Source organism: Bartonella sp. P12B (assembly GCF_055796185.1).
The window spans coordinates 57,672-115,342 of sequence record NZ_JBTTDI010000005.1 but is presented as its reverse complement, the minus strand read 5'-3'; the positions used below and the strand labels follow the sequence as shown (position 1 = coordinate 115,342).

At 38.6% G+C, this 57,671-nt stretch carries 44 protein-coding genes and 3 pseudogenes (2 of these 47 cut by a window edge); 29 read left to right on the top strand and 18 right to left on the bottom strand.

The genetic code is table 11. The features are described from left to right. The 4 genes from AC0QT1_RS05080 to carA all read left to right on the top strand — a co-directional run. Positions 1-1,137, top strand: partial view of a Na/Pi cotransporter family protein gene (locus AC0QT1_RS05080; protein WP_473201777.1) — the 3' portion only. Its footprint begins 561 nt before the window's first position; 1,137 of the gene's 1,698 nt are visible here — the last part of the coding sequence; the start codon falls outside the window, past its left edge; its stop codon occupies positions 1,135-1,137. Between the two features lie 660 nt (positions 1,138-1,797). Then, the gene (locus AC0QT1_RS05075; protein WP_473200309.1) at positions 1,798-2,049 is read left to right on the top strand and encodes a GlsB/YeaQ/YmgE family stress response membrane protein; all 252 of its coding nucleotides are present in this window, start codon (positions 1,798-1,800) and stop codon (positions 2,047-2,049) included. A gap of 639 nt (positions 2,050-2,688) precedes the next feature. Then, positions 2,689-3,207, top strand: coding sequence for a chorismate lyase (ubiC, locus tag AC0QT1_RS05070; protein WP_473200310.1), 519 nt, complete (start codon positions 2,689-2,691; stop codon positions 3,205-3,207). A 946-nt stretch (positions 3,208-4,153) separates the two neighbouring features. Next, positions 4,154-5,350 carry a glutamine-hydrolyzing carbamoyl-phosphate synthase small subunit gene (gene carA / locus AC0QT1_RS05065; RefSeq protein WP_473201776.1) on the top strand — a complete coding sequence of 399 codons (1,197 nt, stop codon included), beginning with the start codon at positions 4,154-4,156 and terminating at the stop codon, positions 5,348-5,350. Between the two features lie 167 nt (positions 5,351-5,517). Here the strand turns inward: carA and AC0QT1_RS05060 are convergent, their stop codons facing one another. After that, on the bottom strand, positions 5,518-6,747 hold the full coding sequence (locus tag AC0QT1_RS05060) for an MFS transporter (protein WP_473200312.1): 1,230 nt from the start codon (positions 6,745-6,747) through the stop codon (positions 5,518-5,520). A 350-nt stretch (positions 6,748-7,097) separates the two neighbouring features. On the opposite strand from AC0QT1_RS05060, the gene AC0QT1_RS05055 reads away from it, so the two are divergent. From AC0QT1_RS05055 to AC0QT1_RS05040, 4 genes and pseudogenes are all read left to right on the top strand, one after another. After that, complete coding sequence (locus AC0QT1_RS05055; protein ID WP_473201775.1) at positions 7,098-7,937, top strand: DUF1460 domain-containing protein; 840 nt, start codon at positions 7,098-7,100, stop codon at positions 7,935-7,937. A gap of 246 nt (positions 7,938-8,183) precedes the next feature. Then, a pseudogene (locus AC0QT1_RS05050) lies at positions 8,184-8,264 on the top strand (DUF4102 domain-containing protein); the annotation flags it as partial. 296 nt (positions 8,265-8,560) lie between these two features. Further along, positions 8,561-12,046, top strand: coding sequence for a carbamoyl-phosphate synthase large subunit (carB, locus tag AC0QT1_RS05045; RefSeq protein WP_473201774.1), 3,486 nt, complete (start codon positions 8,561-8,563; stop codon positions 12,044-12,046). A 242-nt stretch (positions 12,047-12,288) separates the two neighbouring features. Next, positions 12,289-12,498 carry a cold-shock protein gene (locus tag AC0QT1_RS05040; RefSeq protein WP_473200315.1) on the top strand — a complete coding sequence of 70 codons (210 nt, stop codon included), beginning with the start codon at positions 12,289-12,291 and terminating at the stop codon, positions 12,496-12,498. A 296-nt stretch (positions 12,499-12,794) separates the two neighbouring features. Here the strand turns inward: AC0QT1_RS05040 and AC0QT1_RS05035 are convergent. After that, positions 12,795-13,025 (bottom strand): annotated as a pseudogene (locus AC0QT1_RS05035) (Arm DNA-binding domain-containing protein); the annotation flags it as partial. Positions 13,026-13,525: 500 nt separating this feature from the next. On the opposite strand from AC0QT1_RS05035, the gene AC0QT1_RS05030 reads away from it, so the two are divergent. Next, the gene (locus tag AC0QT1_RS05030; RefSeq protein WP_473200316.1) at positions 13,526-14,728 is read left to right on the top strand and encodes a pyridoxal phosphate-dependent aminotransferase; all 1,203 of its coding nucleotides are present in this window, start codon (positions 13,526-13,528) and stop codon (positions 14,726-14,728) included. Positions 14,729-15,498: 770 nt separating this feature from the next. Here the strand turns inward: AC0QT1_RS05030 and AC0QT1_RS05025 are convergent. Further along, positions 15,499-16,404: a LysR family transcriptional regulator gene (locus AC0QT1_RS05025; protein ID WP_473200317.1), complete on the bottom strand. Its 906-nt coding sequence runs from the start codon at positions 16,402-16,404 to the stop codon at positions 15,499-15,501. A 38-nt stretch (positions 16,405-16,442) separates the two neighbouring features. Further along, positions 16,443-17,396, bottom strand: a complete 954-nt coding sequence (gene trxB, locus AC0QT1_RS05020) for a thioredoxin-disulfide reductase (RefSeq protein ID WP_473201773.1) — start codon at positions 17,394-17,396, stop codon at positions 16,443-16,445. Positions 17,397-17,704: 308 nt separating this feature from the next. Between trxB and AC0QT1_RS05015 the strand changes: the two genes are divergently transcribed. After that, positions 17,705-19,099, top strand: a complete 1,395-nt coding sequence (locus tag AC0QT1_RS05015; RefSeq protein WP_473200319.1) for a TrkH family potassium uptake protein — start codon at positions 17,705-17,707, stop codon at positions 19,097-19,099. Positions 19,100-19,721: 622 nt separating this feature from the next. On the opposite strand, the gene AC0QT1_RS05010 is transcribed toward AC0QT1_RS05015, so the two are convergent. Both AC0QT1_RS05010 and greA read right to left on the bottom strand, forming a co-directional pair. Next, positions 19,722-20,780, bottom strand: a complete 1,059-nt coding sequence (locus tag AC0QT1_RS05010; protein ID WP_473201772.1) for a glycosyltransferase family 4 protein — start codon at positions 20,778-20,780, stop codon at positions 19,722-19,724. 6 nt (positions 20,781-20,786) lie between these two features. Then, positions 20,787-21,260, bottom strand: coding sequence for a transcription elongation factor GreA (greA, locus tag AC0QT1_RS05005; protein WP_473201771.1), 474 nt, complete (start codon positions 21,258-21,260; stop codon positions 20,787-20,789). A 333-nt stretch (positions 21,261-21,593) separates the two neighbouring features. Here greA and AC0QT1_RS05000 point away from each other — a divergent pair. From AC0QT1_RS05000 to AC0QT1_RS04990, 3 genes and pseudogenes are all read left to right on the top strand, one after another. Next, positions 21,594-21,896: pseudogene (locus tag AC0QT1_RS05000) on the top strand (SH3 domain-containing protein); the annotation flags it as partial. 253 nt (positions 21,897-22,149) lie between these two features. Continuing rightward, on the top strand, positions 22,150-24,477 hold the full coding sequence (gene uvrB / locus AC0QT1_RS04995; protein WP_473201770.1) for an excinuclease ABC subunit UvrB: 2,328 nt from the start codon (positions 22,150-22,152) through the stop codon (positions 24,475-24,477). Between the two features lie 689 nt (positions 24,478-25,166). Further along, positions 25,167-25,850: a BA14K family protein gene (locus AC0QT1_RS04990; RefSeq protein WP_473200323.1), complete on the top strand. Its 684-nt coding sequence runs from the start codon at positions 25,167-25,169 to the stop codon at positions 25,848-25,850. Positions 25,851-25,918: 68 nt separating this feature from the next. Here AC0QT1_RS04990 and AC0QT1_RS04985 read toward each other — a convergent pair whose 3' ends face one another. Then, entirely contained in the window at positions 25,919-26,563 is a 645-nt protein-coding gene (locus tag AC0QT1_RS04985; protein ID WP_473200324.1) for an MBL fold metallo-hydrolase, read from the bottom strand. A 146-nt stretch (positions 26,564-26,709) separates the two neighbouring features. Between AC0QT1_RS04985 and AC0QT1_RS04980 the strand changes: the two genes are divergently transcribed. Next, a complete protein-coding gene (locus AC0QT1_RS04980) occupies positions 26,710-27,414 on the top strand; it encodes a response regulator (protein WP_473200325.1) in 705 nt (234 codons plus the stop codon). A gap of 7 nt (positions 27,415-27,421) precedes the next feature. Next, positions 27,422-28,762 carry an ATP-binding protein gene (locus AC0QT1_RS04975; protein WP_473200326.1) on the top strand — a complete coding sequence of 447 codons (1,341 nt, stop codon included), beginning with the start codon at positions 27,422-27,424 and terminating at the stop codon, positions 28,760-28,762. Between the two features lie 49 nt (positions 28,763-28,811). On the opposite strand, the gene AC0QT1_RS04970 is transcribed toward AC0QT1_RS04975, so the two are convergent. Together AC0QT1_RS04970 and AC0QT1_RS04965 are read right to left on the bottom strand one after the other, a co-directional pair. Next, positions 28,812-29,312 carry a type III secretion system chaperone family protein gene (locus tag AC0QT1_RS04970; RefSeq protein WP_473200399.1) on the bottom strand — a complete coding sequence of 167 codons (501 nt, stop codon included), beginning with the start codon at positions 29,310-29,312 and terminating at the stop codon, positions 28,812-28,814. A 356-nt stretch (positions 29,313-29,668) separates the two neighbouring features. Continuing rightward, entirely contained in the window at positions 29,669-29,935 is a 267-nt protein-coding gene (locus tag AC0QT1_RS04965) for an accessory factor UbiK family protein (protein ID WP_473200327.1), read from the bottom strand. A 262-nt stretch (positions 29,936-30,197) separates the two neighbouring features. On the opposite strand from AC0QT1_RS04965, the gene lgt reads away from it, so the two are divergent. From lgt to AC0QT1_RS04945, 4 genes are all read left to right on the top strand, one after another. Next, a complete protein-coding gene (lgt, locus tag AC0QT1_RS04960; protein ID WP_473200328.1) occupies positions 30,198-31,058 on the top strand; it encodes a prolipoprotein diacylglyceryl transferase in 861 nt (286 codons plus the stop codon). After that, a complete protein-coding gene (locus tag AC0QT1_RS04955) occupies positions 31,051-32,130 on the top strand; it encodes a class I SAM-dependent methyltransferase (RefSeq protein ID WP_473200329.1) in 1,080 nt (359 codons plus the stop codon). Before lgt ends, AC0QT1_RS04955 begins: the two co-directional genes overlap by 8 nt. A gap of 82 nt (positions 32,131-32,212) precedes the next feature. Next, positions 32,213-32,995: a peptidoglycan editing factor PgeF gene (gene pgeF, locus AC0QT1_RS04950; RefSeq protein WP_473200330.1), complete on the top strand. Its 783-nt coding sequence runs from the start codon at positions 32,213-32,215 to the stop codon at positions 32,993-32,995. A gap of 428 nt (positions 32,996-33,423) precedes the next feature. Continuing rightward, positions 33,424-34,356: a ribose-phosphate pyrophosphokinase gene (locus AC0QT1_RS04945; RefSeq protein ID WP_473200331.1), complete on the top strand. Its 933-nt coding sequence runs from the start codon at positions 33,424-33,426 to the stop codon at positions 34,354-34,356. On the opposite strand, the gene AC0QT1_RS04940 is transcribed toward AC0QT1_RS04945, so the two are convergent. Continuing rightward, on the bottom strand, positions 34,353-35,852 hold the full coding sequence (locus AC0QT1_RS04940; RefSeq protein ID WP_473201769.1) for an ATP-binding protein: 1,500 nt from the start codon (positions 35,850-35,852) through the stop codon (positions 34,353-34,355). The two genes, AC0QT1_RS04945 and AC0QT1_RS04940, sit on opposite strands and share 4 nt — an antisense overlap. A 280-nt stretch (positions 35,853-36,132) precedes the next feature. Between AC0QT1_RS04940 and AC0QT1_RS04935 the strand changes: the two genes are divergently transcribed. Next, complete coding sequence (locus tag AC0QT1_RS04935) at positions 36,133-36,759, top strand: 50S ribosomal protein L25/general stress protein Ctc (RefSeq protein WP_473200333.1); 627 nt, start codon at positions 36,133-36,135, stop codon at positions 36,757-36,759. Between the two features lie 79 nt (positions 36,760-36,838). Beyond that, positions 36,839-37,420, top strand: coding sequence for an aminoacyl-tRNA hydrolase (gene pth, locus AC0QT1_RS04930; protein WP_473200334.1), 582 nt, complete (start codon positions 36,839-36,841; stop codon positions 37,418-37,420). A gap of 140 nt (positions 37,421-37,560) precedes the next feature. Here pth and AC0QT1_RS04925 read toward each other — a convergent pair whose 3' ends face one another. Next, positions 37,561-38,304, bottom strand: coding sequence for a L,D-transpeptidase (locus tag AC0QT1_RS04925; protein ID WP_473200335.1), 744 nt, complete (start codon positions 38,302-38,304; stop codon positions 37,561-37,563). Positions 38,305-38,564: 260 nt separating this feature from the next. Here AC0QT1_RS04925 and ychF point away from each other — a divergent pair, with 260 nt between their 5' ends. Continuing rightward, entirely contained in the window at positions 38,565-39,668 is a 1,104-nt protein-coding gene (gene ychF / locus AC0QT1_RS04920) for a redox-regulated ATPase YchF (RefSeq protein WP_473200336.1), read from the top strand. Positions 39,669-39,774: 106 nt separating this feature from the next. Here ychF and AC0QT1_RS04915 read toward each other — a convergent pair whose 3' ends face one another. From AC0QT1_RS04915 to petA, 4 genes are all read right to left on the bottom strand, one after another. Continuing rightward, positions 39,775-40,212, bottom strand: a complete 438-nt coding sequence (locus AC0QT1_RS04915; protein ID WP_473200337.1) for a PRC-barrel domain-containing protein — start codon at positions 40,210-40,212, stop codon at positions 39,775-39,777. Between the two features lie 90 nt (positions 40,213-40,302). Beyond that, on the bottom strand, positions 40,303-41,199 hold the full coding sequence (locus AC0QT1_RS04910; protein ID WP_473201768.1) for a cytochrome c1: 897 nt from the start codon (positions 41,197-41,199) through the stop codon (positions 40,303-40,305). Then, positions 41,193-42,449: a cytochrome b gene (locus AC0QT1_RS04905; protein ID WP_473201767.1), complete on the bottom strand. Its 1,257-nt coding sequence runs from the start codon at positions 42,447-42,449 to the stop codon at positions 41,193-41,195. The genes AC0QT1_RS04910 and AC0QT1_RS04905 overlap by 7 nt, the downstream gene beginning before the upstream one ends. A 4-nt stretch (positions 42,450-42,453) precedes the next feature. Next, a complete protein-coding gene (gene petA / locus AC0QT1_RS04900) occupies positions 42,454-43,002 on the bottom strand; it encodes a ubiquinol-cytochrome c reductase iron-sulfur subunit (RefSeq protein WP_473201766.1) in 549 nt (182 codons plus the stop codon). Between the two features lie 823 nt (positions 43,003-43,825). Here petA and AC0QT1_RS04895 point away from each other — a divergent pair. After that, positions 43,826-44,302 carry a tRNA (cytidine(34)-2'-O)-methyltransferase gene (locus AC0QT1_RS04895; RefSeq protein ID WP_473201765.1) on the top strand — a complete coding sequence of 159 codons (477 nt, stop codon included), beginning with the start codon at positions 43,826-43,828 and terminating at the stop codon, positions 44,300-44,302. A gap of 183 nt (positions 44,303-44,485) precedes the next feature. Here the strand turns inward: AC0QT1_RS04895 and AC0QT1_RS04890 are convergent, their stop codons facing one another. Beyond that, a complete protein-coding gene (locus AC0QT1_RS04890; protein ID WP_473201764.1) occupies positions 44,486-45,739 on the bottom strand; it encodes a CCA tRNA nucleotidyltransferase in 1,254 nt (417 codons plus the stop codon). A 240-nt stretch (positions 45,740-45,979) separates the two neighbouring features. Here AC0QT1_RS04890 and AC0QT1_RS04885 point away from each other — a divergent pair, with 240 nt between their 5' ends. The 5 genes from AC0QT1_RS04885 (at position 45,980) to AC0QT1_RS04865 (ending at position 53,982) form a co-directional block, all read left to right on the top strand. Beyond that, positions 45,980-47,011, top strand: coding sequence for an AAA family ATPase (locus AC0QT1_RS04885; protein WP_473201763.1), 1,032 nt, complete (start codon positions 45,980-45,982; stop codon positions 47,009-47,011). Then, on the top strand, positions 47,012-47,923 hold the full coding sequence (locus AC0QT1_RS04880; protein ID WP_473200344.1) for a DUF58 domain-containing protein: 912 nt from the start codon (positions 47,012-47,014) through the stop codon (positions 47,921-47,923). Beyond that, positions 47,920-50,727 (top strand): DUF4159 domain-containing protein, encoded by a 2,808-nt coding sequence (locus AC0QT1_RS04875; RefSeq protein ID WP_473201762.1) that lies wholly within the window; start codon positions 47,920-47,922, stop codon positions 50,725-50,727. The genes AC0QT1_RS04880 and AC0QT1_RS04875 overlap by 4 nt, the downstream gene beginning before the upstream one ends. Continuing rightward, entirely contained in the window at positions 50,724-52,820 is a 2,097-nt protein-coding gene (locus tag AC0QT1_RS04870) for a hypothetical protein (protein ID WP_473201761.1), read from the top strand. The genes AC0QT1_RS04875 and AC0QT1_RS04870 overlap by 4 nt, the downstream gene beginning before the upstream one ends. Before the next feature lie 271 nt (positions 52,821-53,091). Continuing rightward, the gene (locus AC0QT1_RS04865; protein ID WP_473201760.1) at positions 53,092-53,982 is read left to right on the top strand and encodes a metallophosphoesterase family protein; all 891 of its coding nucleotides are present in this window, start codon (positions 53,092-53,094) and stop codon (positions 53,980-53,982) included. Positions 53,983-54,356: 374 nt separating this feature from the next. Here AC0QT1_RS04865 and AC0QT1_RS04860 read toward each other — a convergent pair whose 3' ends face one another. Next, complete coding sequence (locus AC0QT1_RS04860; protein ID WP_473200348.1) at positions 54,357-55,265, bottom strand: cation diffusion facilitator family transporter; 909 nt, start codon at positions 55,263-55,265, stop codon at positions 54,357-54,359. A 795-nt stretch (positions 55,266-56,060) separates the two neighbouring features. Between AC0QT1_RS04860 and AC0QT1_RS04855 the strand changes: the two genes are divergently transcribed. Further along, positions 56,061-56,876, top strand: a complete 816-nt coding sequence (locus AC0QT1_RS04855) for a TrmH family RNA methyltransferase (RefSeq protein WP_473200349.1) — start codon at positions 56,061-56,063, stop codon at positions 56,874-56,876. Positions 56,877-56,925: 49 nt separating this feature from the next. Here AC0QT1_RS04855 and mnmA read toward each other — a convergent pair whose 3' ends face one another. After that, positions 56,926-57,671, bottom strand: partial view of a tRNA 2-thiouridine(34) synthase MnmA gene (mnmA, locus tag AC0QT1_RS04850; RefSeq protein ID WP_473201759.1) — the 3' portion only. The gene runs 484 nt beyond the window's last position; 746 of the gene's 1,230 nt are visible here — the last part of the coding sequence; its start codon lies off the right edge, out of view; its stop codon occupies positions 56,926-56,928.

Genomic DNA, 57,671 nt, shown 5'->3' with positions numbered 1-57,671 from the left:
TTACATTCATCCATTGCAGGAATCATCTTGCTGGTCAATTTTGCCAACTATGACCTTATACATGCCCAACTCTGTGTTGTAATGGTCCTTGGCGTTAATTTTGGTTCCTCTCTTATAGCACCGCTTTTAACACGCAATGCCTCCCCTAATGCCCGCCTCGTGCCCTTGGGGAATTTGCTCATGCGCGGAGCCGGTTCAATCTTGATCCTTCTCTTCTTTCTCTTCTTTCAACCACCAATCACATGGCTTGGCAATACCCCCTCTACTCAAGTTATCAACGCCCATATCATTTTTAACGTTTTTATTCTCCTTGCTGGAATACCACTCTCAACAGCGGTTTTAAAACTAACCACCACAATTGTTCACATCAGTACAAAAAAAACACAAAGTGATAAAACACTGAATTTATCTGATCAAACAGCTCTTGATGATAGCGTTCTTGAGCGCCCAACTTTAGCACTTTCTAATGTCATGCGTGAAGTTATCCATATCTGTGATCTTGTGGATATTATGCTAGAAAAGATCATGGGACTTTATGAAAAACCTGATCCCGATATCATCCGTGAGCTTAATCAGCTAAACACAATGCTGGACAAAAAGCATATTGCAATTAAACTTTATCTTGCACGATTAGCTGGACAAAAATTGTCTGATGAACAAGCCCTCCAAACTCAAGAACTTCTAGGTGCTTGTATAAAATTAGATCAAGCAGGAGACATCATTATTCATAATATGCTTATGCTTGTTAAAAAGAAACAACAAAAAGGTCTAAAGTTTAGTAGCGATGGATGGAATGATCTCTTGCGCTTCCATTCCATTGTTTTAGCCAATGCGCATATCGCATTTAATGTTCTTGTCTCACATGACACCCATACCGCACATTTATTGGTGCAGAAAAAAGACCAGCTCCGAAATTTAGAAAAAGAGATGAGTTTAAAGCATTTTAAACGCCTTCGTGAAGGTGACCTTAAAAACATAGAGTCATCCAGCCTTCATCTCGACACTGTACGCGATTTAAAACAAATCAACTCCCTTTTAACCTCAATGATCTACCCAATTTTAGAAGCGCAAGGACTTCTTCAAAACTCCCGCCTACGTAATCCTACTGAACAACAAACGTCTAAACCTTCACCTTGAGAATATTTGAACAATGAACATATTCCATCGATTATTAAATTTTGCGCATTCACGTCTTTAAATGTCTTTGTCCAATCAAAGCTTGCTAAAGACTAAACCGATCCACAGCACTAAGAAAAAAATGGAATATGAGAAAGATAAAACGCCATCGGTTTGCAAAAATTATAATATTTTTAAAGATTCAATTGACACAACAGTTTGTAAAAATTTAAAGAACAACAGCCCTAAAGATCACTTCAAGGATCATTGGTATCGTATGGACAAGCTTCCGTTCAAACTTCTCGAATTATAATTTTTCTTGTTTCTTTATTTATATCCTTTCAGTCTTTTTAAAACTTGTTAGAAGAGTTGGCAAAAAAATCTCCTCATAAATTCAATTTATATGCTCTCAATGCGCTTTTACAAACATTTTTTCTTTACGGAAAACAATTGCGAATTTCAGCATTTTTTGGTATTATGCGGGTAATGGTGTGTTTTTGTGATTTTAGAGATACAATATTGCACGTATAAGATGTTCGCATCAATTGAGAAAACAGCAAAGTAAAATATAATAAAGTTTTCAAGAGGAGCATTCCTCTATCTATCCCCAAGGCAAAAGAGTTAGCCTTGATCTTTGTCGAGCTTACCCTAGTTTTAAGATTCAGGCAAAGGAGAATATAAATGGAAGACGCAAATATCGGCTGGATTGCAGCTATTATTATCGGCGGCCTTGCAGGTTGGGCTGCGCAATATTTTATGAAAAGCCAAACAGGAGTTTTTCTAAACATTATCTTAGGAATTATTGGGGCTATATTAGCCAGTTTTGTTTTTGGCCTTTTAGGCGTAAGCTTTGCTGGTTGGTTTGGCTATCTCATTTCAGGTTTTATAGGAGCCTGCATTCTTATATGGATAGGAAGAAAAGTTCGCTCGTAAGACACCTTTTCATTTTTTCAAGGCACTTTTGGGTGCTAAACGAGAAAATTGAAATATCGTTGCTGTAGCTTTTTAAATTACCGCGAATGAGCAAGTGAGGGGTGGGTGTTTTAGCAATATTTTTGCATTACCATCCTTTTTGGGTCATCATCCCATCCCTTTGGGATCACCGTTATTTTGTTGTTAAACTAAAAGCGATACAAAGCTTTTGCACCTTACCATCCTCAATCGCTATGCTACAACCTATTTATATCAGCAAAGATAACAGTGTTCTTTCACTGTACTAGCTTCCTTTTAAAATTAGCGTTCAAAGATCACTGTTTTTAATATCTGATTTCTTCAACACATACCTCTCCTAAATTTTGATCTAGGAAGAAAGAGATGTTAAAAATTTTATTCTACTCTTTTTTCAGTATCTTTTATTTTCGTTTTTTATCAATTAAAACTTTTCTAAAATCATTGAAATATGCTTCTGGAGTATAAAGAATAAAAGCCCCTTTTAAAGGTTTCCGATTCAATTTTTCCTTTAAAACTTTTTATTTAAAATCTTGCTGCCTTTGCATTTCTGTATTAGATTGCAAACATCTTTTTATACTATTCAGTATAGTATACGGAATACGGTTTTAGATGTGGAGTAAAATGATGTCTGAACCCAAAGATTCCATCTTGCCACCTTTACAGTGGCTACCTGATCAAAACCACCTCATACCAGAAAATATCCGTGACTGGCTCATGGAAACGGGTTCGATGACACTTCGATTGAAAAAACACTGTACCTGTATACGTGTCGAACCACAACGTGAATGTTTCATTACACGGGATAAACTAAAAGAGGAAGCGAAACATCTCCCTGAGAGCTCACGTTACTGGTTACGCGAAGTTATCCTGATGGGAGACAATCAGCCTTGGCTTCTTGGACGCACGATAATCCCGCAAGAAACTCTCTTCGAACACAATCAAGAACTGATGCATTTGGGAACTAAACCATTGGGACACTATCTATTTAAAAGTGGCAAATTAACCCGCGATTACATTCATATCGGACAAAACGGCGCATTGTGGGCGCGCCGTTCTCGTTTGCGATTAAAGGATAAACCACTGCTGCTAACCGAATTGTTTTTAACGGCTTCACCACTTTACACAACAAATCCCGCATAAATAAAGAAAGTAACATCTTAAAGAAGAGCATAAAATAGATCACAGATGTTTTTACTCATTAACAAAAAACACTCATTCTCTTCTTTTAACGCCCTCATTTACATTAATTTTTTCTAATGAGTTTCACTTCTTACCTTTAGTTTATATATCTATGTCAAGAATTGCTTATTATAATTACAGATGCACTTTGTTGCTCAATAAACTTTACTGAATTTTTTATGAAGCTCTTACCAATTCTAGAAAAATTTATTTTCCCTATACCTGTATAGTATTTTCCCTTAAGTACACCATAAGCTGTCACAGTTCACTTCATTTTCTCTCTTTCTTTTCTTGTACCAACCCTACGGAAAGGACTTTCCTTTCTTCCATCTCATCAAGTTAATGGAGAAGAATTTTATAAATAACTCCCATCCCTTTGTTTTTTCTAGCAATTTTAAGCAACTAAACTCTTTATAAAGCCCCATTGGCATTGTATTTTATTTCATTTTTTTGATTTGTTTTCTGAATTTCAACTAAAATAAACTGTATATAATGATCTCTCACTTCTGATTTTTCTTCATCATAATAAAGAAATATCACGATCTCTCAATCTAGTGATTGACTAACCCAAAAGAACGGCACGATACATACTCTTCTACACCTTCAAAGCAGGCTTGAGAGCACCACCAATCTTGTCAGACAACGTAAATTACCCTAATTTTGTTCAATCAGAAAATAATTTCTCAGCAATCATTAAATTATTCTATGTCTTACATTCATTGCATGGTAAAAAATAATTAATATCGATGATTTTAGAAAATTTAAAAACAGGACTTTACCTCTTCAGGGAATGTACCTATACTCTCTTTCTCAAGCAAAACATTACAAACAATATACACAAAAGCTGTTACACTTTTGTGGGATGTTGATTGGTATACCTTTCAGAAATAAATTGTAGGCGCTCACTATGACACAAACTATCCCATCTCGCGATCCTTGGAGTATAAAAAAACCTACAGCTCTCTTAGTATTAGCCGATGGAACAGTTATTGAAGGTAAAGGAGCAGGTGCTACAGGCGTTGCTGAAGGTGAAGTTTGTTTTAACACTGCTATAACAGGCTATGAGGAAATTCTTACAGATCCATCATATACGCAACAAATTATTAATTTTACATTTCCTCATATAGGAAATGTAGGGACGAATAGTGAAGATATCGAAGATCTCACGCCCCTCAACTGTCATGGCGCAGTCGGTGCTCTTTTCAAAGCAGACATTACGCAGCCCTCCAACTATCGTGCAAATGAAAACCTGCATCAATGGCTTAAAGCACGTAAAATTATTGCACTTTGCGGCATTGATACACGGGCACTAACCATTCTTATCCGAGAAAAAGGTGCTCAAAATGCTATTATTGCACATAATCCTCATGGGAATTTTGATATCCCTTCGTTAAAGAAGCGTGCACAAAAATGGTCTGGTCTCATCAATCTTGACCTTGCAAAAGGAGTTACATCTCAATCCTTAAGACAATGGAATGAAAAACCATGGATCTGGAATAAAGGCTATAAGACAAACAATGTGCACAATATTCATATCATTGCAATCGACTATGGCATTAAGCGTAATATTCTTCGTCTTATGGCGACACAGAATGCACGCATTACCATCGTGCCTGCCCATACAAATGCAGAAGAAATTCTAGCAATGAACCCTGATGGTATTTTTCTTTCCAATGGTCCAGGCGATCCAGCAGCGACAGCGCAATACGCCGTTCCAACTATTAAGACGTTAATTGATCATAATTTACCGCTTTTCGGCATATGCCTTGGTCATCAACTTTTAGCCCTGACTCTTGGAGCAAAAACCATAAAAATGCACCAAGGACATCATGGTGCCAATCATCCTGTTAAAGATCTGAACACCGGAAAAGTTGAGATTGTATCAATGAACCATGGTTTTGCTGTAGATGCTAGCTCTTTACCACCACATGTCCAAGAAACACATATTTCCCTCTTTGATGGTTCAAACTGTGGCATTCGCATTATTGGAAAACCAGTTTTCTCTGTTCAACATCACCCTGAAGCTTCCCCTGGTCCACAAGATAGCCATTACCTCTTTCAACATTTCAGTGATCTTATCATGAATTATAAAAAGATAGCTTAATTGAAATGCTTTTCTTTTGAGCTTCTTTCCCTAAACCATGTTCTTTCATTTCGCAAAAACATATTACTTTTCAGTATAACTATAAATGTGATCTTCTTTTAGAGCTCATAAGCTTTCTTTACCTTATGAAGCTTGGAAAAATTCTCATCAATAAAAACTTTAAAGAATTAGCGGACCCGTAAAGCAAAAACTATCGTAGTAACGATAAGGACACAAAAGCCTCCCACAAAAGGAGCACCAGAAAAATAAAAGTCCGCATCTTCATGTGTAAATTGTTCGAAAAGAAACATATAAAAAATGGGACCAAATATTAAACTCAATGAAACAACTGATGTCATCGCTCCATGCAATTCTCCTTGCGCATTCGCCGGCACCTGTGCTGAAGCAATAGCGCGCATAGGCGCATGAACAAGGTATTCAAGCATAGTACACGCAAAAACCAAGTAAATCATCCAGCCTTGAATTGCAAATGTGTAGCCAACCATAGCAACCAATGCAAACAGGAGCCCCAACATCGCAATATGCCAATTGCTCCATCGCTTAGAAAAATAAGGCAGAATAAGAGAGACCACAATAATCTGACCTATACCGAAAACACTATAAGATAATCCTATAGAAAACGTGCTCCAATTGTAACGTTCTTTAGCAATAAATGCCCAAATGCTTGGCCATAGAGATTCCGCAAACCAATAAAGAAAAAAAACTAATAACATCCAAAGAGCTTTGGGATATTGTCTGAGTTGCAAAAAAGCACCTAAAGGATTTGCCCGCTTAATATCAAAGGAGCGCCTATTGCATATAGGAAGCGTTTCTGGAAGCATAACCCATGAAAAAATGAAATTAATAAGAGAAAAACCGGCCGCAAAATAAAACGGAAGACGTGGACTGAATTGACCTAAAAAACCGCCTATAAATGAGCCTAAAACAAACCCAAGCCCAGATGCAATTCCTAACAGACCAAAATTGCGGGTGCGAGTTCTATCGTCAGATAGATCAGCAAGATAAGCTGTACAGAGTGCAAAACTAGCACTACTTATCCCTGACAAAAGACACCCAATAAGCAACAGAGAATAGCTCCACGCTATAGCAAAGATAAAATTATAAAGAGCAAAACTGATAATAGAGATAAGCAAAATAGGACGTCGACCATAACGATCAGAGAGATTGCCAATAAATGGAGAAAATAAAAATTGCATTGCTGAATAAGCCATAAGTAATCTTCCTCTTTCCCCAGAAACCTTGCTAATATCCTTTCCTGTCAACTGAGCAAAATATTCAGGTAAAATAGGGTTAATGATTGCGATACTGATAAAATCCAATAACAAAATAATAAAAACTAAAATAAGCCCACGATGGGTAAATTTTGAATCAAGTTTTTGATTACTTATAGCCTGCAAATTGTTTTCCTTACAATTCTAAACTCTATCTGCTATTAAAGCTACATAACATATTCTCACAAAAACTATAACGAAAGTAAAAACAAAAAAATATCAAAAATTCTCATTGTACTAAATGCGCAAAACTATAAGTTTATAAAGAATCATATTTTTAAAAAATTTCTTTTAATGAATTAAATGCATACAAATTATATTATAACAATTCACCGACAATTCTCTTCAAATAAAAATACTGCTGATAAAGATGCTCTATAAAAATAGAAAATGATATTTTACTCTATAATAATTAACGCAAGATAATATGACTAACGCAAAAGAAACTCTTTGTTAAATTTAAAAATGGTGAAAAAATGCGAAAAATATTCCAATTCATTTTAATTTCCGCGTTGGTTACAGGATGTGATTTTCAGACATCTGACGGAAATAAAGAAACGCCTGAAAACAAAACGGAAACACAGCAAAAAAAACAAGTAAATCTAGATCCCTATACTTTAAAGAAACTCAATATTCTTCTTAAAGAACGCTCGAAAATCGATAACCACGAGACAGGAAAAATGATTGATTTTCTATCAGGAGCTTTTTTAGGAATACCTTACCAAGCAAATATGTTGCATGGTTCAAAAAACGTACCAGAAGAACTCATAATTGATTTTAGAGGTTTAGATTGTTTCACTTATCTAGACTATGTTGAAGCATTACGGAAATCAACTTCGCAAACAGAATTCATAAATAATGTTATCAAAACGCGTTATGTTGATGGTAATATAAACTTTTTGAAGAGGAAGCATTTTTTCACTGACTGGGCTTATAGAGAATATAAACTTGCAAATGACATCACCGCACAGCTCAGCCCCTATGCAGTAAACACTGAAAAATATCTCAATAAAAAAGCTGACGGTGGAAACTACCTTCTCGGATTACCAATTGTTAAACGCAACATAACTTATATTCCAAGTCATTTTATTAATGAAGAGGTTATAAGTCATTTACAAACCGGTGATTTCATTGGTATATACACCAAACTTGCTGGATTGGATGTAACCCATGTGGGTTTTTTCATCATGACAGAGAATGGTCCAATATTCCGAAATGCTTCTTCACGAAAAGAAAATGAAAAAGTAGTGGATTCCCCTTTTATGGATTATGTAACAAAAACACCAGGAATTATTGTTTTAAGAGCCCTCAAATAAACTTATATAGGGACAGAAATGTTCCTTATAATACTAATATTTACTCAAATTATCCAAATTCGTGTCATATCTTTATACAGCACATTGTTTTATAAGGATAATTTACTGTTTTACATAATGGATGAGAAGCCCGAATATCCTAAGATTCTCTCATTTCAATTCTGCTTATCTTGTATCAAACCATCCCCTTGCCCATCACACGTGGGAATATCGTATGGATAAAAACCTGTTAGAAAAGGAATAAAAATATCTTTAATGAATCGTCTTAATGCAAGAGCTATCGCAACATTGGGCGATAGTCAATATAATGATCGTGCCAGCTTATTACGATAAGAGTTTTGATCATATTTTGAATCATAACACGAGAAAATTTTGTTCTAATTTTGCATCTTGATAAAATAAACAACTTAGTATCAAGACTTATTCTTTACAATTCTCAATTTTTGACCATAAAGAAACTCATATTCAAAGCTATTAATTTTGACTTCTCTGAAAAAAAACATGGAAAAGGCATTTTATGGCTTACTTTCTTGATCACTTAACCTATAAAACAATTTTAGCCTTAAAATTTAAATATTCTGCCTGACGCAATTGCACACAGATGTTTGTCATAGGAAAAAACCATGCCAAAACGCACAGATATAAAATCTATTCTTATTATTGGAGCAGGACCTATTGTTATTGGTCAGGCATGTGAATTTGACTATTCAGGCACACAAGCTTGTAAAGCATTAAAAGAAGAAGGTTACCGAATTATTTTGGTTAACTCTAATCCTGCCACCATTATGACAGATCCAGATTTAGCTGACGCAACTTATATTGAACCCATTACTCCTGAAATAGTTGCCGAAATTATTGCTCGTGAACGTCCCGATGCTCTTTTACCAACTATGGGAGGGCAAACGGCCCTTAATACCGCCTTATCATTAAAGCGTATGGGGGTTTTAGACCGCTATCACGTTGAAATGATAGGGGCAAATGCCGATGCAATTGATAAGGCTGAAGATCGTGCTTTATTTCGCAAAGCGATGGCAAAAATTGGTTTGGAAACACCACGATCTATGTTAGCTAATGCAACAGAACTTAAAGAAGAAAATCGACGCCAACACGCAAAGAAGCGCGATGAACTTAAAGCGAAACTTTCTGGTGACGCTCTTGACCAAGCACTAGAAGATCTTGAACGCAATTGGCGTCATACAGAAGCTGAGCGTAAGCAACATTATATTGCACATGCTACTGCAAAAGCAGTTCAAGCTCTTGATATTATTGGTCTTCCAGCGATTATCCGTCCTTCATTCACCCTTGGTGGTACCGGCGGTGGAATTGCGTATAACCGCTCTGAATTTTATGAAATTATTGAACGAGGGCTTGAAGCTTCCCCAACTACAGAAGTTTTGATTGAAGAGAGTGTTTTGGGATGGAAAGAATATGAAATGGAAGTTGTTCGCGATAAGAACGATAACTGTATCATTGTTTGCTCCATTGAAAACATTGATCCCATGGGTATTCATACTGGCGATTCGATTACGGTAGCCCCTGCCCTCACCTTAACGGATAAAGAGTATCAATGTATGCGCAATGCTTCAATTGCTGTACTGCGTGAAATTGGTGTTGAAACGGGTGGGTCCAATGTACAATTTGCTGTTAATCCTGAAAATGGACGCCTCATTGTTATTGAAATGAATCCACGTGTTTCCCGCTCTTCAGCGCTTGCCTCAAAAGCAACGGGTTTTCCCATTGCCAAGGTAGCGGCTAAATTGGCAGTTGGCTACACACTTGATGAATTAAAAAATGATATCACAGGCAGTGCAACACCGGCATCATTTGAACCTTCTATTGACTATATCGTTACCAAAATTCCTCGTTTTGCTTTTGAGAAATTTCCTGGTTCATCAACTGTCTTAACAACTGCGATGAAATCTGTAGGAGAAGTGATGGCAATAGGACGCACTTTTCAAGAATCGCTGCAAAAAGCGCTCCGTGGGCTTGAAACTGGACTTACCGGTCTTGATGAAATTGTAATCCCTGAACATGCTGAAGGTGATGAAAAGAGTTCTATACGCTCTGCCATAGCCATACCAAGTCCTGATCGTCTACGCTACATTGCTCAAGCAATGCGTACGGGCTTACCCTTAAATGAAATCCACCAAATCAGCAAAATTGATCCATGGTTTTTGGAACAAATAGCCTCCATTGTTGACATGGAACAATACATCCGCACCCATGGACTACCCAAAGACGCAGAGAATTTACGCATGTTAAAAGCTATGGGTTTTTCGGATGCGCGTTTAGCCACCCTTACGGGACAAGAATCTGCTAATATTGCTGCTCTGCGCAAATCCCTGAATGTTAGAAATGTTTTTAAACGGATTGACACATGTGCAGCTGAATTTTCTTCACCGACAGCCTATATGTATTCAACGTATGAAGTTCCCTTTGCAGGTGTAGAACAATCAGAAGCACAAGTTTCTGAACGCAAAAAAATTGCTATTTTAGGTGGAGGACCAAACCGTATCGGCCAAGGCATTGAATTTGACTATTGTTGTTGTCATGCTGCTTTTGCGCTCCGTGATGCAGGCTTTGAAGCCATTATGATTAACTGCAATCCAGAAACCGTTTCGACAGACTACGATACCTCTGACCGTCTTTATTTTGAATCTTTAACGGCAGAAGATGTTATTGCTATTTTAGAAACAGAACAGCAAAAAGGTGAATTGGTTGGAGCCATCGTCCAATTTGGAGGGCAAACACCACTGAAGTTAGCAAGCGCACTAGAAAAACAGAATATCCCCATTTTGGGTACTTCTCCTGAAGCCATCGATTTAGCAGAAGATAGAGATCGCTTTCAAAAATTGTTGTTTAAACTTAACTTAACACAGCCTCAAAATGGTATTGCCCATTCAATTGAACAAGCACGCCTCATTGCCCATGAGTTAGGTTTTCCATTGGTTGTACGTCCTTCTTATGTTCTAGGAGGACGTGCTATGCAAATTATCCGTGATGAGCGTAGCTTACAAAATTATTTGCTTGAGAGTGTCCTTGAATTGGTTTCAGAAGATATCAAAGCCCGTTATCCCAACGACAAAACAGGACAAATCAATACATTGCTTGGTAAAAATCCACTTCTCTTTGATACCTATCTAACAGAAGCAATTGAAGTTGATGTTGATTGTCTTTGCGATGGAGAAAAAACACTGGTTGTTGGTATTATGGAGCATATTGAAGAAGCTGGTATTCACTCTGGTGATTCAGCATGTTCACTACCAGTCCATACACTTTCTCATAAAACAGTAGCTGAATTAGAGCGCCAAACAATAGCATTAGCACAGGCACTTCATGTTCGTGGTCTAATGAATGTACAATATGCCATTAAAGATGAGACAATTTATGTCTTGGAGGTCAATCCGCGTGCTTCGCGTACTGTTCCTTTCGTCGCAAAAACGATTGGTCGTCCCATTGCTAAAATGGCCGCACGGATTATGGCAGGAGAAACGCTCGATAAAGCTCTTCAAGCTTACGGTGGACTACCCTCTCTGCCGCAAAAACAACATATTGCTGTCAAAGAATCCGTTTTTCCTTTTGCTCGTTTTTCAGGTGTCGATACACTTCTTGGTCCAGAAATGCGCTCAACGGGTGAGGTCATGGGACTTGATTATGAATTTGCTCTTGCTTTTGCTAAAGCCCAACTTGGAGCGGGTATTGAGCTACCAAAAGAGGGAACATTGTTTGTTTCTGTAAGAGATGAAGACAAAAAGCGTATCTTAAATCCTGTAAAATTTTTATCTAAGCTTGGTTTTACTGTTTTAGCAACAAGTGGAACACAAAAATTCCTGACCGAACATAATATTGAGGCAAAAAAAATTAACAAAGTCCTAGAAGGGCATCCTCATATTGAGGACGCCATTCGTAATCGACAAATTCAATTGATTTTTAATACAACCAGCACTGCCAGTGCTATTTCCGATTCGAAATCCTTACGCCATGCAGCACTCATGCAAAAAGTCCCCTATTATACAACCGTAGCTGGAGCCGAAGCTGCCATGGAAGCTATCAAAGCACTGAAAAAAAAGGACCTTGGAGTGCGTTCACTGCAAAGCTATTTCACTTGAACTTTTTACCATGATGCAAAATACTCTCTCTCAATTTTTTTATATAAAAGTACCAATTAATTCTTGCTTTTTATCTCAAAAACTCTTATAGAGTTCTTATCGAACTTTCGGTTATGTGACTTTCTTTCCTGTGCGATCTGCACTTTCGACGAAACTTCTCCCACCTAATTTCGATCTAAAATTGTATTGGAGGCTTTTTGACTTCAATGCACAACATAATTATATATTCTAAGGAGTTTCCTATGTCTACAGGAACAGTTAAGTGGTTTAATACAACAAAAGGCTTTGGATTCATTCAGCCGAGTGATGGAAGTGCAGATGTCTTTGTACACATTTCCGCTGTTGAGCGTTCTGGTTTAAATAACCTTAATGAAGGACAAAAGATTTCTTATGACGTTCTTCAAGATCGTCGTTCTGGAAAATTTGCTGCTGGAAATCTTGCAGCACTTTAATCTTTCAATTATGCAATATGCTTTAAAAACCTTCGTTTGCAAAAACGAAGGTTTTTTGCTTTTTACAAAACGCATTCAAAAATCGTATAAAAGAAAAAACTTTTTATCGAATCGCTAGAAAATACGTCTAACCTGTTAGTTTTTTTTGAAGAATCATCCGATAAAATATCGTCTTTTATCATATCTTTTTATTGTAATGAACAGCAATGAGAGAGATCGGTACGGATAAAGAGAGCATAAACCATTCTAGATTTATATTCAGAGCCCTTGATAAATTTTTCTAAACTTGTGTCATCTTCACGAAGAACAGAGCACCATTGGGTTGCACATTCACGGGTTTGTTTTAAAGGGATGTCTCTTAAAGCACCCAAACCCATTTCATGACGGCGCCCATGAATGGTATTCTGATAAATCCATCGAGCACCACCATCTTTACGTTTGTGAAGGTACAAGCCGACCCTATCATACTATTCACCGGCCCCAATGTTGCGACAGCCCTTGCTCTTCAGACGATTCATAAGAGGCATTTTTACTCCTTTCTTCTCTATTTTTTATCCACACAATAATCCCACTTGTGATGTGCAACGAGATAGTTTTAATTGATTCAAAATGAAATAAGATGAAAGAATCTTACAATATTCGGGGGTATGATACAAGTTATAAAAATAATGATTTATCTTTATAAATCAATCCGTTGTGTTATTTATTCCACACAAAGATGCGTAACATTTACCGCTCCTGTACACTTTCTTAAGGATAGAAGAAAATTTCCAGTCCTCATTCTCATAAAAAAACTTTTCTTAATAAACCGTAAAACCTTTGCTAAGCTTTAACCCTTGATGAAAAATTTTTTATGAGAATATTTTCGTTGTTTGTAAATAAAATACTACAATTATCTTTTGAAGCCTTTATTCAAGCACATAACACTAAAGAATTTTTTTGCAATTTTTTATTGCATACAATGTAATCTCTTATAAAATACCTCAAATCAAGAATTATTTGCTTCTATCATCTAAGGATTGGAATCATGGCTTTTATCGCCGAAAGGCTTTTTCATATCAAACCTTCTGCAACAATTGCTGTTTCTCAAAAAGCACGTAATTTGAAAGCGTTAGGTCGTGATGTTATTGCTTTAAGCGCTGGAGAACCCGATTTTGATACACCAGATAATATCAAAAACGCTGCCATTGAAGCTATTCAACGGGGAGAAACAAAATATACCCCCATCTCTGGAATTCCAGAATTACGTCAAGCAATTGCAACCAAATTTAAAAGAGAAAATAATCTTAACTACCAACCAGAGCAAATTATTGTTGGTACCGGTGGTAAACAAATCCTCTTCAATGCGTTGATGGCAACCTTAAATAAAGGAGATGAAGTCATCATTCCCTCTCCTTATTGGGTCAGTTATCCAGAAATGGTTACACTCAATGGCGGTACACCTGTCTTCGTAGAAACAAAAGCTGAGTTTTCTTATAAACTTCAACCGCAAGAGTTAGAGGCTGTTATCACGCCTAAAACCAAATGGTTTATTTTTAATTCTCCTTCAAATCCATCAGGTGCGGCTTATACGCACAATGAATTAAAAAAGCTAACAGATGTTTTAATAGAATATCCTCATGTTTATATCCTCACTGATGATATCTATGAACATCTAACATATAACGGTTTTACCTTTGTCACTCCAGCAGAAGTAGAACCGAAGCTTTATGAGCGCACACTCACCATGAACGGTGTTTCTAAAGCTTATGCCATGACAGGTTGGCGAATCGGTTATGCAGGGGGACCACAGGAATTAATTAAAGCCATGGATATCATTCAAGGTCAGCAAACATCCGGCACAAGTTCTATCTCACAATGGGCTGCCGTCGAAGCACTTACTGGTCCCCAAGATTTTATTGCTCAAAATAAAAGTGTTTTCCAAGCGCGCCGTGATCTCGTCGTTTCCATGTTAAACCAAGCTCCTGGTATTCACTGTCCAACACCAGAAGGCGCCTTCTATGTTTATCCTTCCTGTGCAGGACTCATTGGAAAAAAAACACCGGAAGGTAAAGTGATTTCTCATGATGAAGACTTTGTCATAGCACTTCTAGAAGCAGAATCAATCGCTGTCGTTCATGGATCTGCTTTTGGACTAGGGCCAGCTTTTCGCATTTCTTATGCGGCATCGGAGAAGTTGCTTGAAGAAGCTTGCTTACGTATCCAGCGCTTTTGTCATAGTTTACTTTAAAAAGCGCTTTCCCTCTTTCTTGCTGATCAAATTTTTTGAAAGAGTATTGACCGTTAGACTATGGCATAAATAAAGAGAGGCTGTAAAAATGTGTCCCAGTGAAACTGTATGAAGATAGAAACCAAGAGCAAATTTAAAAAACTGAAGTGTTCTACTCAAAAAGATGAAACAGGTGTAATTTTAAAAATGAAATTTTTACATATTTTTCCCCCATATTGAGACCTATACTTTCAGCTATTTTACTTTTATCATCAAGAAACAATTCTTTTTGAATGTTTTAATCATCTTAAATGATCAGCACTAAAAAAGCTTTTATAGGCTCGTAAAATATACACTGCTTCACTCAATTTATGCACTGAAAATTGAACGCTTATAAAAACTACATCTCTCATTCAAAGCTGTTTTGTTTTGCAATGATCACTATAATCCTAAGCTTCTCACCCACCTTGATGTTTCCTAAAAAATTGTTGGACTTTCATAAAACTTGTGAAAATTTTTCGTTACTGTCTTCTAAAAGATTTAAAAGATTTGCATTTTTAAATGCTTATTTCAAAAGCTAAAAAAAAGCCGGACAAATGTCCGGCCAATTTGGAAAATCTCCAGAGACAAAATCAATCTGGCAGACTTTCATAAGGGAACACTCAAGAAAATGCAATGGGAGGCAAACATAATCAAGAGATAATACTCTATGTCATTTTATCAGAAGAATCACAAGAGAGACTTCAGCGCATCTGCTATGCAATAAACACATAGCTTAAAATACTGTCTCTTTAAAAGGACCACTGACGCGCTTTTAAAAAAATATAATCTCGAAAAGCTTTCAGCTTTGCCAAATTTTTTAAAGCATAAGGATAACAAAAAAAAGTATCAAAGGAAGGAATATCAACCATATCAGGAAAAAGGCGCACAAGTCGCTCATCATTATTCACGATATAATCAGGAAGCACAGCGATACCAAGATCACATATAATCGCTTTCTTTATTGAAATAATGTTATTAATTCGTAAGACTGAAAGGCGCAAAGAATTATCATTTCTACCAGCCTTTTCCAACCAATTCAAACCAGCCAAATAGTGTGGAATAGGTTCTCCAAATGAAATAATACGATGTGTATCCAGTTCAGACAATGTTTCTGGTTTCCCATAGTTTACAATATAATTTTTTGAAGCATAAACATGCATATGAATTGTAAAGAGTTTTCTTTGTATAAGGTCAGGCTGTTGAGGCTGATGCAAACGAACAGCACAATCTGCTTGACGCATCGTTAGATCAAGTTCTTTATCATCAAATAAGAGTTGAACCTGTATATCTGGATAAAGGCTAAGGAATTCTGGCATACGCTCGACAAGCCATCCTGCCCCCACTCCAAAAGTTGATGTAATCCGTAGATCCCCTGTTGGTTTTTCACAACTTTCACTTAATTGTGAGCGTGCACTCTCAAGCTTCATCAAAACATCATGCGTTGTACGATAAAGAATTTCACCCTGCTCCGTTAAGATTAATCCACGCGCATGACGCTGAAATAAACATACACCGACATCTTGCTCCAAAGCTGAAACCTGCCTCGAAATAGCTGATTGAGATAAATGAAGCTTTTTAGCTGCATGTGTAAAAGAACCTGCTTCTGCCGTAGCATGAAAAACCCTTAGTTTATCCCAATCCAACGGTGATGTCACAATTTGACCTCTTATTTTAAATCAATTTTATGTCTGTTTTATACTTGCGAATCTAAAAAACGTTCTGCCTCCAATGCTGCCATACACCCTCTTCCTGCCGCTGTTATAGCCTGGCGGAAAACTTCATCTGTTACATCACCTGCGGCAAAAACACCAGTAATGCTTGTTGCTGTTGAATCTGGTACTGTCCATAAGTAGCCACCTCGTTTTTGTTTTAGTTGTCCTTCAAACAAAGAAACAGCTGGATCATGCCCAATGGCAATAAATATTCCCTCCGCATTGACCTTCATTTCTTGTCCAGTTTTAACATTTTTAAGGCGTGCACCTGTCACAACGGCTCCTCTTGAATCCTGAGCTGGCAAACCAACGATTTCTTCTATGACGTGATCCCAAAGAACACGGACATTTTTGCAAGCGAGCAATCTATCTTGTAAAATTTTCTCCGCTCGGAAAGAATTGCGCCGATGCACTACGCTTACACTTTTCGCCAAATGCGATAAATAAAGAGCTTCTTCAATCGCTGTATTACCACCACCCACAACAATAACATCCTTATCACGATAAAAGAAGCCATCACATGTAGCACAAGCAGAAACACCACCACCCATAAAAGTCTGTTCACTTTCCAAACCAAGCCAACGTGCCTTCGCTCCCGTTGCAATAATGAGCGCATCACAACAATATTGAGCCCCTGAATCCCCCTCTAAAATAAAAGGATACTGCAATAAATCAGCCTTTATAATGCTATCATAGACAATTTTTGTTCCCATATTTTCAGCTTGTTTTGCCATTTGGTCCATCAACCATGGTCCTTGAATTGGATCAGCAAAACCTGGATAATTTTCAACATCAGTTGTAATCGTCAACTGTCCGCCCTGTTGCAAACCAGTAACCAAAGTTGGTTTGAGCATTGCTCTTGCCGCATAGATTGCCGCTGTATAACCAGCTGGGCCAGAGCCAAGTATGAGCAGACGAATATGCAATCGTGCCATGGAATTCCCTTCACTTATTGTTCTTTAATTATCTATAAATTATAATGGAATACAGTCTTTAAAAAAACATTTTTCAACAGTTTAAACTATGGTGTATATGTACTTCTTTCAAGTTTGGTAAAAAGCTTCGATTGCCAAGTGATAAAGATGCGCGTAATGTAAAAATTAATCTTTATCTTTAAAGATAAAAAATGTAAATTTTTATGAGCACAAAATCGTAATAAAAAGTGATACAAAGATAGGGAACGATCATTTTTCAGTTTATTATCAATGTTTGTGCGCGTTTTGCATTAATTATGGGAGCAGCAATGCTTCTGCCGGTTTTTGTAGATTTGCACGACAAAAACCATAATTGGAGAACTTTCCTCTACTCTTGTGCCATAACCACTATGTTAGCGACACTGATTCTGTTAGCAACCAAAGGAGCTACGTGTCGTTTCTCAGCAAGGCTAGGGTTTATGCTCACTGTTTGTCTTTGGCTAACAGGAAGCATCGTGGGTGCTTTGCCCCTTTACCTTTCTCCTCTTTCAATTTCTCTAGCAGGAGCAATCTTTGAATCTGTTTCTGGAATTACAACGACAGGTTCCACAGTACTCACAGGTCTTGACACTTTATCGAGAAGTATTTTGCTATGGCGCTCGATTATATGTTGGATTGGCGGTATTGGCTTTATCGGTTTAGCCCTCTTGCTTTTACCCTCACTGCGTGTTGGAGGAGTACGCCTTTTTCACATGGAATCATCAGATAAATCTGAAAAAATATTGCCTCGTATCAATCAAATTGCCAACGGAATCATCATAGCTTATGTTGGATTAACATTGGCATGTATGCTCTCCTATTTTGCTTCAGGCATGAGTTTATTTGATGCCATTAACCATGCAATGAGTACGATAGCGACAGCTGGCTTTTCAACCCACGACGCCTCTTTTGGTTATTTTTCTAAAAACCCAGCTATCTTAATTGTCTCAACAATCTTTATGTTACTCTCCGCCTTACCTTTCGTGCTTTATGTTAAACTCGTACTTCCTGGCCGCTCCAAACGTTTTATTGATTCACAAGTGATTGTTTTTCTCAATATTGTTTTCTTCTTTAGCTTTGCTTTGGCAGCATGGCTACATTTTCATGACCATCGCTCCTTCCACTGGATCTTCCTTGATGTTATTTTCCATCTCACATCTATTATCAGCACCACTGGATATAGCGCTGAAGATTATCAGCTTTGGGGATCTTTTGCCCTTGGCGTTTTTTTTATTGTCTCTTTTACAGGTGGCTGTGCGGGTTCTACCTCTGGTGGAATGAAAATCAATCGCTTAATTATCCTCTGGCGAATTACCCAAGCAAATATAGAAAAACTTCTTTCACCAAACGTCATTGTAAAAGCTCACTATGATAACGCAAATATATCGAGCGACGTTGCCAAAGCAGTTTTATTTTTTGTCTCTCTTTATATGTTCTGTCTTGTTATTGGCACGGCACTTCTTCTCACAACCGGTCTTGATTTTACATCTTCATTTACTGGTGTCTTAACCGCTCTTTCAAACATTGGCCCAGGTTTTGGAGATATTATTGGTCCTGCTGGCAATTTCTCTACAATTAACGATAATGCTCTATGGATTTTGAGTTTTCTTATGCTAGCCGGACGACTTGAAATTATAACCATATTCGTGCTTTTTATCCCTGCTTTTTGGCGTGAACAATTTTAATGCACAGTATAAATTTTGTAATGATAAAATATTTAAAAATATAATACACATTATAAACTTTAATTTACTGAAAACCCTGTAAAGAGTTTTAAGTACTTAAATCGTAGAATACTATAAAGACACGCAAAGGTCTTTACATCAGATAAGCTCTTATCGCGCTGCTTTATGAATCTTCTTCCTCAAAGATAAAAATGAATTGAGACAAGAACTCAAACGATCTCTAATTTAAAAATACCAATATTTTCTCCTAAAAATATTTTTTCTAGTACAAGACAGCTGATATAAATTTTTATGACTGAAAAAGTACAACACCTTTCACGACTAGAGCCAATACAAATAGCTTCAAGATTTCAGCCATAAAAAACAGCACACTCTCTTCTCAAAAGAGCATTGCTGAAATAAGCAACAATTACTCCTTTTGTGTACTTTTACATCGGCTAAAAAATAGAATACCGATTGTTTTATCAAAAGTGTTTACAGCTTATTATTGTAAAATCTTAAAAACATACTCAATGTTGTAAAATAACATTTGTATGATTAAACTGTTGCCTTAAAGCCTTTTTTCATGAAAACGCTTAAAAATGACGCTTTCCATTGCTTCTCAAGAAGTTTTCTAATATCCTTAAAGTGTTTTTTCTGTAAAGAGTTCTTCATAAACACTTCCGATTGCTGCCGCCTCCTTTTCCAGAGGGAAATGAGTGCGAACGTGCTCTAAAGCTTTTTGCCCTGCTGCTAATGTTTTTTTCAAATCAGAAAAATAAGATTCAATTGCTGTCGTTAAAGCTGGTCCATCGTCTACTTTAACAACCGTACCTGTACCCTCTACCACCAATTCTTTAAAAATTCCAACATCACTCGTCACAACTGCTGTTTGTGAGGCCATTGCCTCCAACGGCGTTAAACCAAAACCTTCCAGACGAGAGGGTGCCACATAAAGCGACAAACGACGATACCACACAGGTGTATTTAATACTTCGCCAAGAAAAATAATGCGATCATCCAAACCGGCTTTAGCAATCTTTTGACGTAATTTTTTTTCAAAATTATAATGTTGTTCTGTCGTACGACCAGCAATAACCGCTATCCACTCAGGATAACGAGGGAGCAACGCTATCATTGCATCGACAAACAGATCAATGCCCTTTAAGTAGCGGACACGTCCAAAACACCCCACTGCATATTTTCCAGGAAACCCTGATGAAGCAAAGTGATCATCAACAGTTTCTGGTGGAGAAAAGCGCCTTACATCAACTCCATGCATAATAACCTGATGAGGGACCTCTAAATAGGACCCCGTGCATGCACTGGTAGCAATAACCTTATCCATACGACGCAATAACCATTTAGTAAAAGGTTTATGATGACGCCTAGATGCTGATGTAAAGATGAGTTTTAGCTTCATCCGCAAAATATCGCGTAAAAAGACTCCACAAAGCATTTCAATATTGCGCCGTGCATGCCAAATACGAAACGGCCTGCCCTTCGGGCTTTTCCAAAGGCCGAAAAGATCCTTAAAAGCAAGAGCAGGTAAATTTTTCGGTAACCCAAAACCAAAAGTAGATATACGCACACCTTGCTCACGCTGTAATGGAATAAGCTGAACAACTGTCGATGTTACTCCCGATAAGCGCTTTTTAAAGTGAGGAGCAATAATCTCAGTTTCTTTCAAAGACACCCGCATATGAGTTTAAATATATTGAACCTTAATAATTTCATAATTATGCGCTCCTCCTGGTGCATTCACTTCAATCACATCACCTTCTCGTTTCCCAATGAGCGCACGCGCAATAGGTGAGGAAATAGAGATCTTACCAGTTTTTACATCAGCCTCTTGATCACCAACGATCTGGTAAACCTTTTTCTCTTCAGTATCTTCGTCCAAAAGTTTAATCGTAGCTCCAAATTTAATTTGGTCACCTGAAAGTCGCGAGACATTAATAACTTCCGCCCGAGCAATATAATCCTCAAGCTCATTGATACGCCCTTCATTATGACTTTGCGCCTCTTTAGCGGCATGATATTCAGCATTTTCTGATAAATCACCATGGGCACGCGCCTCAGAAATTGCTTCAATAATTCGCGGACGTTCCTGTTGTTGACGCCAACGCAACTCTTCTTTAAGATTTTCAAAACCAGCTGTAGTCATCGGAACTTTTTTCATAACCCGTCCCTTTCTGTCACACGGAAATCTCAATAAAAACATAAAAAACGGCTTCCAAAATCACTTTTGGAATCCGAAAACCACAATCTCATATATTATATAGTACAGTGTCCCTATTTTCCATATAAAAATAAAAAGGAAAAGAAAGCATTCACCAAATTTTGTTTAGCAAGTTCAACAATTGTCGACCTTAAAATATTCAACGAGAATCCTATAATTAAAGGCTCAAAGAAGAAACAATTGTAATTTTTTCTATTTTATCATAGTTTAACAAAAAAGATCTTATATGAAGAGAAAAGAAGAGAAATCTCTAGAGGAATCTTCTGTGGGAAAATGAAAAAATTGCTATTTTTCTTTGTGTTTGGCTCTCTCCTTCTAGGCACAAAAGTCTCTGGAGCCGTTGGTGCTTTTGTCACCAATAATCTTAATTTTAGGTCAGGACCAAGTACGCAGTATACACTTCGTGGTTTAATCCCTGCAGGGACATTGGTCTTTGTCCAAATCTGTAGAGAAAACTGGTGCCATATCAAATATAACTCTCAAACAGGTTGGGTATCATCTCGCTATCTCTCATTCAAAGATGGAAATGATCTTTATCGCACATACGCAATACTTCCCATCACAAATTGCAATATGTACAATCTCATGACCCATAGCAGTGGTGGTGAACATCATCTTGGGTTAAATGAAAGAAGTAAGACAAACAACCTCAGCTGCTATCATCCTAAAAATACCAAAAGAAATGCTTTAAAGAACTGATCAAATGTCCTACGAAAGATCTAGCAAGCTGGAACAAAACTGCTAAACAACGCTTTGTCGTTATCTCGATTAAATTAATATAATGTTTCCTTGAAAAGCACATACCTTTCTCTCTCAAAGGATAGCAAGAATGAAAAATGGCGTTACAGCAACAGTTGAGGCTCTTTCTAAACTCATTGCTTCAGGAAATCCCCTTTTTAAGAATGGTGTCTTATGGACACCTCACCGCCCTGTTCGTCCTGAAAAATCTGAGGGTGGACTTTCCTTTCAACTTGAAACATCCTTTGAACCAGCAGGAGATCAACCTAAAGCAATAAAAACTCTAGTTGACGGAATTGAAAAAGGTGAGCATACGCAAGTGCTTTTGGGTGTTACCGGATCGGGAAAAACTTATACAATGGCCAAAATCATTGAAAAAACACAGCGCCCAGCTCTGATCTTAGCCCCCAATAAAACGCTAGCAGCGCAGCTTTACGGAGAATTTAAAAGCTTTTTCCCCCACAATGCTGTAGAATATTTTGTTTCCTATTATGATTATTATCAGCCTGAAGCCTATGTGGCACGCTCTGATACTTATATTGAAAAAGAATCCTCTATTAATGAACAGATTGACCGCATGCGCCATGCAGCAACACGTGCTGTTCTTGAACGTGATGACGTCATTATTGTTGCGTCTGTATCCTGTATCTACGGAATTGGTTCAGTAGAAACCTATACGGCTATGACCTTCAAAATAGAAAAAGGTGATAGACTGGATCAACGGCAATTACTGGCTGATTTAGTTGCCCAACATTATCGTCGACAAGATATAAACTTCATTCGTGGTTCCTTTCGGGTTCGAGGGGATACAATTGAAATCTTCCCTGCCCACCTCGAAGATCGTGCTTGGCGTATTTCGCTTTTTGGAGATGAAGTGGAAACAATTACTGAATTTGATTCTCTCACAGGTCAAAAAACAGGGGACCTTCAATCTATTAAAATTTATGCCAACTCACACTACGTAACACCACGCCCAACACTCAATCAAGCGATGAAATCAATTAAAACGGAACTCATTCAACGCCTCGATGAGCTGAACGCAGCTGAGCGTCTTTTAGAGGCGCAACGTTTAGAGCAGCGTACAATTTTTGATTTAGAAATGTTGGAGACCACCGGCTCATGTGCAGGAATCGAAAATTATTCACGCTATTTAACAGGCCGAAACCCCGGCGAACCACCACCAACCTTGTTCGAATATATTCCAAGCAATGCTCTTGTTTTTATCGATGAAAGTCATGTAACAATCCCTCAAATTGGTGGTATGTACCGAGGTGACTTTCGAAGAAAAGCAACCTTAGCAGAATATGGCTTTCGCCTCCCTTCCTGTATGGACAATCGTCCCTTACGCTTTGAAGAATGGGATGCCATGCGTCCGCAAACGATTGCTGTCTCTGCAACACCAGGACGCTGGGAAATAGAACAATCGCACGGCACTTTTGCGGAACAAATTATTCGCCCAACAGGACTTGTCGATCCACCAACAGAAATTCGCAAAGCCAGCAATCAAGTCGATGATGTTATAAATGAAATTCGTCAAACAATTCAAAAAGGCTACCGTACATTGGTCACTGTTTTGACCAAACGTATGGCAGAAGATTTGACAGAATATCTCCATGAACAAGGAATCCGCGTACGCTATATGCATTCCGATATTGATACCTTAGAACGTATTGAAATTCTTCGCGATTTGCGGCTCGGTACCTTTGATGTCTTAATCGGTATCAATCTACTTCGAGAAGGCTTAGATATTCCAGAATGTGGTTTTGTTGCCATTCTAGATGCCGATAAGGAAGGTTTTTTACGCTCTGAAACTTCACTCATACAAACAATCGGACGCGCTGCACGCAACGTGGATGGCCGTGTTATCCTTTACGCAGATACAATAACTGGTTCCATAGAACGAGCCTTACAAGAAACGCAAAGACGTCGACAAAAACAAATAGCTTATAATGAAGAGCATCATATCACACCAACCAGTATCAAAAAAAATATCACTGATATTCTTAATTTAGGGGGCGAAAACAACCCTACTCCCACAAATATTCCTGACTTTATTACGCAAAACAAGAAGGTTGGTAACAATTTAGCCCTTCATATTCAACATCTTGAAAAATCAATGCGTAAAGCAGCCGCTAACCTTAATTTTGAAGAAGCAGCGCAACTTCGCGATGAAATTAAACACTTACAAAAAATCGAATTAGCAATAGCGGATGATCCCTTAACACATCAAAACGAACAATCCCCCCATGATCCCATGTTACAATCAAGCCTTTTCTCCAAACCAGACCTTAATCACATGGGACCAACGATGGATACTGGTATTTTGGAAAATAAAAAAACAAAACGAAAATCTCATCCCCCTCAATCAAGCGACAAAAAAATGAAAAAAAGCACCCAACGAAAAAGCAAAAAATTTTAAACTGCTAAAAATGGTCTTTTACTCTTAAAAAACGACTAAAGATCAAGAGTAAAGAGCGTAAAAGAGATAATCTTACAAGATCAAAGAGGCTCCAATTTGTCTCAAAAAACATAAGGAAGAGCATTTTACGAAAAATACTTTAACTTAACGGCTTTTAAACAATTTTTCTTGTTCAAACACGTTTTAAAATCCCTAAAAATGTAAAAATCCTCATACATCATAGGCATCGTCCGCATACAATCCTATAGCTTAAAGATCATCAACCTTACAAAAGAAAACAAGAGAAAATTCCATACCGTAAAGAAGCAAAGGAATATTTTATCACTATTCCATATCCCTATAATGATAAAAATGAGATTCCTTGCTTATGTTCCTCCTATCCAAGCTCTATGGGATCAAGAAAAGAAAGATAAAGTATTATTTAATATAGAATTGACATCCATAGTAAAAAAATAAAGTGCTCTTAATCCAATCTTATAAATTAAGCTAAGCGGAAGACAGTGTTTAAAATCAAATTTTTGACATGATATTATTCTATGATTTATATTGTTCTATGATTTCGCAGTCTATACTCAACTAAATAGCTTTTTATTCGTTCTGTCAAAATAAAGTCCAAAATTGTTCAGGTTCTATTCAGTTTGGCATGTGTAAGATACTAGAAAATGCGAATTTATATAAGGAGTGTCGCTATGCAAAAAATAATTAAACTAGCGGTATTATCAGCGATGTCAACTGCAACCGTTTTGATACCATTGGGTACAACACTTGCAGATATGGCATCCTTTCATCGTGAAACTGTCACAAGAAGAATAGAGAGTATGCGAAAAGAAATGGATCATTCGATGAAAAAAATGCAGGAAGAAGCTCGTTTCCCTTCTCCTAGCTTTAGCATCCGTTCTGATGATTATAACTCTCGTTCAGCTCTTAAGAAGTATCACCCTTCTTATACTTCTGAGAGATATCATCACCATCATCATATTGACCATAAAAGAAAAGAAAAAAGCTATCATCAGGTTGAACGTAATACATATCATTATGTTGAACGCGAAAAGACAAAATACCGTAATGTTTATGTGAATCGCGATAACTCAGGAAATGTTTTAGCGGCAGGCATTCTTGGTCTTGCAACAGGTGCAATTCTGGGTAATGTTTTGAAACAACCAAAGCAGCCTCAAGTTATCTATCAAGTCCAACCACAAAATCAGGTCATTTATCAAGTACCGACAACGGTGGGCTATGAGCCACTTCAACAACAAGAGACATCGGATTGGCTTGAATATTGCACAAAAAAATATCGTTCATTCAACCCTAGAACAGGAACTTTTCGAGGCAATGATGGTTTAGATCATGTCTGCTATGCTCCAGTAAATTGATTGAAAGAAATCTATTGAATTAACATTGCAAAAACCCGCCCTAAAGCGGGTTTTATTATCTTGACCTGTTAAATTCCTTGAAGAAAAGGATTGTTTTGGCGCTCATAGCCTATGTGACTTCCTGGACCATGGCCACAGATGAAACGAACATCATCACCTAAAGGCAAAACTTTTTCCCGAAGAGATTTCATTAATTTTTCATGAGAGCAGAATGGAAAATCAGTGCGCCCAATAGAACCACGAAAGAGAACATCACCCAACAGAGCAAGACGTTCTTTTTCATTGAAATAAATGACATGACCAGGGGAATGTCCGGGTGTATGAAAAACCTTAAAAACATGCCCAGCAAAATGAACGCACGCGCTATCTTCTAACCATTGATCAGGAACACAAATACATACGTCAGTCATGCCATAATTTTTTGCACTCTCGCTCGCACTCTCCATAACAGGCTTATCATCACGATGGGAACCAAGGATCTTAACATCAAGTGCTTTTTTTGCTTGCATAGCAGCTCCAACATGATCAAAATGACCATGTGTAATCCAAATGGCTTCCACTAGAATGCCACTTTTTTCAATCACTTCTTGAATTCGAAACCAATCACCACCAGGATCAACAAGAACACCCACTTTTTGTTCATTATCAAAAAGCAAAGTGCAATTTTGTTGAAAAGGTGTGACTGGAATAATCCATGTACTAAGCTTCCCCATGACGTCCTGCCCAAAAATAAAATTTTTCTCAGTTTATAAGGAGCATTCCTTCTCCCTCGACAGAAAAAGAGCCTGCTCGACAGTTTTATGCAACTTATGTAAACTTAGATTTTGTGTAAACTAAATTTTTGTCAAGGTTTTTAAGAATGACCGATCACGTTCAAATTTTATGTGATGATGCCCCTCACCTTCTTGTAATTGATGATGATACCCGTATTCGTAATCTTTTATTTCAATTTCTCATTAAAAATGGATTCCGCGTTTCAGTTTCGTCCAATGCAGCTCAAGCAAGACGGCAGCTCACAAGCTTAGATTTTGATCTTCTTATCGTCGATGTCATGATGCCGGGTGAAAACGGCATCAATCTCACCTCCTCACTGCGTCAAACAAAAGAGGTTCCCATTCTCATGCTCACAGCTTTATCAGAAACAGATAATCGCGTCCATGGCTTAGAAGCAGGTGCAGATGATTATCTTTCTAAGCCGTTTGATCCTCGTGAGCTTTTACTTCGTATTAATGCTATTTTACGGCGTGTTTTCCCCCCTCATCAACCCAAAATTGAACAGATTGTTTTCGGACCTTACATTTTTTCAATTTCACGACGCGAACTTAAAAAAGGAGGAGAAATTATTAAATTAACAGACAAAGAACAAGAAATGATGGTCCTCTTTGCCAAAAATGTAGGCGAGACAATTCCGCGCCATCAATTCACGACGCAGGGCAACGATATCAGTGAACGTGCCATTGATGTACAGATCAACCGTCTCCGCCGTAAAATCGAACAAGAACCTACAACTCCCATATGGCTCCAAACTGTACGAGGAATAGGTTATAAACTCTCAATTGAATAGTCATACAATGATCAAGCCTTTAAGAAAATTTGTCCAATGGCTAACAAAGAAGATGCCTAAACGGCTTTATGCTCGCTCTTTGATCATTATTATTGCTCCTATGGTACTCCTGCAAACAGTAATTGGCTATATCTTTATGGAACGCCATTGGCAAATGGTAGCTGAACGTCTTTCAACCACCGTTGTCCATGATATTTCTGCTCTTATTGATATTATTGAAACTTATCCGCAACAAGATAACTATGAAGAGATCAAGCGTATTGCACAACAGCGCATGGGATTAAACATTTCTATCGTACCTCCATCGCCCCTTCCCCCAGCAGGACCTAAACCATTTTTTGCTATTCTTGATTATTTTCTAAGTGAAGAAATTAAACGCCAAATTAACCGCCCCTTCTGGATTGACACCGTAGGCGATTCTAATCTCATTGAAATCAGAGTTCACCTTGGTCATAATATCTTGCGCGTCTTTGCATTGCGCAGCCAAACCTATGCTTCCAACACCGCTATTTTTTTAAGCTGGATGGTAGGAACAGCTCTTGTTTTGTTGTTGATAGCAATTTACTTTTTGCGCAACCAAATCAAACCGATTCAACAATTGGCTGAAGCAGCAGAAAGTTTTGGACGTGGACGTCCTTTACCAAAAGGATTTCAACCACAAGGAGCTGATGAAGTTCGTCGTGCTGGCATCGCTTTTTTACGCATGCGTGAGCGTATTGAACGGCAAATTGAACAACGCACCATGATGCTCTCAGGAGTAAGTCATGATTTAAGAACCATTCTTACACGCTTTAAACTTCAGCTAGCATTAGCAGATACTGACTTTGATATTAAACCGCTTGAGCAAGATGTCAGTGACATGCAACATATGTTAGAAGACTACCTCGCTTTTGCCCGTGGCGAAGGAAACGAAAGTGTTAAAAGCTTTGATTTAAATGTCCTTATGCAAAAACTCTCCACTGAGGCCCATCTTCATAAACGTCAATTTTCCTATAGCATTGAAGGTCCTACACACATACAAGTACGCCCTCGCGCCTTCACACGCCTTGTGAGCAATCTTATGTCAAATGCATTTTGTTACGCCAACACTGTCCAATTGACAGCGACATCCCAAAAAGAATCTTTCATCTTGACTATTGATGATGATGGGCCTGGAATTCAGGAAAATATGCGTAAAGAAGTTTTTAAGCCTTTTCTGAGACTCGATAAAGCACGAAATCAAGATGCAAGTGGAACGGGTCTCGGTCTTTCTATTGCTCAAGATATAGCACGCAGCCATGGAGGCAACATTCAATTAAACGACAGCCCTCTAGGAGGCTTGCGCGCTACTCTTGATATCCCTCTATGAGAGCAATCTTTCAAAAATCGTCTGTAAGAAAAACCACAAAAAATGTGCTTTAAGCATTCCCTACAGTTTCAAACAAAGTATATTGTAGTGCCTTGTAAGCACTCTCCCCTTTCCAAGCAACCATCTGGAATGCAACATAATGGCTTTCACAGACTTTAAGCGCGTGTATCAACAATGTTTCAACCTGTACATGAGACGGATGTACCCCACCAGCTAAGAGAAGTCCCTGCCGATAAATAACTGAATTATTCCCTTGCCAATAATCAAAATGTCCCAGCAACAATTTTTCATTAATTGCCAGCAATAAGCGATGCATTTCTGCTGTTCGAGCATTTTCTATCGAGAGATCAAATGCACAGGCTAAATGAAGTGCCTCTTGCTCTTCCATCCATGAAAAAGCAAGGCGATAATTTGCCCGTTTTCCTTCCACGCAAACACTAATTTCATCTTGTACCTCCCGCTCAAACGACCAATCATATTTACAGGCAATCTGTTCAATAAAGTCAACAGGATGCTCTTCCCTTTCTGTGGCGCAAAATGCAAGCCTCATCATAACCCTCAATTATATTAAAAACAGTGTCAACAGAACATAAACCACCCGAACTGTAACAATATTCTGTTACAATCAAAGTTTTTACACCAAACAAATACACACTTAAAAACAATTGACAGTACACAACACCCCGGCACCCAATTAATGTTCCCCGCGGTAGCCTGATAATAAAAAACGAATCACCAAGCTCTTCCAGTGTATTGATACAATTTTATAGTACTAGTCCCCTGATTCAAAAAAATGTTCTTTTATAAAAAACAAATCAAAAAATAAAGGGACCATACGCTCTAACAGACTCAGGATTAAGCATTTTTCAACTTTACGCATCGCATTGAAAAATTGGGGATATTTTTCTAAGCCCCTTCTTTTTTTCGTGTTTTCCCTCTTTCTAACGCCTCGAGACGTTTTTTTAAATCAGCGTTATCAGCCTGTATTTTCAAGACCATCTCCTTAAATGTTTCAAATTCTTCTCGTGAAACAAGATCAAGTTTATTGGCTATCTTTTCAGCTTGCGAACGAAAAGCTGTTCCAGCTTCATGTCGTATACCTTGTGCAACACTCGCTGCATCGGTTGCTAATTTTGCTAATTCATCAAGAATACGATTTGATCCATTACGCATGAGATTTTCCTTTAAGTAAACTGACTGACACACGCATTATAGCGTATTTTCATAACATTTAGATATCGTATTTATCCCTTTTATCCTATAGGATTTCTTTTACCATACAGATTTGCTTTAAGCCTTTTTATACTCTTTTTACCATCATAAAGTTTTAACACTAAAATCAGTGGAAACCTCCTACCCCCCTCGCTTGACCATTCCGCATTCATCTGTCATTCCTGAGCATCATATAACTTTTTATAATGAAAATGCTTAACCCATGAACAATCTTTCTTGTCCAGCCATTGCTTTTCCCTCTTTTCTCGATCCCGTAATTATACATTTAGGCCCCGTATCTCTTCATTGGTATGGACTTGGTTACGTCGTAGGCATTCTTTTTGCTTGGTGGTACGCACAAAAATTATTAAAAAAACACTCTCTATGGTATGCAAATTTTCCTCCTATGGATAAAGAGAAAATAGGCGATTTTGTTGTCTGGTCTGCCATCAGCATTGTTATTGGAGGACGCTTAGGACAGGTGCTTGTCTGGGATCCCATTTATTACTTTAGCCATCCAAGCGCTATCATTGCAGTATGGGATGGTGGGATGTCCTTTCATGGTGGACTAATTGGCATCATCATTGCAATGGTCTGGTTTTCCAGAAAAAACAACATCAACATACGAGCAATGTTTGATATCATTGCTGCAGGGGCACCTATTGGTATTGGCATTGTGAGAATATGCAATTTCATTAACCAAGAATTATGGGGCAATATCACTACACACCCTTGGGCTGTTTGCTTTCCCTTAGACCCCTATTATCTCCCCCGTCATCCAAGTCAACTCTACGAAGCTTTTATGGAAGGATTTCTTCTTTTCATCATCTTATGCGTTATAATTTTCGCTTTCAAAGCCTTAAAGCGCCCCGGCACCGTGGCAGGAACCTTTATTGTAGGCTATGCAATAGCACGCAGTATTTCAGAAATTTATCGTGCTCCTCAAGAAGATCCAGAATGGTTTTCTACCCTTTTTCATTCTACTGGATTAACCTATGGCATGGCTTTATCTCTTCCCATGCTTTTTGTGGGGGTTTATCTCATTCTTAAAGCCTTTAAACACAAGCCGACAGAAAATGATTAGCCTCAAAGAAAAAATTACAGAAATCATTACGCTCAATGGGCCAATCACTGTTAGTCAATATATGACGTTAGCTCTTACCGATTCTGAATTTGGCTATTATCAAACCCAAACACCCTTCGGGCGCACAGGTGACTTCATCACAGCCCCCGAAATAAGCCAATTATTTGGAGAAATGATTGGCATTTGGTCCCTCGCAAGCTGGAAAGCCCATAACTGTCCTCAACCTTTCATTCTCGCTGAAATAGGTCCAGGACGTGGAACACTCATGGATGATATTTTGCGGACCATTCAAAAATTATCCACAACAGCCTTTAATGCTGCTGAAATTTTCCTTATTGAGATAAGTAGAAAGCTTGCCGAGGAACAAAAAAAGCGTCTTTCTTCTTATCAAAAAAAAATCTACAGCATTAAAAACTTTGATCAAATCCCCTCAAAACCTCTATTCTTAATTGCCAATGAGTTTTTCGATACACTTCCCATCAATCAATATATTAAAATCAATGGAAAATGGAGAGAACGCCGTATTACAGTGAATCAAGAGGGAAACTTCATCTTTGTTGCTACTCCAAATAAACTTCCTTCTTCCTGCTTACAGTCTTATTGTTCTAAAATACCTGACGGCACAATTTTTGAACATGCACCCGCACGACATCAATTAATGCAACAAATCAGCAACAACTTAGTACAAAGACAAGGTTCTGCTTTGCTTATCGATTATGGCGCTTCTGATCTTGCCTTTGGTGATACGCTGCAAGCAGTCTCAAAACATAAATTCCGTGATATTTTTGAGGCTCCTGGTCAACATGATTTAACATCCCACGTTGGCTTTTCTTTTTTAAAAAAAATAGCCCTTGAACAAGGCTGTTTTGCTGAAATTCTAGAACAAGGAGAGTTTCTTTTAAAAATGGGACTGCTGGAGCGCGCAAATCAGCTTGGAGCAGGTAAAAGCGCTAAACAGCAAAAGAAAATCTGCCAAGATATTGAACGATTGGCCGGCAAAGATCAAATGGGCAAATTGTTTAAAGTCTTACATGTGAGTGATAAAAAAATACCTGTGCCTCCTCAGTTTTAATGATCAGTAATAATGCTTATTGACAAATACATCTCATAGATCATTCTTACTTCGAAAAGTGCTATCTCTATAAGGAATTTTTATGAATTTCGTCCCTCTCCTAGCAAAAGATCTTTCTGCTTTACACACGCATGGGATAAAACACGGTTTCTTTACACGTCAAGGCGGTGTTTCAAAAAGTCTTTATCAAAGTCTTAATGTTGGCAAAAATTCAAATGATCAACCTGAAAATATTGCACAAAATCGTATTTTGATCGCTGATTATTTTGGTGTTGAGGTGCAAAATTTAGTTACTGTCAATCAAACACACTCCTGTGACGTTGTTGTCGTTAATCAAGCTTTTATTGGTGAAGTTCCGAAAGCCGATGCTCTCGTTACCAGCACACAAGGACTGGTAATCGGCATTCTTACAGCAGATTGTGGACCAATCCTCTTTGCTGACCCACAAGCAGGTGTCATCGCCGCAGCACATGCTGGCTGGCGAGGAAGCTTAAATGGCATTGTAGAAAAAACAATTTCCGTTATGGAAGAACAAGGAGCCAAAAGACAATCTATAATTGCAGTCCTTGGTCCTTGCATTGGTCCTTGCCACTACGAAGTAACGAGCGAATTTTATAACCAATTTATTGATTGTCATAGTAAGTTCCAAAAATATTTTGTAAAAACAGAGAAAGGAAATCACTTTCGCTTTAATCTATGGGCATTCATTATGAAGCAACTCAAAGAAGGAGGAGTCCATGCTTCTTGTGTAGAGCTTTGTACCTATCAAGATGAACAGCGTTTTTTCTCCTATCGCCGTGCGATACACCGCAACGAACCTGATTACGGACGGCAAATTTCTGCTATTATGCTGGAAAAGAGATAAGGCTTATTTCAGTCTAAAGAAAACAGCAAAATCGCCCAACATTTTTTGTATCTCAATAAATTAAGAAGCTCTCCTATAGATTTTTATAAAAAATGATCTCTTAACTCAAAGAATGTAAATGCTTTAACTGATATTATTTTCAATATTTTCTTATGATGACAAAAAAATGTTTATACATAAATTACCTATATTTGGAATCGTTCTTTTATAACGTGAAAGCAAAAAAGCTTAATCAAGTGATCTTTCTTTACCTCATAATCAAAAAAACTCTGCTTCACAGTAACAAAAATTCTGGAAAAAGAAAAAACCAAACGCATAGCTCTTTAACAATGATAGATAAAATTGTAATGCTGTTGTAATTGTTTCCTTGCAATCTGGTAACAAGAAGTTAAAAACCGTCTCTACCGTTATCACTCAGAGGTTCTATTATGAAACTTTTCTGCGGCAATTCTAACCCACGCCTTGCTGAAGATGTTACAAATTATTTAAATATTCCCTTAGGCAAGGCAACTGTGAAACGCTTTGCCGATCAAGAAATTTTCGTAGAATTACACGAAAATGTACGCGGACAAGATGTATTTGTTTTACAATCCACATCCTATCCTGCCAACGATCACTTGATGGAATTGCTCATCATGATTGATGCGCTTCGCCGTTCTTCGGCCCGTCGTATCACCGCTGTTATCCCCTATTTTGGTTACGCCCGCCAAGACCGTAAACCTGGACCACGTACTCCCATTTCCGCAAAACTTGTTGCCAACCTGATTACTGAAGCAGGTGCACACCGCGTTTTAACATTAGATCTTCATGCGGGACAAATCCAAGGTTTTTTTGATATTCCGGCAGACAATCTCTATGCCGTTCCGGTTATTTCTCGGGATGTCAAAATGCACTATTCTCTTGAAAATGTTATTGTTGTTTCACCTGATGTTGGTGGAGTCGTCCGTGCACGTTCGCTCGCCAAGCGTTTAAATAGTTTGCTGGCTATTGTTGATAAACGTCGTGAACGTCCTGGTGAATCAGAGGTTATGAATATCATTGGAGATGTATCAGGAAAAGATTGTCTTTTGCTCGATGATATTGTTGATTCAGGTGGAACGCTCTGCAATGCAGCAAGTACTCTCCTTACACATGGTGCCAATAGTGTTACCGCTTACATCACCCACGGTGTTCTTTCTGGCAATGCTATTGAACGCATTACCAACTCAGAAATGAAGGAATTGGTTATTACCGATTCAATTATGCCAACACAAGCAATTGAAAAAGCACATAATATTCGTGTTCTCCCTATAGCTGATTTGATTGGAGAAGCCATTGCTAGAACAGCAGCAGAACAATCTGTCTCAAGCTTATTCGGTTAAGCTTCTCCTTTGGGGTCTCCTGGGGCTGTTTCTACACCAAGATTAGGAAAAGCTATGACGCGTTGACCGTTAAAATGTGTATGAACAACAACCAGCCCGCGCTCTTCAAAGTAGGTTAAAAGTCGACGCGCACGACTTAAAGAATGAGTCCCATAAAGACGTGCTAAAAATACATCTGATGGGCATGGCTTTCCACCTAAAGCGGCCTGTGCTACATTTAAAAAAACCCCCTGAACATCATCTTCTAAGCTTTCTGATAGATGCAAAATGTGTTTCCAATCTTCACTTTCCGCGATTTCTTCATCAACACAAGCCTGAGCCACAGCCAACTTACGCCGAAATTGTGAAAGATTTAAAAAATCGCCTGAGAGACCATGAATACGACAACGAACCAAGAAATCTTGATAGAGCACAGCTGTTGAACGATAAAAAGCTTCAGGATCATCAAGAATTTCCCGAATAACACGTTCTGTTTGAATATCACGATCAACAGTAGACAATTCAGGAAACAAGCTTGGTTCTTCTTCCAACACTTCTTGTTTCTTATGCATAGCCTCTTCTAGCATCTCATGAACTGACTTTTCTCTCACCGGTTCTCGTGATTGTTTAAAGGGAATTAAAATTTCCTCTGGAGAAGCAGTAAAAACCAGTTCTTTTACATCAGCCCGCTCTGTTGGGAGGGGCATTAATTTAGGGCTAGCAGAACGTGCCAATGTTTCGACAGGACCAATGATAATTGGTAAGGGACGTCGTGACAAAGCAGGACCTAAAGCGATAAAATGCCCCCGTTCAAGATCTCTAAACATTTCCGCCTGACGACGCTCCATCCCTAAAAGATCAGCAGCACGCACCATATCAATATCTAAAAAAGTCCGCCCTATTAAAAAATTTGATGCTTCAGCAGCTACATTCTTAGCAAGTTTAGCCAAACGCTGTGTAGCAATAACACCGGCAAGACCACGTTTTCGCCCTCGACACATAAGATTGGTCATAGCACTAAGCGAAATCTTCCGTGCTTCATCAGAGACCTCTCCTGCCGCCGTTGGAGCAAACAACTGTGCTTCATCGACCACAACGAGCATAGGATACCAATAATCACGTTCTACATCAAATAATGCCCCAAGAAAGGCACCTACAGCGCGCATCTGTTGCTCAGTATCCAGACCTTCAAGGTTAAGCACCACCGAAACCCGATGTTGACGAATTCGATGGGCAATACGTGTCAATTCTAATTCGCTACGTTGAGCCTCAACAACAACATGATCAAATTTATCCGCTAAAGTTACAAAGTCACCCTCTGGATCAATCACACAATGTTGCACCCATGAAGCACTTTGTTCAAGAAGACGACGGAGAAGATGTGATTTTCCTGAACCTGAATTGCCTTGCACAAGAAGACGCGTTGCCAATAACTCTTCCAAATCGACGAATGCAGGCACCGATTGACGCAAAGCACGACCTTCTGTCATTTCACCCAAGGCGATATCAACTTTCATAACATCTCCGTCTTTGATTTTGAATATATCGGCTCATCTTTATTCTCCATCTACACCATGCTTGTAGCATTTCCTTTTTCTCAACGATAGAAATCATCGATTTTTCCCACAACTCTTGCATCTGTGAATGGTTTGAATTATAGAACAACCTTCTGCGTAGACACCCTTGGAGGCAACGCAGAATGGAGCAATCGCTGCTTAGCAGCGTATATCTTCATATTCATGCAAAAACTGTTGTTAGTTTTTGATGAATCTCCAATCATATAAAAGGACTTAAATTATGAGCAAAAGCTACACTCTTAAGGCCGAAATACGCGAGCGGGTTGGTAAGGGGTCCTCCCGTGAACTTCGCCGCAACGGTCTTATTCCTGCTGTGATTTATGGTGAAAAACAACCACCTTTGGCAATTACAGTTCCCTATAAAGAAATTTTTTACAAAATTCACGCTGGTGGCTTTCGTACCACCACTGCAACTCTTGTCATTGGCAAACAAAAAATTTTGGTGTTACCAAAAGATTATCAATTAGATCCAGTGCGCGACTTTCCCTTACATGTGGATTTCTTACGTATTTCAGCGAAATCAGTTGTTGAAGTCAATATTCCTGTCCACTTCCTCAATGAAGAGACAGCACCCGGACTTAAAAAGGGAGGCGTCCTCAATATTGTTCGCCACGAAATTGAATGTACTGCTCCAGCCAATGCTATTCCTGAAGCGATTGAGATTGATCTTGCCAGCTACTCTATTGGTGATTCTATCCATATTTCAGCAGTGCAATTACCAGAAGGGGTAACCCCAGTTATTCAAGATCGAGACTTTACCATTGCAACCATCGCAGCTCCTGCTGGTATGGATATCAGTCATGAAACTTCTGAACAAGAGAATGACGAAAACAACGAAAAAGCTTGATAAATTCTAGCAGGCGGGAGGATTCCCGCCTTCCCTTATTTAAAATTTTTAACCCCCTCATACTTTACTGAAGGCGCACATGTGGCTTATTGCTGGTCTTGGCAATCCTGGTTCACAATACCAAAATAACCGCCATAATATTGGTTTTATGGCTATTGATGCCATTTACCAAGCTTTTTCTTTTTCTCCATGGTCGAAAAAATTTCAAGCCGAAATCTCCAATGGTCTCATAAATAATGAAAAAACTCTTCTTATAAAGCCGCAAACTTTCATGAATCTCTCTGGCCAAGCCATTGGTGAAGCCTTGCGATTTTATAAATTAGATTTAAGAAATTTGATTATCATTTATGACGAGCTAGACTTACCACCAGGGAAAGTACGTGTAAAAATCGGTGGAGGAAATAACGGACATAACGGTATAAAATCCATTGATGCCCATTGTGGTACTGATTATTACCGTATACGTTTAGGGATTGGACGCCCCAATTCCAAAGAACTTGTTCATCAACATGTTTTGGGAAATTTTACAAAATCCGACCAAGAATGGCTCCCCCCTCTTTTACAAGCGATTGCAAAAAACATCACGCTCCTCATCAAGGGTGACGAATGTCTCTTTATGAGCAAAATCGCCCAAGCAATAAAAAGTGATAACCTCCTATAACCACTCACTTTTCTAGGGTACGAAAGAAATCACACATTATGCAATTCTTGCACAGAATGTTCTCTTTTTTGAGAGGAAAGTCATTGAGCAACAAAGCGAAAATTATCAAAAAATACGAACCAAAATCATCATCCCTAAAATTAAAAGAATCCATCTGGATTAATAGTAGACAGGAGCGGATCAGACACTTTTGATTGTTGACTTAAAGTTCTAGATGCCCGCTCACTATTTTGCAAGACCACCACACGCGCGCCAACGGGAACACGATCATAAAGATCAATAATATCTTGATTAAGCAAACGAATACATCCGCTTGAAATAGCACGACCAATAGACCACGACTCGTGTGAACCATGAATACGGAAGAGTGTATCCTGCCCATTTTTGAAAAGATAAAGTGCTCGCGCACCCAATGGATTATCGGGTCCTGGTGGCATTCCTTGTCCCAAATGACCATAACGTTCTGGTTCTCGCGCCATCATTGCCGCCGTAGGAGCCCAATTTGGCCACCGGCGCTTACGCTGTACAACCCCTTCTCCTTCAAATGCCAAACCTTCCTTTCCCACCCCAATACCGTAACGCAAAGCTTGTCCATTTTCACCAATAAGATAAAGAAAGCACTCCTGCGTATCTATAACCAATGTTCCCGGTGGATAAGATGTATAATACACCACTTTTTGGCGCCAAAATTTTGGATCAATTGTCGAAAGATCAATAGTCGGCAAGAAGTAAGGTTCATTTGTTACAGGCCCATACAAAGCCTGCATTTCTGCTGGAATGTGCATAACTTGTTGAGATGGAACAACTGACATATCCGAATGACGCGTAGCACATCCAGCCAAAGCCAAAGGTACTGCAAATAAAAAAGCACGACGAGATAACACTCTTATATTCTCTCCAATTAATTCTTCATGCAGACTTGCATACTATGAAAAACTTAGCGTATTGTTAACGTTAATTTGAAAATCTCTTAAATCATTAAGAGAAAGAACTTTTAAAGATGTAGAAAAAACAAATCATTCTCTAACATAGACTTTTTTCTTATCTACAACAACAAGAGACTATAACTCTTCTCAAGATATGCTATAAAAATATCAAAGACACTTCGTTTTAACCATACAATCAATAGAAAAGAAGACTACTCATGGGTTTTAAGTGCGGTATTGTGGGATTACCTAATGTTGGTAAATCGACCCTTTTTAATGCATTAACAAAAACAGCGACAGCGCAAGCTGCCAATTATCCCTTTTGTACAATTGAACCGAATACTGGTGAGGTTGCTGTTCCAGATTTACGAATGGAAAAAATTGCATCGATCGCTGGATCAAAAGAAATCATTCCCACACGCATCAGTTTTGTTGATATTGCTGGACTCGTACGTGGCGCTTCAAAAGGTGAAGGTTTAGGCAATAAATTTTTAGCCAATATCCGAGAAGTCGATGCCATTATTCACGTTTTACGCTGTTTTCAAGATGACGATATTACTCATGTAGAAGGCCGGATTGATCCTGTTTCGGATGCTACAACCGTTGAAACAGAGCTCATGCTTGCAGATCTTGAAAGCCTTGAGCGACGAATCGTACAAATCCGTAAACGTGCAGCCGGAAAAGATAAAGAAGCCCTAATAATTCTTCCCGTCATGGAAGCAGCCTTAAATTTACTTCAAAAAGGAAGCCCTGTCCGATTATTACTCAAAGATATCTCTTCCGATGAACGCCGTATCCTTGATAATTTAAACCTTTTAACTTCCAAACCGGTACTTTATGTGTGCAATGTGAGCGAAAATGACGCCGCTCACGGAAATAATTTTACAAAAACCGTTGAAAAAATGGCAACAGAACAAAATGCTCAAAGCATTATCATTTCTGCTTCGATAGAAGCAGAAATCACCCAACTCAATGATGCAGAAGCTTCAGAATATCTTAATGCCTTAGAACTCTTTGAACCAAGTTTAAATCGCCTTATACGCACTGGTTACTCTTTGCTTGATCTCATTACTTACTTTACCTGTGGACCTAAGGAAACACGAGCATGGACAATTACGCGTGGCACGAAGGCCCCCCAAGCTGCTGGTGTTATTCATTCAGATTTTGAACGTGGCTTTATTCGTGCTCAAACGATCAGCTACGAAGATTATATCGCTTTCAGTGGAGAAAACGGTGCAAAAGAAGCAGGCAAAGCCCGCGATGAAGGAAAAGAATACATTGTGCAAGACGGTGACATTATCCTCTTTAAACATAATACTTAAAATCCCCTTTATCTTAAGGTTTTGTCGTGAAGAATTCGCACAAAAAAGCAGTGACATCACATGATATAATAACACTGCTCTCTTTATGGAAAATGAAAACACGAAATTAACGTGCCCAACGTCCTTCATATTTAAATGCTGGAGCTTGCTTTAAAGAATCCTTTGTTGCATTGGTAATGAGCTTCCATTTGCCATAATCATTTATCATCTGAATTGTTTCTGGAGAAACAACCACATAACTTTCCCCTATACCAAGGAAACCACCAACAGCAATAACAAACCCCGCAATGTTATTTTCACGCAAAATGATATCTTTTACTTCACCAATATTTTCATCGTCTATATTGTATACATTTGCACCAATAAGGCTTGAAGCAACAAAATCTGTTGCTAAAGGTGTCACATAACGCGCAGACATATCCGAACCCACCTGTATAGTCCCTGTCGAAGAAATCATTTCAGGTTGAGGAATTGTGAGAGGCTGAGCATAAGGACTAGAAGCCATCAAAACTGATATAAGAGTAGTATATGCAATTTTCTTCATTTTAACATCTCCGTTTTTACTTTTCTTTTAATTTACAAAACTCAATGCATCATATTCAGATTTGTTCCATACTCCTTAAAGACCAGCACCTTATCCTTCTCTCCTTTTCAGTCTCTCATCTTCCTCTTCCAATTTTTCTTCTAAACCATGCCAGACACGGACTTTTAAAATATAAACAAGTCCTCCCAAAATGATTAAAAATAAGATAACACGAAAACCAGTTTTTTTACGAATTTCCATGTGAGGATCTGCCGCCCACATCAAAAAAGCAGAAACATCGCGCGCATATTGTTCAACTGTTTCTTCTGCCCCATCCTCATAGGAAACAAGACCATCATGCAATGGAGGCGCCATCGTTAAAGTATCACTTGCAATAAAATAAGGGTTATACCAATACCCATCAGCTATTTTTATACTTTCTGGTGCCTTCTGATATCCCGTTAAAAGAGCTGTAATATAATCTGGACCCGCCGTATTATAATGCGTTAACACATCAGAAATAACAGCAGGAAATGGCAAAGATATGGCACGGGCCCGTGCCATCAACGAGAGATCTGGAGGATAAGCACCATTAAGAATAAATCTTGCTTCTTCTTCATTAGCAAAGGGAGAAGGGAAAGTGTCTGTTGTAACACCCACACGTTTAAAAAATTTTCCTTCCCGATTAGGGCCATCTCTTACTTCATATTGCTTGGCAAAATTCTTAATCTGTTCTTCATCATAGCCTAACGCCTTTAAATCATGAAAAGCTACATATTTTAGACCATGGCAACTGGAACAAATCTGTTTATAAACCTTTAAACCACGCCGCAATTGCGCCTTATCATAAACCCCGAAGGGTCCTGAAAAACTCCATTCTTGTTTCTTAGGAGCCCGTAATGGAAAAGCAACAAACTCTTCCTCTTTATCAGAGACATTACCCGCAACACTCTGAAAAGAAAAGCTAATGACCGCTATAACGATCAATCCAATAAAAGCCTTCACCATAGTTTCTTTTTTTTCTGTTTCATATCTTCAGTAATTGAAGAAGGAACAGAGAGCCCCTTTTCAAAAGTCGGTAAAACCGGCAAAACAATCAAAAAGAATATAAAATAATAGGCTGTAGCCACTTGCGTCCATAAAAGAGTGCTCTCACTTATTTCTCTTGACCCCAACCACCCAAGAAAAAGAACATCAATAATAAAAGTCCAAAAGAAAATCTTATAAACAGGCCTATATCTTGCGGAGCATATTTTAGAGCGATCTAACCATGGAACAAGAATCAAAACAAAAATCGAACCAGCTAAGAGAATAACGCCCACAAAAGTTGATGGAAGAACACCAATATTAAAAGTTATAGCACGCAGCATTGCGTAAAAAGGCAAAAAATACCACTCTGGTACAACACGAAGAGGAGCTTTTAAAGGATTAGCTATGCTATAATTTTCAGCCTGCCCCATATAATCAGGCATATAAAATAAAAACCAAGAAAAAAAGATCAAAAAAACAAGAAGAGCAAAGATATCCTTGAGAAGCGCATAGGGCGAAAAAGGAACAATTTCCTTCTCTGATTGTATTGCAAGGCCGGTTGGATTCCCCTGTCCGACTTGGTGAAGTGCCCAAATATGAAGCCCCACCAAAACAAGTAAAACAAATGACAAAACATAATGAAAAACATAAAAACGATTCAAGGTCGGTTGTCCTACGCTATAACCACCAAGAAGTGTCTCATGTAACCACGTTCCCACCAAAGGGATAGCTTTTAAAAGACCTGCCACCACTGAAGCTGCTGAAAAAGACATCATTCCCCAAACAAGCACATAACCCAAAAATGCTATTGCCATCATAATTATATAGATAAAAACCCCTGTAACCCACACCACTTCTCGCATATTTTTATAAGAACCATAATAAAGTCCGCGCGCTAAATGAATATAAACAGCAATAAAAAAGAAGGAAGATCCTACACAATGCCATGGACGAAAAAGCCAACCAAACTGTCCCTCACGTCTAAATCGTTCACCAGTTTCAAAAGCCAAATGAACATCTGGCACATAATGCAATGCCAAAACAATGCCTGTCAAAAGCTGTGATAAAAGCATAACGGTCAAAATACCGCCAAATGTATAAAAGTAATTAAGATTACGTGGAACAGGAAAAATAATAAATGCATTATAAAAAAAACGGGCAAGAGGCAAACGCTTATCAAACCATCGGGCAAGAGCACTTCGAGGCATATAAGGAGGAAATTTTGACATCACTTCACCCTATTTTCAGCAAGGTATCAGAAAGAAAACGATAAGGTGGTATAGCTAAATTATAGTTAGCGGGTCCTGAACGGACTCTTCCAGCTGTATCATAAACAGATCCATGACATGGACACAACCACCCCCCAAATTTACCTGATTGTCCAAGTGTTATACAACCAAGATGCGTACAAAGATTAATGATAATAAGCCAATTTTCACGCCCCTCACCAGCCGAACGGGCAAAATCTGTTGCATCTTTTTCACCTTCAAGATTAGGATTGCGTGCCTGACGATCTCTAAGAAGATTGAGTTTGGTAGCACGAGCTTCAGCGATTTCTTTTGTGGTGCGGTTACGAATAACGACAGGCTGCCCACGCCACTTAACTGTCACCGACATGCCTTCTTCAATTCCGGAAAGATCCACTTCCACAGAGGAAGATGCCAAAACAGCCTCATCTGGGCGCAATTGACGAATAAAAGGCCAAGCAACAGCACCAACCCCTACAGCCCCTGTAACGGCTGTTAGCAAAAATAGAAAATCGCGCCTTGTTTGCTCACTCATGACCTTAACTACAAGGTGTCTATGGCCCAAAAAACTCTTGTATCATACCCTCCCCCATTGTACAATCTCTGATTATTTAGTTTCCTAAACCATAAAAATACTTCAAAAAAACTTTTGATCATCTATGGAATTTATTTTATTTTCCAAAAAACTCTTGGTCCCTATTCTAGGAAAAAGTGCTATCCTTACCCATTCACTCTCAAGACCCTTAACTATAAAGCTGTCTCTCCAGAGATATTCTCTGCTCTTGCTATAACACTTATCATGAAGACTAAGAATTTTTTAAATTAAAGTAATATTCCAACCAACAATTCACTAAATACTGAAGCCTTTATTGAGAAAAAAAGATTTATAAAGAAGTTTTTTAATAACCAACCTCTATAAAAAAGACTTAAATTGTGCATTCAATTTTTTTATAACTTCATCGAAGTCATAGAGTTTTGACTGTATTCATACGGATAAAAAATGATAAATTTCCATTTTTTAACTACCATACTCTCACATGCTATTGTTATTACCAATAAGGCGCTCACACCGATACGCCTCTATCATAGACAATAAAACTTCGCGAATAAAGGAGCACCCTTTGAATCAAACATGTTCTTATAATAATTCACATCCGTATTAAAAAGCATCAGGTAATATCCTTTTTCCCTAATTCCATGCTGTATATATCCATAATAAACTCGAGAGTGTAGCTCCTTTCTAAAATACAGAATTAATGGTAGTAAAATGCAAAAATTCTATGTATCTCAATGAGATTTTTTGGATAAGCAAAAGAGCTTCTTTACAAATACGGAGAAAAAAACATACTATAGAGCATATGACACTTCATATTGCTCTTTTTCAACCTGATATTGCTGGGAATACTGGAACGATTTTGCGTCTTAGTGCCTGTTTCGGTTTACATGTCCATATTATTGAACCAACAGGCTTTAATCTGTCAGATCGCAATCTTAAGCGTGCAGGATTGGATTATCTCGAATATGCTTCGCTAGAGCGACACATTGATTGGCTCCACTTCATACGTGCCATGAAACACTTTAACCGTCGTCTTTTGCTTTTGAGCACAAAAGCACAAACATGTTATACGCAAATATGCTATCAGAAAGATGATGTTTTACTTTTTGGTCGTGAATCGGCAGGCGTTCCTGATTATGTTCATGAAGCTGTTAATTATGCATTAAAAATTCCCATGCAATCTCATGCGCGTTCCCTAAATCTCGCAATGAGCGTAGCCATAACAACAGGAGAAGCGCTTCGTCAAATTGGTTATCAGGAAAAAAGAGAAACTTTATAAAAAAGACAAAAAATCCCATTAAGAAATTTAATATCTTGATAAAATGCAAAGCTCTACACATGAGAAACAGTTTTTTTAAGAGAGCTTTTAATCCTTCATCGCACCATTGCCACTATCAGTAGTCAAAAGGCTATAAAAAAACTCTCCTATGAAAGCAATAAAACTTCTTTGTAACATTCTGTATTATAAATTAATTCTTTCTAATAATGCTTCACGATCCATTGAAAATCCACTTTCAATCCATATCTTTTCTACCTCTTTGAGCTTTTCTCCTAACAAAATCCCTTTAGACAAACCTTTCTTCATCAAATCCTTACCATTAACAGGAAAAGTAGGAATTTGCCATTTTTGAGCAAGCTGATAAAGCCTCATATAACTTTCTGCTTTCTGCGAAGCCTCATCTTTTTGTAGGATGGCAACATGTGCTGCTGCTACGCACAGGGACAATTGATCTAAAACCGGCTGACGACCATGAAAATAAATCAGTTTTTGCACAAAATCATCTGAACAGTTTTGGCTAATCATTTTTAGCTCTGCCCATTCCTTTAATCGCGTTGCTTCCTTATTAGAGAGCCGCAAACGCTGTGCCATTTCATGAAGACGTATAGGATCAGGAGGAAGAAGACACTCCAGCCGTAACAATGGATCACTTTTCCAACCCAAAGTCTGTTCTGTTTTCACCAATGCGTGGATTGCATCAATGCCCCATTTTTCTGTTTCAGGAAAAACGCGTGTCAAAACTCCACTTTGACGCATCCATAAAAGAGCACGTGTTGGATCTGAAGCAGCAAGAAGTTTTTTCATTTCTCCCCAAATACGCTCAGAAGACAGTTTTTGCAGACCATCTTTTAAGCAAACACATGCTTTTAATCCCTGCACATCAGGACGTCCTGCTCCATACCAAGCAAAAAAACGAAAAAACCGCAAAATACGCAAATAATCTTCACGGATACGATTTTCTGCAATGCCGATAAAACGTACTGTCCGGCTGGCAATATCTCTCAAGCCTCCAACATCATCATAAAGGTTTCCATCGGCATCACAATAAAGCGCATTCATTGTAAAATCTCGCCGTTCAGCATCTTTTTTCCAATCACGACCAAATGCTACTTTTGCATGACGACCATCCGTTTCAAGATCAGAGCGAAGCGTTGTTATCTCATAAGAACATGACGGAGAAACCACAGTCACTGTACCAAATGCAAGTCCTGTAGGAATAGCTTTAAATCCTGCTTCTTCCGCACGCATGATAACCTGTTGCGGCAAACAAGTTGTAGCAATATCAATATCACTAATAGGCTGCCCTAACAGCTGATTACGCACGGCCCCCCCCACAATACGCGCGTCTTCCCCCCCCATAGACAGAACGTGAAGAAGTGTTTGAATATCACTCTGCTGCAACCATGTAACGTGTTTGAAATTTTGTCTTATACTCAATCCGCTAACCTTTCAAAATTTGCCCTCATTGCCTTAAACAGATAGTCTTACGAGAACACACTTTCCAAGACTTCTCCTTACATAACACTCTTGTTTCAAATTGAGGACTCTGTGTATGCAAATATTAAAAAACAACATATTACACTTCTTTTCTTTTCATTTTCTGCTACAAATCATAAAATATTCATTATCATACAGAGAAAATTATCGATTTTGCGACAAACGCCTTAAGGAAGAAATATGAGTCAACGCGATACATCATCCAATTCTCTTAAAAAAGCTAATATTAATGATGAAGCCCAAGGGATCATTGATGATATTGATGCAACACACAAAGAGTTGAATGTCCTACAACAAGAAATTGACAAAGTTATTTTTGGGCAAAATCATGTGATTGAATATGCTTTGATAGCTATTTTTTCTGGTGGACATGCCCTTCTTGTCGGTGCTCCAGGACTTGCTAAAACACGTCTTGTTGAAACTTTGGGAACAGTCTTGGGACTTGATGAAAAACGCATTCAATTTACCCCCGATTTAATGCCGTCGGACATTATCGGTTCTGAAATTATGGATTCAGATAAAAGCGGCAAGCGCTCTTTCCGCTACGTTCAAGGCCCTATTTTTACGCAACTTCTCATGGCAGATGAAATCAATCGTGCTTCTCCTCGAACGCAATCAGCTCTCCTACAAGCCATGCAAGAATATCATATCACTGTTGCTGGTACTCGTTACGATTTACCACAACCTTTTCATGTTCTTGCAACCCAAAATCCTCTTGAACAGGAAGGAACTTACCCCCTTCCTGAAGCACAACTAGATCGCTTTTTGATGCAAATTGATATTGACTATCCTGATCTAACGACAGAACGGCGGATCATTTTAGAAACAACAAGAGAAAAAAAACAAAAGGCAAAACCGATTTTATCAACAAAAAAACTACAGAAAATTCAAGAACTTGTTCGTAAAATGCCTCTCTCGGAAAATGTTATAGAAGCCATTTTAAAAATTGTTCGTTTAGCCCGCCCTTCTCAAGACAACACGCTTGCAAAAACTTATGTTGCTTGGGGACCTGGTCCACGTGCATCACAAGCGCTTTCACTTTGTGTCCGCGCCCGCGCCCTTTATTATGGACGTTTAGCTCCCTCCCTTGATGATGTTGAAGCATTGGCTTATCCTGTCTTACAACATCGTATGGCCCTCAATTTTTCTGCACATGCTGAAAATATAACTGTAAAAGATATTCTCAATAATCTCATGAAAGATGTTCTCTAAATGGCGATTGGCAAAAAAGTTTCTCCAAAGCCTCCACTGTCATTGACTGCCAAGCTACATGAAGATTCCGCGAAAATGCCCCTTCTTCTTTTACAAGCACGTAAGATTGCCAATACAGTAATGACTGGATGGCATGGACAACGTAAACGAGGGAGCGGGGAAAATTTTTGGCAATTTCGTCCCTATATTGAGGGAGAATCCATCACCCACATTGACTGGCGCCGTTCCGCACGTGATGAACACACCTACCTACGGGAACACGAATGGCAAGTGACACAAACAGTTTGGCTTTGGCCTGATCAAAGTCCATCGATGCATTACTGTTCACGTTTTTCTAAAATCTCTAAGGGTGATTATGCACTTATTCTTACCCTAATCTTGGCATCACTTCTTGCACACAGCGGCGAACATATTGCTATCCCGACTTTAATGCCCCCCACAATGGCAACCAATGGTATCGAACGCATAGCGCTAGCTTTGGCAAACCATCAAAGTGAAAATCCATTTCCAAATTTTTCGACCATTACGCGTTTTTCACAGGCCATCATAATAAGCGATTTTCTCGATCATCCTGAAAAAATCATTCAAGATTTAACCCTTTTATCGACAAAACAGATCACTGCTCATCTCATTGAAATTGCGGATCCCGCAGAAGAATCCTTTCCCTACAAAGGTCATACAGAATTTTTTGATCCCGAAACAAAAGAAAAGCATCTTTTTGGAAAAGCAGAAAATCTTCGTGAAAACTATTGTCAACTCTACCAAGCAAGGCGACAAGAATTAAAAAACTTTTGCTCACGCCAAGGATGGACCTATCACGTGAGTACAACAACCCAATCTTTCACAGAAACCATTTTGCATCTTGCAAACAAAATAGGGCACTCTCCCTCTCACTCTAGGAGGCTGTCTTGAGTTTTGCTGCTTCCCTGCTTTTACTAGGACTTTTATCTCTACCAATCATTTGGTGGTTATTGCGCATAACCCCTCCCTCTCCGCATAAAGAACTCTTTCCTCCTTTGCGTTTTCTTCCAAAACCAACGCATCAACAGGAAACCGCAAACCACACACCTTGGTGGTTGCTATTATTACGCTTAACCATAGCAGCATCAATTATTATCGCTTTCGCGCGCCCTATTTGGAATCCAAAACCAATTATCCTTTCTGGCTCACAACCCCTTGCACTCATTATCGACAATGGATGGGCATCTATAAAAGACTGGAAAAAACGGATTTCTCTTGCTGAAACCCTCCTTGCACAAGCAGAAAAACAGCAAAAAAATATCTATCTTCTTGCAACAGCTGAAAATGATACCGTCAATATGGGACCCCTTCCTGCGGAAGTTATAAAACAACATTTAATGCATTTGCATCCCCGCCCATGGGCTGTCAATCGTATGCATGCCCTAAAAAAGCTTATTGAAATGACCAAAGGGGAATCTCTTGATATTGCTTACTTAAGTGATGGCTTACAAACAGATGAGGATGATCAAACTTTCACTCTTATTGAACAATTAAAACCCAAAACATTCCTATGGTGCTTATCTGATATTTCCGATTTAACCGGCATAACAGCCATAGAAAAGAATAATGGCAATATGGTCGTGCGTGTTATCCGTTCAACAACACATGGCGAAACTCCCATCACATTAAACCTTTACGATGCAAACAATCAACTTCTCAATCGCTTTACGGCAAATTTTCTTGAGGGGAAAACAACAGCATTTGTTCCTTTTAATGTACCACTTGAACTCCGCAATGATATTGCTTGGATAAAACTTAACAACCAAACCCACGCTGCTGCGACCTTCCTAGTAGGCAGCCATAATAGAATAAGCCGTGTTGCTCTTCTCTCACCCAATACGCATGAAATGGTACAACCTCTGCTCTCTCCATTTTACTATATCATCAAAGCACTACAAGACCATACACAGCTTATAACAGCCGATGGAAGAGAGCTTTCCTCTGATCTTGATCACTTACTCAAACAAAATCCTTCTGTTTTCATTATAGGTGACATCGTAAACATGTCACAAGAAGCTGAAAAAAAACTATCTGACTTTGTCAATAAAGGAGGAACACTCATCCGCTTTGCAGGAGAAAACCTGAGTACCGCAGAACACTACGATCGTCTCCTTCCGGTACCGCTTCGTCCTGGTAAACGTTCCCTTGGTAGTATTATGTCTTGGACGAAACCACAAAAACTTGCGCCCTTTACAAAAAACAGCTTATTTTTTGATCTTCCTTTTCCAGAAGATGTCATTATCTCACGACAAATTCTAGCAGAACCAAGCCCAGATCTTTTTGAAAAAACATGGCTTAGTCTTTCTGATGGAACCCCCCTTATTACAGCGGCTGAAAGTGGCAAAGGAACACTCATTTTTATTCACATTGCTCCAGACCCCACATGGTCAAATCTTCCTCTTTCTGGTTTTTTTGCGCAAATGTTGCAAAAATTGATCACATTGAGTACCTATGAAAACACCAACCCAACGCATATAAAAGAAGAAACAACCATCCAAAAGCCTTGGCGAACAATGACCGCTGATGGACAATTACAAATGCCCCCCTCTTCTGTTGTTTCACTGATTCTAGATAGCCAAAATCCACCCCAACCCTCTTCTCTTACTCCACCTGGGCTCTACGGTGTAAAAAATAACTTTTATGCACTCAATCTCTTAAAGCCTTCATCACATTTGATAAAACAATCATCATTGCCATCCTCCTTAAAAGGAATCCCTTTATCTTACGATACAAAAGAAAAACACCTTATTGGTCCACTGTTAGGATTAGCAGTCCTATTATTCACCTTTGACACTTTTCTAATTTTATGGAGGGGAAGCGCTTTTTCTCTGAACCGACGGCGCAATATTCTTCTTTTTTTATCCCTAACAATAAGTCTCATTGCTTTTTTTCTCTATAGTTCAAGAGTTCATGCACAAGGAACAGAAAATAACAATGAAACGATAATACAAGCAGCGGGCGCAACACATCTTGCTTACGTTGTAACGCATAACCCCGAAATTGATACAACCAGTAAGAGTGGCCTCGAAGCACTCAGCCGATTTATCGCAGAACGGACAATGCTCTCACCAAGTTCCGTGGTCGCTCTTGATCTTGATAAAGATGAACTCGCCTTCTATCCACTGATTTACTGGCCCATTGACGCTAACAGTCCTTTACCAACACCAAGGAGCCTTGAAAAAATAAATAGCTTTATGCAACACGGAGGCACAATTCTCTTTGACACGCGTGATCAGATAAATACCAACCTTAATCTTGAAGAAGAAACCACCCCTACCACACAAAGATTACGGACCATCTTAAAAGACTTAAACATCCCAGCTATTGAACCCGCTTCAACGGATCACGTGATTGCGCGTTCTTTTTATATCATGCCCGATTTTCCCGGTCTCTACCGTGGATCACCTTTGTGGGTTGAATCATCATCAACCAATAAAAAAGAAAAAAATTCTCCTCTCTTCGGTGATAATGTAAGTTCTCTCCTGATTACTGGAAATAACTTTGCTGGTGCTTGGGCGCTAGATGAAAAAGGCATGTGGAAATACCCCCTTATTCCCAATGATCCGATGCAACGACTCTGGGCATTTCGCGCAGGATTAAATATAGTTATCTATGTACTTACAGGAAACTATAAAGCTGACCAAGTTCATGTTCCAGCACTTTTAGAACGCTTTAAACGAGAAAGAAGGCAATGATACCATCCTTTACTTTTCAGCCTTTCTTGCCTCTCTCTTGGATTTTCTTCTTAGGAGGAATATCTGCTTTTTTTGTCATTATTGGCCTTGTTACCCAGCGGAAAGGATCTTTCTTACGCCTCATGGCATTGGCATCACTCATCCTTGCTTTGCTTAATCCAATGATTATAAAAGAACAGCGTGAACCTCTTAAAAGTACGGTAGGAATTGTCATTGATCGCAGCAAAAGCCAAACATTTGGGACACGTACCAAGGATAGTGACGAAGCGCGTGTACAATTAATCAATGCATTGGCGCATTATCCACAATTTGAACCACGCTTTATTGAAGCTGGAAAACTTGCGGATAATCAATATGCACCCTCAACAAATTTATTTCATGCTTTAACACAAGCGACATCTGATATCCCCCCCTCTCGTTATGCGGGGACAATTTTTATCACCGATGGACAAGTGCATGACATCCCTTCCATGGCAGAGCTTCATCAAAAAGCACCGATCAATGCTCTTATAACAGGAAGATCAGATGAATTTGACCGCCAAATCAAAATTATTTCTCCCCCTCGTTTTGCTCTTATTAACAAACCACAGATGCTTTCTATCTTGGTAGAAGATCAAGGACACAGCCAAGAATCTCTACCAAAGCAAGCAAAGATTACTGTAAGCGTCAACGGACAAGGAGTTGGTCATTATTCTGTAACCCCAGGGATGATTTTTCAAACTGAAATCACCCTTCCTCATGCTGAAAAAAATATTATTCAAGTTTCCACCAATACGCACAAAGGCGAATTAAGCTTTGAAAATAACCGTGCTATAGCTGTTATTGAAGGTATTAGAGAAAATTTACGTGTCCTTCTTATTTCAGGTGCACCTTACAATGGTGAACGGACATGGCGTGATCTTCTCAAAGGTGATTCTAATATAGATCTTGTTCATTTTACTATTTTGCGCCCCCCCAACAAAGCAGATAATACACCATCAAGCCAATTATCCCTTGTTGTCTTCCCCACAAGAAAGCTGTTTGTTGAAGAGATTGATAATTTTGATCTCGTCATTCTTGATGGCTATCAACATTCTTCTGTTCTACCATTAGTCTATTATGATTATATCGCTCAGTATGTGCAAAAAGGCGGTGCGTTGCTGATAGTAACAGGACCCGAATTTACCAAAGAAAATTCGCTTGCAAAAACACCTTTAATCAGCGTCCTCCCCGCATTACCCACTGGTGTTATCCTTCAACAACCTTTTCGCCCTACATTAACCAAACAAGGTGAACGTCATCCTGTAACAAGAAATCTTGCAACATCTGCCTCTCCAACCTCTCAATGGGGAAGATGGCTACGACAAATTGCTATTCAAAATACATATAAAGGCACGGCCCTCATGAAAGGTGCTAATGAACAACCCCTTTTACTTCTTTCCCATGTTGGCAAAGGACGTGTAGGTATGCTTCTTTCCGACGAAAGCTGGCTTTGGGCAAGAGGTTTCGAAGGTGGAGGTCCCTATGCCGCTCTTTATCGTCGAATTGCTCATTGGCTTATGAAAGAGCCAGAACTTGAAGAAGAAAAGTTAAGTGCTACCAGCAACCATCATCACTTAACAATTCGTCGCCAAACACTCAAAGATCATCCAGAACCAGCAAAAATAACTTTTCCTTCTGGAAAAGAAGAAAATATCACCCTTACAAAAGAGCGCGAAGGTGTTTTTACAGCAACTCTTAATACCAATGAAACAGGAATTTTTACTATCAAAAATGGTGATTTAACAGCATTTTCCTCTGTAGGGATGCTTGATACTCTCGAACTGTTTGACTTAATTTCAACGAAAGAAAAACTAGCTCCCATTAGTAAACACACTGGGGGTCACATTGTCCGTTTATACGACACAGAAAAACAAGGGATTCATCTTCCTCCATTTAAACTGATTCAATCGCAAAAGAACTTGCCATCTTCTCGTGCCCCTTCAATTGTTTTAAAAGAAGCAACAGAGACCCGTTTAATCAATAGTTTTTATTTTTCGATCTTTTCTGGTCTCTTTGCACTGCTTGCTTGTCTTTTACTGTTGAACAGCATGTGGTATCGTGAAAGCCGTTAAAAAACTTAAAGATTATACGACAATTTTACAATGCTGCGCATCCTACAAAAGATTTATACCGATGAAACAAATAATAACAGAGCAAAGCATATCTGCTTCATTATTAATAAAAAACAATAACCTATGGGCTTATAAAAGGTTTCTCTCACATTTTCTGAAAATTATTTTTTTGATTTTATAATTCTCTCTTGCCTTAAAAAAGTGCATGAACTTGTCCTATACTCTTTTTTATTTATTGCTTAAATCGTTTTCAACGCTATGCTAACAGCCCATGTTTTATCTTGCTCATATATCGGATGTGCATCTTTCCCCCCTCCCACAACCTTCCCTTTTTGAACTTTGTGGAAAGCGTCTTACGGGCTATCTTAATTGGCAAAAAAAACGAAAACACAAAATGGCATCCAATGTTTTAGAAACTTTAATGGAAGCCTTAAAAAAAACAAATCCTGATCATCTTATCATCTCTGGTGATCTGGTGAATCTTGCTCTCGATAAAGAATTTGAACAAGCACGCAACTGGTTGCTTAACCAAGGACACCCTCAAGATATTTCTTTAACATTTGGCAATCATGATGCTTATGTCCGTGGAGCATTCAAAAAAGCTTGTACTCTCTTTCAACCTTGGATTACAGGTGATCTTCCTCAAAATCCTACCCTTTCCTTTCCTTATATGCGCATTCGCAAGAACATCGCCATTATAGGAACTTCCTCAGCGATTGCTACACCACCTTTTCAAGCTTCTGGTTATTTTGGCAAAAGGCAAGCGCAAGCTTTATCGAAACTTTTAAATGAAGCTGCAACACGCAATCTTTTTCGTGTTGTCCTGATACATCATCCTCCCTTTCATCATGCAACTTCTTGGCATAAAAAATTATGGGGCATCAATCGTTTTCTAGAGGTTATCAAACACCACGGTTGCGAACTCGTTCTTCATGGCCACACCCATCTCCCTACCTTGCATACTCTCACAGGACCAATGGGAACAATTCCTATTGTTGGTGTTGCTTCTGCATCGCAAGCTTTTGGGGATAAAAAACCACCCGCAGGCTTCAACTTATTTGCCATTGAAAGCTCTCACAATCAATGGCATTGCCAATTGCACCGTTATAATCTTATCAATCAAAACAATGAAATAGCCTGCACTGAAACAATTAATCTTTAAACACGCAGTCAACGCAACCAAAAAGCTGCAAAAATAAGCAAAGAACGAAAATCTCTTTAACTTCATATCCCTTTAAAAAGTAACTTGGGTTCCCCTTGATTATAAAAGAAAAAGATTCTTAACCACAAAACTGATAACAAATTCATTTCCCTTAGATATTCTTCATCACTTATGGAATTTAGTAATTTATTTGACAAGCCCTATGGACAACTCGCTTTAAATCTTCCTTTTACCTTTCCTTTTTCTCTGTGCTTAGCTGACACAAAAGAAAACAAAAAGAAGATACAGAAAACCGTGATTTTTAATATGACGGCCCCTTATTCTCTTTCCTGAAACAGAATATTTTACGGTGCTACAGATCATTGAGAAAAATTTTATATAAAAGGAACGACCGTTGTCCCTAGAGGTAACTTCGCCTCATCTTCAGGCTCAACATGAATAGAAATGCGCACATTATCAAATTCTTTATGCAGAACATCTTCAATTTTATCGCAAATCTGATGTGCTTCTCCTACCGACATTGCTGCAGGTACAACCAAATGAAACTCTATAAAAGTGACTCTACCAGCAACACGCGTAAGCAAATCATGAACTTCAAGTGCACCCTGTGCATTTGCAGAAATAAGCTCACGAATCCGCATCGTTTCATTCAACTCAACTCCAACATCCATTAGCCCTTGAACGGCGCTGCTAATCACCTTCCAACCCTGCAAAAGAATATTAAGGGCAACGATAATTGCTAAGATCGGATCCAAGATGCTCCATCCACCCATAAATCCAGCAATCAAACCAACTAAAATGGCAAGAGAAGTAAAAACATCGGTTATGAAATGCACCCCATCAGCTTTAAGAGCTGGTGAACGGTGTATTTTTCCCTGCCGGATCAGCACAAAACCCCAGAGGGAATTTATGAGACTGGCACCAAGATGCATAACGATCCATATCCCCGGCGTTTGCAACACTTTAACAGTCGAAAGAGCCATCCATGCTTCTCTTAAAATAATAATTGCCGCAATAATGATCAGGATTCCTTCAAGAATCGCAGAAAAATATTCCACTTTATGATGTCCAAAAGGATGATCATGATCCGCCGGTTTCATACTGACTTTTACAGCCCACCATGCTGCCAATGCAGCAAGTATATTGACGATCGATTCCAATGCATCAGAATAAAGTGCAACCGAATCAGTGATATAATATGCCCAATATTTTAAAGCAAAAACAACACACGCGACGAAAATAGAATATAACGTTAAGCTTTGTATATTGATTTTTACAGCCACATCTACACCCTCATCTTCACCCAATAAGGAATAACACTCTCATTCATAGACTCTATGATATTTTTGACGTATCGCCAATATTTCTTCAATATCACACAAGCTTCACAAGATAGAAACAACGAAAACACCCCACTATTGTTATTGCAACAACTGTCCGGCGATAGGATAGAATATGACAAATAAAGGAATGCACATATCGCTTAAACAAGCAAAAGAAATCTTTAAGAGGAATCAAAGGTATATTCCTGATTATCAAATTTTTTTTGAATAGTGTAATTCTGTTACGTTCCTATGATTGAAAAAACACCTGTTGTTTTTTCTAAAAAGCATCCTATTTCCGTGCGATGATTTAATTTTTGTGAGTCTTAAACCAATCACTCTATCAGCATAATCACAGACAGCTCAAAAAATCACTGACCATTTTTCCCCCCCTTACATCGTAACTGTATCAAAAAATAGGGCCGCTAAAACAACAATCATCTTCACAAACAAAGAAAAAACACAATGATCCCTCAAAAAAAAAGAATCTGGGCATTGGGGACCCAGATTCTTTTCCCTTAAAATTAAGGGTATGCAGAGCTTAGGAAATAGCGGGGACCTAAAACCCTACAACCAATACAAAAACAAACTACATTGTTCTGCATTTGGTATTCTCATATTATACCTATAGTTGTGTTGTGTCAACATAAATTCTACCATAGGTTTTAAAAAAATAAATTTTTCTCCTCTTTTATCAAAATAAAGCGAATATTTAACATCTAGTAATTGAGAAAAAAGAGCACTAAAAACCCCTGTATGCGTTTGAATATTATACCAATCTACGAAACTGATGATATACGTCTTGGAGATTATCATAACATTCGTGAAAAAGATCTTGTAGGACGGCAACATAAGTTTATTGCTGAAGGCAAAGTCATATTATCGGCATTGCTCCATTCGAAAGAATTTGTTTCTCTCTCATTGCTCATAGTGACAGAACGTCTTCCTAGCCTCATGCCCCTTTTAGAGAACACACAGCCAATATGTCCCATTTACTGCGTACCGCAAAAAGTCATGGATAATATTGTGGGATTCCATGTTCATCGTGGTATACTGGGTATCGGTAAACGCAAAACGTTACCATCCTTACAACAATTTTTACAAGATTTACCAGAAGAGGCTTTAATTCTCATTTTATGCGGTATTTCTAACCATGATAATATGGGCGCTATTTTTCGCAACGCTGCCGCTTTTGCCAGCAATGGTATTATCGTTGACAAAACCTCATGCGATCCTCTTTACCGCAAATCAATCAGAGTTTCTGCTGGCGCAGCTCTAAAGGTACCCTATACGCAAGGTGCTAATATTAGTAATATTCTAGAAACGCTCCATGAAGCAGATTTTCATACTTATGCACTTTCTCCCTCTGCCCCATGCACTCTCAAGCAAGCAAAAACACCTAAAAGGATAGCACTCATTTTAGGAACAGAAGGTGATGGCTTACCAACCTATATCCTACAAAAATCAGAAACCTTACGGATTCCTATGGCTCCCGGCTTTGACAGTCTCAATGTTTCTACAGCAACAGGCATTGCGCTCGCCCATTTTAGCGATTTTGATAAAGTTTCCTAACAATAAGAATAGTTTAAGGTGCAAAACAATCCCCATAAGCCTATCATTTTCAATTATAAGAAGTGGTTGTTTTAAGTTCAGAAACAACAGTCGTGTTCGTTTCCAGATTGCATAAAACGCGTTTCAACATCACTTCAGTATCAGCAGCACGTTCTGAATGTGTTACAAATCCCCCGCCAAGAATACGCGCTTCATGACCATTTCCATCATAAAAAACACAAGCCTGCCCTGGTGCCACCGCATTTTCACGTTCCAACAAATCAACAGAAAAAACACCCTCTTGATAATGCAAGCGAGCAAGATGGGGAGGACGCGTTGAACGAACTTTTACAGCCATCTCAACACCATCAGAAGGAAAATTCTCCAAGAGCTCATCACCAAGCCAATTCACATCACGCAAAAAGAGTTTATGTGTTTCCAACATTTCCCGCGGACCAACAATAACACGCGCATTTTCTACATCGAGATAAATCACATAAAGTGCTTCACCGGTTGCAACACCAATACCACGACGTTGACCAACCGTATAATTAACGATTCCCGAATGTTTGCCTAAAATCTGCCCATCGATATGCATAATAACGCCAGGATTGGCCGCCTCTGGTCGTAATTTTGTGATAACATCAGAATATTTTCCTTGCGGAACAAAACAAATATCCTGACTGTCATGCTTATGAGCAACGACAAAACCCATTTCTGCTGCTATTTCACGAACACGTGCTTTTGGAAGGTCACCAAGTGGAAAACGCAAATAATCAATCTGCTCTTGCGTCGTTGCGAAAAGGAAATAGCTCT

Bases quoted from the DNA above. Each gene is read 5' to 3' on its own strand.
- ubiC (WP_473200310.1), top strand. From the start codon at position 2,689: ATGATGTCTGAACCCAAAGATTCCATCTTGCCACCTTTACAGTGGCTA.
- AC0QT1_RS04940 (WP_473201769.1), bottom strand. From the start codon at position 35,852: ATGAAAGTTGATATCGCCTTGGGTGAAATGACAGAAGGTCGTGCTTTG.
- AC0QT1_RS04855 (WP_473200349.1), top strand. From the start codon at position 56,061: ATGCGTTTGAATATTATACCAATCTACGAAACTGATGATATACGTCTT.
- carA (WP_473201776.1), top strand. From the start codon at position 4,154: ATGACACAAACTATCCCATCTCGCGATCCTTGGAGTATAAAAAAACCT.
- AC0QT1_RS04905 (WP_473201767.1), bottom strand. From the start codon at position 42,449: ATGTCAAAATTTCCTCCTTATATGCCTCGAAGTGCTCTTGCCCGATGG.
- AC0QT1_RS05030 (WP_473200316.1), top strand. From the start codon at position 13,526: ATGGCTTTTATCGCCGAAAGGCTTTTTCATATCAAACCTTCTGCAACA.
- AC0QT1_RS05075 (WP_473200309.1), top strand. From the start codon at position 1,798: ATGGAAGACGCAAATATCGGCTGGATTGCAGCTATTATTATCGGCGGC.
- AC0QT1_RS04955 (WP_473200329.1), top strand. From the start codon at position 31,051: ATGATTAGCCTCAAAGAAAAAATTACAGAAATCATTACGCTCAATGGG.
- AC0QT1_RS04895 (WP_473201765.1), top strand. From the start codon at position 43,826: ATGACACTTCATATTGCTCTTTTTCAACCTGATATTGCTGGGAATACT.
- AC0QT1_RS04990 (WP_473200323.1), top strand. From the start codon at position 25,167: ATGCAAAAAATAATTAAACTAGCGGTATTATCAGCGATGTCAACTGCA.
- petA (WP_473201766.1), bottom strand. From the start codon at position 43,002: ATGAGTGAGCAAACAAGGCGCGATTTTCTATTTTTGCTAACAGCCGTT.
- trxB (WP_473201773.1), bottom strand. From the start codon at position 17,396: ATGGCACGATTGCATATTCGTCTGCTCATACTTGGCTCTGGCCCAGCT.
- pth (WP_473200334.1), top strand. From the start codon at position 36,839: ATGTGGCTTATTGCTGGTCTTGGCAATCCTGGTTCACAATACCAAAAT.
- AC0QT1_RS04975 (WP_473200326.1), top strand. From the start codon at position 27,422: ATGATCAAGCCTTTAAGAAAATTTGTCCAATGGCTAACAAAGAAGATG.
- AC0QT1_RS05015 (WP_473200319.1), top strand. From the start codon at position 17,705: ATGCTTCTGCCGGTTTTTGTAGATTTGCACGACAAAAACCATAATTGG.
- pgeF (WP_473200330.1), top strand. From the start codon at position 32,213: ATGAATTTCGTCCCTCTCCTAGCAAAAGATCTTTCTGCTTTACACACG.
- carB (WP_473201774.1), top strand. From the start codon at position 8,561: ATGCCAAAACGCACAGATATAAAATCTATTCTTATTATTGGAGCAGGA.
- AC0QT1_RS04965 (WP_473200327.1), bottom strand. From the start codon at position 29,935: ATGCGTAATGGATCAAATCGTATTCTTGATGAATTAGCAAAATTAGCA.
- ychF (WP_473200336.1), top strand. From the start codon at position 38,565: ATGGGTTTTAAGTGCGGTATTGTGGGATTACCTAATGTTGGTAAATCG.
- AC0QT1_RS04885 (WP_473201763.1), top strand. From the start codon at position 45,980: ATGAGTCAACGCGATACATCATCCAATTCTCTTAAAAAAGCTAATATT.
- AC0QT1_RS04865 (WP_473201760.1), top strand. From the start codon at position 53,092: ATGTTTTATCTTGCTCATATATCGGATGTGCATCTTTCCCCCCTCCCA.
- AC0QT1_RS04980 (WP_473200325.1), top strand. From the start codon at position 26,710: ATGACCGATCACGTTCAAATTTTATGTGATGATGCCCCTCACCTTCTT.
- AC0QT1_RS05040 (WP_473200315.1), top strand. From the start codon at position 12,289: ATGTCTACAGGAACAGTTAAGTGGTTTAATACAACAAAAGGCTTTGGA.
- AC0QT1_RS04985 (WP_473200324.1), bottom strand. From the start codon at position 26,563: ATGGGGAAGCTTAGTACATGGATTATTCCAGTCACACCTTTTCAACAA.
- uvrB (WP_473201770.1), top strand. From the start codon at position 22,150: ATGAAAAATGGCGTTACAGCAACAGTTGAGGCTCTTTCTAAACTCATT.
- lgt (WP_473200328.1), top strand. From the start codon at position 30,198: ATGAACAATCTTTCTTGTCCAGCCATTGCTTTTCCCTCTTTTCTCGAT.
- greA (WP_473201771.1), bottom strand. From the start codon at position 21,260: ATGAAAAAAGTTCCGATGACTACAGCTGGTTTTGAAAATCTTAAAGAA.
- AC0QT1_RS04970 (WP_473200399.1), bottom strand. From the start codon at position 29,312: ATGAGGCTTGCATTTTGCGCCACAGAAAGGGAAGAGCATCCTGTTGAC.
- AC0QT1_RS04935 (WP_473200333.1), top strand. From the start codon at position 36,133: ATGAGCAAAAGCTACACTCTTAAGGCCGAAATACGCGAGCGGGTTGGT.
- AC0QT1_RS04880 (WP_473200344.1), top strand. From the start codon at position 47,012: ATGGCGATTGGCAAAAAAGTTTCTCCAAAGCCTCCACTGTCATTGACT.
- AC0QT1_RS04910 (WP_473201768.1), bottom strand. From the start codon at position 41,199: ATGGTGAAGGCTTTTATTGGATTGATCGTTATAGCGGTCATTAGCTTT.
- AC0QT1_RS04945 (WP_473200331.1), top strand. From the start codon at position 33,424: ATGAAACTTTTCTGCGGCAATTCTAACCCACGCCTTGCTGAAGATGTT.
- AC0QT1_RS04870 (WP_473201761.1), top strand. From the start codon at position 50,724: ATGATACCATCCTTTACTTTTCAGCCTTTCTTGCCTCTCTCTTGGATT.
- AC0QT1_RS04915 (WP_473200337.1), bottom strand. From the start codon at position 40,212: ATGAAGAAAATTGCATATACTACTCTTATATCAGTTTTGATGGCTTCT.
- AC0QT1_RS05055 (WP_473201775.1), top strand. From the start codon at position 7,098: ATGCGAAAAATATTCCAATTCATTTTAATTTCCGCGTTGGTTACAGGA.
- AC0QT1_RS05010 (WP_473201772.1), bottom strand. From the start codon at position 20,780: ATGCGGGTGTCTTTGAAAGAAACTGAGATTATTGCTCCTCACTTTAAA.